Below are 57,671 nucleotides of genomic sequence, written 5' to 3' on the forward strand. Positions count from 1 at the left end.
AAGTCCTTGATGCTTAACCCGCTTTTCTGTTGGCGTTCCAATATTTCCAGGAATTCTTCTTTGCTTACAGGCTTCATAAAAAATAGGTTTGCCGGCAAAGATCGGAAAAAACCATTTACGCTAAAATAGGTATTTTATCGGGGGCTTACAAATTATTAAGGATCATAGGAAAGAAGTATTTCCTGTTCTTCGAACTCCTGTTGACCGCCCCGAAAGCGAATGTGACCGATGAGGACCTGAATCACGAGTGGATACACGTCATGCAGATGCGGGAACTATTGTATGTATTTTTCTACATCTTGTATGCAATTGAGTACCTGATCAGGTTAGTCATGCTCCGTAATACACATGAGGCATATAGAAATATCAGCTTTGAAAGAGAGGCGTATGCCAATGAAGGAAATTCTTCTTATTTGAAGATGCGAAAATTCTGGGCGGTCTGGAAGTATCTTTTTTAAGGTATAAAAAAGCCCCCGGTCGCAGTTGACTCTCTGACCTTTCAACTGTATAAAACGCGACGATACCGCGTACCCGAGAGCAATATAGTGTGATAACTGTATTGTCGATTGGTGCGGTATCGTCGCATTATTATTTGTCAGAGAGAAAGCAAAATTATAAATAAAAAATGAAACAAACTACACTTTTAAAATTTACATTATGAGAACTCCGATTACCTATTATGGCGGCAAACAAACGATGCTGAAGCACATTGTTCCGCTTATCCCGGCACATAACATTTATGTGGAAAGCTTTGCCGGTGGGGCTGCTGTTTTCTTTGCAAAACAACCAAGCCAGATGGATGTGATAAATGACTTGAATGGCGAACTGATCAACTTCTATCGTACGATCGTGAGTAATTTCGATGAACTGAAAAAGGAGATTGACCGGACATTACACAGTCGGTTCCAGCACGAGACGGCATGGTTCATCTATGAACATCCGGACTATTTCAGCAACGTGCAGCGTGCCTGGGCGGTGTGGGTGTTGAGTAAGATGGGATTTGCCGGACAGTTGTCCAACAGTTTCGGATTCGATAAGTCCGAAGGCCGCCAAGCAAAAAAAGTCGATTTTGCAAAGGAAGCGTTCACGGTCGAACTCAAACGGCGCCTCGAGGCAACCACGATCGAAAGTGATGATGCCTTCCGGATCATCGCCCGGTATGATACGCCCGACACGTTTCATTTCATCGATCCTCCCTATGTGGGAAGCGATATGGCTCATTATGCTGGTATGTTCGATGAACATGATCTCGACAGGCTGTTACAGCTATGTGTTACGCTTCAGGGGAAATTCATGCTTACGATGTATCCGAATGACAATATTCATTCCTACGCAGACCGGTTCGGCTGGATCATCCATACCGTCGAACGTCAGTTGAGCGCCAGTAAGAAGATCGAATCCCGGAGAAAACAGGAAGAATGGATCGTATGCAATTACCCAGAACCAACCCGGCAGGGTGAACTGAATTTGTTTGCAGCTTAATTTAAAGGGAATTTAATCCTGATTTAAAGGGTGTGTACAAAGCGGTCAAACATAACCGCTTTGTAATTATATTAGTCATATCCCTAAATATGCTCGAATTATGGCTGTTAGTGTAGTTATGCCAAATTCGACACCTATTTTCTTTCCATTTTTTATAAGTTTATCCCCCATTCTCCTGATCCATCCTTGAGTTTTTTTTCCGAGTTGTTCGGACTCATTATTATCCTTTTCACTTTCTAAAACTTCTTGTAAATCATCTATATCATGATCCTCTAATCCCAATTGAGACAGTTCATTCTTTAATTGATTAAAATCCCCTTTCTGTATATTGAGGTTTTGATCGATCTTGTTGTTATTCCCTATAGTTATAGAGTTTCCATCTCCGATGTTTGTAATGTTTTGAGTCATATAGTTATGTATTATTTGGTTTGCCTCACCTTTATTTTTTATTATTTCTTCTATTTCAACTTCATATCCCATTTCGACCTCTAAGGCCAAAGCCAGTTCTAATGCATGATTTCTAACTTTTATCAGGATATTCTTATAAGAAATAACACTTACAACTCTATGTAGATTTATTAAATTAAATCTTCGTGCTGTTGGATTGTATTCTCTAATAATATTAGTTATAATGGCTCCGAGTTCAGCTGGGACACTATAAGAAATACTGTCGTCTTCGCTATTTGCTATATTCTCGATGATTGAAATACCTTGAGTGATATTTATTTTTTTTGCAAAATATTCTAACCTTTCTGAAAATTTAAAAGCAGGTATAGGTTGATCCGGAATAGAATGACCGATTTGATTGATATATGTACCTTTTAAAAGCACATCACCTACTCTATAATTAGGTAAAACATCCTCATCTTCATAGCCATTCAATTCTTTATTTATCCAGTTTAGCAACTCGTTATTTTTAATTCTGGAAGCAAGAATTTTGAGTTTGTATAATCCATTGGTTAGGGACTCTCTTTCATTAGATAAAAGACTGATTATTTCAGTTAAAACATTCATTTTCGAAAATATTATTTGACACAAATATACTTACTATTTACGATTACATGTGTTTTTTATTACCTGATTAATTGACTATAGCAATATTATTATCATTAAGTATATTATTAATATTATCAATATTATAATAATAAGAGCTGTAATGGTTTTCGGTTTTTATATTCTTTGCTTTTTCTATTAGCTCTGTTTTACTCTCAACATCGAATAAGGTTTTTGCTTTATTGAAAAACCGCTTTGATTTCATCTTTTGGAAAAATGGATATAAAAACCGAATCCTACTATAACAACTTAATCTTGGACTCCAATCAAAACCATAAATCAACCCCAGATAGTATAAAATTGAGTCGATTTCAATTATCTCATCAAATTTGAGATATGTATTTGCATTTCGAGATCGAAGAATAAAAGATGAAAGAAAGTAATGCCTTAAATCTAATCTTTTTGTTCTATACTCATTTAGTGATTGAAGATATTTATTAAAAGCCTTGGCACAACTTATGTAATTAATATCTGCCGAATATTCACTTTCTCTCCAGTATGATGTAGTAACAATATCCTTTAGAACCGAATATCGTTCATATTTCAGAAGTAGAGCTGATAAATACAAGAACATTTCATTTAAAAAAAGAGAAATGTGTTCATTGTAATAAGGTGCGGATGAATATATAATATTATTAAGCTTTACCTCTATATTTAATAGATGTTCTAAAATAGATATTAGTAAATCAGAGTCTACATCTTTGTTATAGTTTATGTAGAGGCTAAATACTTCTACGACCTCATCTCTTAAGGGTCCCAGTTGGTTGAATCTATCTACCACAATGTCGTCAAAATCAGGCTTCTCTTTTTCTTCGTTAGACAATGAGAAAGATAATAAGGTTTCTCCTAACTCACGAAAATAATCTTTCATTAACGCATTAGTGTTAGGCTTTGAACTGACAATAGCCTCTTTTAATGGCCTAAATTTGTGGGCCGTACTATATACGATAACAGAATCATCCGTTATATACGATGGCAATTGACCTAATGGAGGCCTGCTTCTTTTAGGTTTATTATTAATATCCCGCATTAACTCTTCATATCGCTCCTCGAATTTGTCCGGATCTCGCATATCAACACCTATCCTGCTATGAATAAAGGTGGGGAGATTCGGGGAACCATCTTTTGATGATCTGATAACAGGAATAAATTTTGTTTGATCAGCACTGCTATAAATTTCTTTTGATACTATCAAACTTTCTTCACCCACGCCTCCTTTACGGTTATTGGCTTTTATAACGTAATCATCATTACATATAAGAAGAACTTTACAGATTTCAGGATCATTCACCATTTTTTCCATAAATGAGTATTTGTCATGACCTTTGGCTAAATCCCATTCATCAATAATCACATGTACACCTTCACGATGTAAGCGGTCGGCTAAATCTAATACCCATTCCTTGTTTTCTTCCGGTTTCCAACTGTACGAAATGAATATTTTCGGAGAGGCTGTTTTTTCTTCTGACATAAAGCTATTTTCAATGATTATTTAGCTGCAAATCTACAAAACTATTTCGATACCAAATAAAAAACCGCTTCTATTTTCACAAACAGAAGCGGCCAATAATAAAAAAAAGTCATTTATCATCAAAATAAGCCCGGTATGAAATGGGCTGTTCCCATATTTAATAATACCTTAGCGATATAGTCTTTATCAGAGAAATGTGTTTTTAATCCTAAACTTTCACTCTCTCCGTAAACTTGAATTTCACCTTTCTCAATATAAAAGAACCCCGCACTTATGGGCTTTGCCCGATCTATCTTTATTTGGGCGTGTGTAGTGTGCTTCCCAAATATAACCGGCTCTATCAGTCCGGTTTTTTCATCTTCAAAAATTATATACTTCATCCGTTATTGTTATTTTGAGAAAATCAACAATCTCCTTCATATCCATATTCATAATTCAGTAAATCTTTCTGATCCGGCACCCGCCGGTGAACGATACGGTATATTTCATCCCAATCGGGTATTTTTACCAGTCCCCGGTCATCGATGTATAAATCTGCTCCAACTTTGCGGGAATCACTTCCATTGTGAGACACTATGTTGTAGCGTATGTTTTCGTTGATGGTGTCAAAACGAATGCCATTTTCAGAGCAATACTTCACCGCCTCGGCCAACTTCTGCCCAGTCCGACATGTCCATAATATCAGCTGATATCCTTCTTTCTTTAGCTTTCTTAGCGTCTCAATTGCCCCCGGCATAGGATCACCGATAAAAGGGTAATCGTCTTTCACTATCGTTCCATCAAAATCTACTGCTATAATCATGCCTCAATATCCTTTACCTTATTCCACATTTTCACTGCATATTCATCGTTGATCTCAAGGAGGCTGTCAACATGTTTAATACCATTTACGATAGTAGAATGATTTCGTTCGCACAGCCGACCAATAGTTTTAAACGAATAACTTTTTTTCATGCGTAGCAACTTCCAATACAATTGCCTCACAAGAGCGATATCTTGTATCCGTGAACGCCCCAATATGTCATCAACATGCATTCCGGTTCTTACAGACACATCACAGATCATCCCAAACGGTTTAAAAGTTCCAGATCATCCCTCAAGACATCTTCCCGTAGCTTCTTTATGTTCCGGTCGCTTTCCTGGCGGTATAATTCACTCATGCGGTCAAGCGCATGTTTCAAATCTTCCATGTCTTCCCTTTGCATAAGGATAACCAATACCAGGGCCAATGCCAGTATAGATAATCCGATGATAATAAATAGTTCCATAATTTGTAATTTAAAAAGTGAATAAATTTGCTCCACGGCGGGGAATCGAACCCCGCCCGAGAACCATTGTGGATTAGGCTTCCGTCATTCCAAGAGGCACGGCGATCCATTCGTTTTGCTCATTCTTGTATTCTGCCTTTACAAAAGTCTTTGACACGGCTGGACGATACGCGTCCTCGATGATCTTCACCCCGTCGATGAACTTTTCGTTGCCGCTTTGCTCTGCCATCTTCCTTAGTTGAAGCACGCGTGAAGCTTTAAGGTTACCCGTCTGGTCCCGGCTCAGGAGTTTGAGCACTCCTTCAACGAGTAAGCTACTGTCATTGTCTTTAGCCAGTGATTTGAGATATTCTTTGACCTTTTCTATGCCCACATTCACCGTGTCATCGTAATTGTCCGTTTCATAATTGCCGAGAATAATTCTCATTGTGCCGTTCCTATGTGTGAACGCATGTGATTTCTGCCCGTCTTTCACGCCATACACGTCTGCTTTCATCTCCACAACTTGGGCAAACGTGTCATAGCAAAGTTTCTTTCCTATACGGAGTTGATCCGCAATCCCCTTCAGGGAAGGAAAGCACATCTCGATGCTTTCATCCACTAATTGCTTGTAGCTTTCACGGTCCTGTGCCTGTTTTTCGGCCTTTAATTTTGCTTTCCTTTGTGCCTGAAATGCTTCCCATTCGGCGAGCTCTTCAGGAGTCATTGTTACGGTTTCTTGTTTCATATCAATAATTTAATTAAGTGTTTTTTTTAGTCCTGTGTTTATCCCACAGTCATACCCCCTATTATAAGCAGATGACTTTACCTTGATTTCTTTGAGAGGCTTACTTCTCAATTTCAGGTTTGCATAAACGTATTTGTCAATCAACTCGTCATGCTTGACAATAAGAGATGTGCATTCCTTTGTTTGAATCCGATCTAATTTGACAGACAAACCGATAGGGCATCCAAGTAGAAAAGAAGTAATATGTTTCCTCTTGTAACTCTCAGTCAATTGCCCTCCCCTCATGTGTTTCCTAACCTTTTCGTAATCCTTTTTTGCATTATACAGGTAAATTGATTGCAGTGAGTTGAAAAGGTCGATCACCGCAGTAGTATTCAACTCCGTGCCAAGAATGAATACTTTATAAGACGAAGCGATCATCCGGCAGTAATTGTATCGGCAAAGTGTCATTAACAGCCTTTCTTTCCATGCTCTTCCATACATGTTTTGAACGGAAATAAGTTCACTTTTTTCAATTTCTATTGATGGCTTTTCATCTGAGCGACTTTCAATATCAACCAATGATAGATTATACTTCGTAAGTAGCCTGTGTACAGCCAAAGAAGCGTTTTCCGATTCAGCAATAGAATTTATCCGGGCCGCTCCCTCACTTAATTGTTTGAGTTTTCTTATTTTGTCTATTATACTTTGAGAAGCTTCCATTAATCATAAATCGTTTAATTCGTTTTCGATCTCATCCAGTTGACGTTGTGGGTTTGGCTCGTTAAGCATATTGTTGAAGGTTGTATAACTTACACCTACAACCGGCTTTATGTGAATATCGAACACACGCCTACGCACACTATGATTTGTTTCGTGCATTTCAAGAAGTTCGAGTACTTGTACACATCGCCTCAAATACGCCGCGCGGCGTCCCAGTTGCATCTTCCGGATATTCATTACCTCAGTTTATTCGTGCCAGTCGTTCATATTCGTCCCTTACCGCCTTGTCCTTTGAAAGGATGGCCTGCATTTTCGGAATAAACAGTTTCAGTTCCTCGATGGACATTTCGCCCAACGTCTTACCAGCGATCCGCGGTTGCCGCATGAAAGCGTTTACCCGGTTCCAGTCTGTCGTGTCGATGCCATGCTTTTGCAGGCGGTGCAATACCGCGCTACGCAGGCGTTTCAGTTCGGTGACGTCCGGCGATTGTGCCGGCTTCACCTGTTTCGGTTTCTTCCCGTTCATTTCATCCACAATACGTTGCATGTCATTGATCATGCGCTGGTAGTCGTAAGGCTTCTTTTCGTGGAATTCCCGGAGAGATGTGGTAAGCAGCCCGCTGTACTGCCATACCAGATCTTCTTTGTCCACGCCCGGCATTTGCCCCAACAGCGCATGGAATCTTGCAAACGTGCTTATTCTTTTAGCTTGCTGCTGCATGACGTCTTTTGAGTTTTTCCCGATTGATAATTCTTTTTATCCGGCGTTTGTCTTCTACCACACGTATACGGATGCCGTCTGAGAGCTGAACCGTGGACGGCTCGCATTCTTCGAAGATTTGCTTTTGCAGTTCCCTGTCCGTAAATCCGTTCACCTCGCATATTTTGCGCGTGTCGGCAAGCGTGGCGCCCACCAGATGCACATACTTACGCCCGAAGCGGCTGTCCACCTCGTCGTAACCCATTTTGTTGAGACGTACACCGCGTTTGATCTCGTATTCGAGATTCTCGGTGCCGATGATGACCATTCCCAAAATATCCTCATTCTCATTGAAGAGATGGATGATGCTTCTCAATGCGGCCGGCTTAAGCGAATTTGCCTGATCCAGGATGATGAGCGGCCTCATGTTCGCTGTACGCTTGATCGCCTCAGAAACACTTTCGATGATGGTGGATGAAGTGATGTACCCTTTCGGTATGTTTGCGCCCACCTCTTGCGCCATCTTCGTCAGGAACGTGCGTGCACCCCATTCCTTACAATTAATCTTGAATACCCCTGAACGGCGATGCTGGCTTAGAAAATAATCTGCCGGGGTTGTCTTTCCGCTTCCGGCACGGTGACTGATGCCTATGAACATGCTTTCGTTCTTTGCATCCTGCAATGTCTGATACACGATCATGAAATCGGTGATGTCGGTCGCTATTTGCCAATCCCCGGTGTCAAAGTCGTATCCCAACGCCAATGCGATGGTTTCATACACCCCGTCGCCTTCGGCCAGATAAGTGCCATTGCGAAGCTGCGAAATGGTCGCCTCGCTTAATTGGCACTTCTTTGCCACGGCGCGGTAACTCCCGAGCCGGTCTTTTTCGGCTTCGACGAGTTTCATGATTTCTTTTTTCTGGTTGTCTGTCATTTTGTTATTGAGTTTAAAGTGACTTTAAATTGAGTTTAAATCAATACATGTTCCTTGAATTCACATGTACCGGTTCTTCTTCATCGGTAGCCCATTCCTTGTTCAGAAATGCGGTTTCGGCCGCCTCATAGAGGCTTTTTGCGATGTTCCCTCCCTGCATGGCTCCCACTTCCGGGGAGATCGCATCTTCCTCGTCTGACTCTGTGACGGTCAATCTCCGGCGTTCTATATCCTGTAACCGCTGTTTGCGCCGCTCTTCGTTTTTCTCCGCGATCTTCTTTGTGATCCCGACGGCCCTCATGTCTTTGTTGGGTCCGAACCGTTGTGCCGGTGTAATCTCGTTGAATGAGCCGAGATACGTGTCGCCGTGGTAAAGGTGTACGGTGCTCAAATCTTCGTAATCAAAGCAATTCCATAACTTTTCCCCGGTGTATTTTTCTGTTATATCCACATCATCGATGCCATAATAATATACCGCCCCCTCGATCTGGGTTTGGATCATATAATTCCTGATGCTTACCTGTTTGCGTAATCCGAACAGGAAGCAATATTGAGGCTGATCCACAGCGATGGTATTGGGCTTGTCGCTTTCGTCGTGCAGTTCCAACGGACTTTTATCTATGTTCCGGAACTTACGTGAATAGGCGTTATAGGGCGTATTGATGTAATTTTCAAGGATTGTGTCTGTTTCACGGATGGCACTATCGAAATTGAAATTGTTCTTTGCCGCCCACGCGCGCATTTCGGTTATATACTCCTTGCTGCGGTGTGCGTACCGGCGGGATGACTTGACACCCTCGCCATAATAGAGGTCGCTTTCGGACATGAACACGGATTGCAAGGTGCCGAACCACCGCTCGATGTTTCCTTTGCCCTCTGCCTTATGCGCCTTGGTCATGATCACGCCTTTGAGGTGCATTTGACTCTCAATCCATTGCCATTCTTCCGAATTGTGCCCCGGAAAGCGGTCATAGATGAATTCGTACGGAAGATACCCAGAATTGCGTACGGCCATGGCCAGTGCGCCGATGACGGCCTGTGCACTCTCTTCGTAACAGTACTCCCAACCGAGTGGTAATCCGCTCATCACGTCACGCACGGCAACGATATACAGGAACTTTTGCCCGGTACGCTTTTTGCCCTCTTTATCAATCCAGGTCGCACGGTGATCCACTATGTTCACACGGGTACCATCGACCTGCCATGCATCCCCTGCAAACAGAGCCGATTGCATTGGAGTGTAACCGCGATAATGGGCATTGTGCCGTGTGTTGGCTCCATAACGTTGCTGAATAAGGAATTTCATCTCCGGTGTCTTTACCGCATCGCTCACCCACCGTTCCGAAGGGAATTCTTCAAAGCCGTTTTGTTGGCAGATCAGCCGTATTTTACGGTAGATATACGCCGATGTGTAGTTCTTCTGGCTCGATGCCAGTTCCACTAATGTACCGTTTATGAAATCGTTATTTTTGTACTTCGCCCGGTTGGTGTTGCCGGTGTTTTTTACACCGATTATATCGGTAATTCTTTCACCTGAGGCGTATGCCTGAATTTTGTCACGTAGATTTCTCCATGTTACCGGTAGATACTTTAGTTCCTGAAGGCGTATTTCTTTCACTAATTGATCAAAAACGGCACTTTTCGAGTAAGAAATACCTTTCAGCTCTACATAATTACGTGCTTCGTGGATCACTGCGGCCGCTTGTGCCAGTTCCTTCGCTATCTTGTATTTATAATTGGCGTAATCCGGAAGAAATTGTTTATAAGTGTTCCATACTGCCTCGTTGATAATATCTTCAGTGTCGCTTTGAGGTTTCACCGCATAGCGTTGCAATGTGGCGATATCCGGAAGTTGTGAGCGATATTTATCTGGCAGAGAGTTGTAATCGAAATAACAAATTCCATTAATTTCGTTATGTTTCCACGATCCATTTCTCCTTTTTGCCCGTGACTTTGCCACACGCAGATAGCTAAAGTCCACATCGGTATTACCCTGCACGTACGACTGTGAGAGCCATAAACCCGAATTATAGGTAATTATTTCTCCTGATGTGATATTCATATCGTTCTGAAATTGAATTGTTCCTATGGGCGGAATCGAACCGCCCCGAGAACCGTTTAGGATTTTATAGTTCGTCCTATGAAGGAAAGACTTTGTAAGGCAGATTTTAGTTGTTCGTCTTTATACTTTTTGTCTCTATTCTCCCAGCACTTTTCGCAGTGAAAACCTGAAAGCGCATTGTAAAAACCGCCTTTCAGTTCTTTTCCGCATTTGCAGCATTTTAGCGTTTTCATAACTCAGTCAAATAAAGAGGGTTGATTATTGTTTTTGAGTACAGTTATAGAGGTCGCCGCATTGTACCGGCCATGTACTTGGGCGCGGCCATTCTTAATGTCGACAAGCATATCTACCTCGTGTTTCCACTTGGTAATGTTCTCGCCCATCTGCATGATCAGGTGCCAGGACAACTTACGTCGTTTGAATTTCTGCCTGAGTGCCTCAAAGTCGAGGTAACTCATCTGCACATGCTGCACGCTGTCGATGATCACGAAGCGATATCCGCCGTTCTGGATAGTTTTCTCGATCTGGTCGATGTTCTTGGTATGAATGAACCGCACTTTTTCGCTTGTCACACCACAATGTTTCAGCCGGTTCTGTAATGTTTTGGAGTTTAACCGCTCTTCAGCGCTCACATAGAGCACACGCCCGAATTGGCTCACGTATTGGGCGAATTTTGCAGCATACGTGCTTTTACCGCTCTTTGCTTCGCCCCGGATAAGGGTACTGAAGCGGATGTCCGGCTCACCTAATATCTTTTCCCAGTCGCCTGTAAACGGATACGTTTCGATATTCCGCTCTGCTATTTGAATTGGGGATACTGTTTTCATAGGCTCATCCGTATTATGATACTACCCATATACAAGCCCGCTAATGCTATGGCAGTCCAACATATCCGGCTGTTTAAAGGCTCTGAGAATAGGTTGTCAAATAACCAATAAATGAAGTCTTTCATAGTTGCGCCTCTATTAAGTCGTATAACTCACTTTGCAGTTCATCTGCTTTCTCATACAGCGTTTCAAGCTGTTCAGTAGTGTCAGGCCCAAATGCGCCGTCTTTCAGTTCCTCCAGTTCGCATAATAATTTAAATGCGAGATCGTGTGCCTTTGATAAATTACTCATGATTAAATTATTTAGATAGTTCAACTTCTTGTTGTAATTTCTCACGCATACCGATCACTCTCGAGAGTATGTCCACGATCTGTGAATGATACTTCGACCCTTCCCTTTTCAAGGCCACATAAGCGTTTTGTTCGGAGATACCGAGCATTACGCCCGCTGTCTTTAAGTCCCCGTGCTTTTTTTTCTTTATGATTTCTTCGGCAGTCATGATTTTTTATTCTACTTTTGTTTAAGATTTTCGACAAAGATAAATGACAATATTCATTTTTCAAAATAAAATGATGACTTTTTTCATTTTAATTTAATGAAGGCAATAGATCGGTTATATTCATATTTTGAATCAAAAAAGATAAAACCCACGGTTTTTGAACGAACCGTGGGCTTTTCATCTGGTTATTTGAGCAATATGAAGAAGCGGAATGCCGATTTAGGAGAGGGGACACTTCGAAAAATAAATGACTATTGTCATGATTTAAGTATCGAATGGTTGATTACCGGAAAAGGAGAGATGATTAAATTAAAATCTGATTTATCATCCGCTGCTCAAAACGACAAGATGTTACTGGATAAGATCATAGAACTGACCAAGGAGAACACGTTATTGCGTGCGGAAATAAACAAGTTAAGTGAACAAAAAAAATACTCCCAATCAGATTATCCAAATGTTCTTGTTGCAGAACCGAAATTAAAAGGTCTGAAATAGGATTAGGAATAGAATGCTGAAAAGCACTCTTTGTAGACTTCCCAGTATGGTTAAGCCATAATCAAGAATAGATTATTTAATTTGAAATAAAACACATGGACATGGAAAATAAATCTAAATCAAAAAAAGGATGTCTTCTCGTATTTTTAGTGTTTTCGGTGATAATTATTATTATATCATTATTTTCTAATAATGAAGATTCGAATGATCCGATAAGTCAGACGAATTTACAGGAGGACAAACAAGAGGTGGTTGATAGCGCTCTGATTAAATTGCAGGATAGTTTAAGAGCCGAGACTAAGAAAAAGATAGACTCAGAAATTACAAAGTTCACTACTAATTATGATGATATTGAGGGTGTCACATGGATTTACAGTAAGTCTAAGCCGTATTATGCAAACACAAAAGCATTTTATAATTATATTGGAATGAGGGATAATGGACAGGTTTGGAAACGGCTTGTTATTCGCTATCATGGAGATGATTGGTTGTTTATCAATAAAATAATTATCAAAACGGATGAACAAACCTATACGCTTGATGCATCGAACTCAAAAAGAGACAATAATACAGAAGTTTGGGAATGGATAGATATTGAGGAAGGGACTGCTGAATTCATAATTATTAATGATATCATCAATTCAAAACAAACAAAGGTGCGATTTGTAGGCGATCAATATCATTTCGATTGGATACTACCTAAAAAGACAGTTACAGGCTTAAAAGAGATAGAAGATTTTTATTATCTTTTAAATTCATATTACGTGTCTGGTAAATAACCGTATTGATAACGTTTCATTCCTATATTGAATTGCCGATTGATAATCAGATTATCCAAATGTTCTTGTTGCAGAACCGAAGTTAAAAGGTTTGAAATAGGATTAAAAATAGAATGCTGAAAAGCACTGTTTGTAGACTTCCCTATGAATTAATTAAACTTATTTGATATGGGGCTTATTGGTTGGATCAATACTGCGAAATATGTTTCAAGGCTGTCCGAGGCTATTAATCGCTTTGAGACAGAAAAGCATCTTGATTACCTTATTAACAATATGGAATCAGGTGCTGAAGAAATTATAAAAAAAGAACTGGTTAAAGGTTTTGATAAAAAAATCACCCCCGATAATGTCAGTCATTTAGGGGATAAGTATCTTCTTTTCTGCAAGAAATTATTACCCAATACCAATTTATCAGAAATAGAGAATCTTTTAAGAGATACTGAGGTGAGGGCGATGGAAAATTTTGTTAGGGTTTTCGCTAATACGCAAATAGATGAAAATGAATGTTTATCACCTGACGGCGTTCAAAGGATTATCGAATTCAGTACAGTAAGTAATTGCGATCTATATAGTTCTAAAAAAGAGGTTGAATCAGCATTTGGAAAGAATATAGAATATTGGAAAATTGAGAATAGTATATTTGAAGTTTGCTCTTCAGATTTCATTTTGAAACCAAAAGAGGAGTGTTATTTTCGATCTTCTGGCTCTGTATCTGAAAGAAAACAAGTAACGCAAAGAATAGATTACGGAGGCCCCAGGGCACGGATAAAGATTGCTAAAGGAATCAGTTATAATTTAGGTTCGATAGCAGCATCAACTCATAAGGTTCTAAAAGATATAGATTTGGGATATGGCAATGTAAACATTACTAACAAAAACATATTGTACAAAGGCGCGGTAAAATCATTGTCAATACCGCTCTCAAGCATCATCGATATAGAATTTTATGTCGATGCATGTATTTTATATCGAAATAGAGGTAATCCTTTTGTATGTCGAATTGACAATCAAGATAAATTTAACAGGTATTTGCGTGCCATGTTGTGAGGTTTTTAATTCCTTATAAAACTTATTCAAGATTAATTATCTGTTGATAACAAAAGTGCGTATATTGAATTGCCGATTTTGCGATTAAAGTTTGCGATTAATGATGGAAAAGTGCGTATATTGAATTGCCGATTAATCTTGATACGGAAACCATTTTTATTTACTTATAAGGTCTCTTGAAAAAATGAGACCCAAAATTATGCTACAATCCTGAGGTTAGTTAAGGCCAATTTTAGCTTCCAACTTCGTGAGTTTTGCCTCGTTCTTCTGGATGCTCTTTTCCAGTTTTTTGATTTGATCCTCATTTTTTGTTAGCTTGGCATCGGCTTTGCTGGCGGACTTGGCCTTTGACTCGGCTTGTTTGGCGGCCTTCTTGGCTTTTTTTGCTTTACTTTTACTGTCGACCTCCTTGCTCAGGTTTCTTGCCGTTTTGGTATTTTTATCTGCTGCTGACACTGCCTCACTATGCTTTTTGTTCTTTTCGGCAACCAGTACATCTTTTTGCAAATAGAGTTTTTCCAGTTTCTCCCTATCTTTTTCTAATGTCTCCTGGAGCTTGGTATATTCTTTTTCTTCTTTTGAAAGTGCAGGGACATCCTGCGCCCAGGCAGTTGTTGCCGAAACTGCCATGAAAACAACGGCAGCTAAAATAAATTTTCTCATAGTTGTCTAATTTGGAATTCTGTGAAATTAAAATGTTTTGATACAAACATAAACAATGCCGGAAGAGATTATGTTCAATTTGTACAGTAGTTTAAAAAACTATAACTTTGTTGGACTTATATCACCAGTCATTGCCCCGGCAGGCTAAATTTAATCCTGAGCAAGTATGAAGAGTGTAAAATCGGTATTCCTGTTTATTCTTATCTTTTCGTCCGTTTCTTGTCAATCGACGAAGGAAAGTGATCCCTCGCCTCGAATTATCAATATCATTAATTTCATCAGACAGACCGATTATCGTCTGGAAAATGCTGATTCACTTATGTTCGATGCTGTTGAAAAGCAGATTGAGTTGCTTGGGCAATATGATTTCCCGGCTACATTTTTATTTCAGTATGATGCCCTGATCAATCCGGAGTACGAGCAACTGATGAAAAGCCGGCTCGGTCAACAATGTGAGATCGGAGCATGGTGGGAAATTACCCAGCCTCATGTAGAAGCTGCGGGGATAAAATGGCGTGGCCAACATTCATGGGTCTCTACGGCCAATATTGCTTTCACTACCGGCTATACTCCCGAAGAAAGGGAGAAGCTGGTAGATGTTTATATGAATAAATTCAGGGAGATATACGGCGATTATCCGAAGTCTGTTGGCTCGTGGTATATTGATTCCCATACGTTGGCTTATATGTACGACAAGTATGGGATTGTGGCTTCCTGCAACTGTAAGGATCAGGTGGGAACGGATGGATATACGCTGTGGGGAGGCTATTGGAATCAGGCCTATTACCCGAGCCGGAAAAATGGATATATGCCGGCACAGTCGGTAGAGGGACAAATTCCGGTGCCGGTTTTTCGTATGCTGGGTAGTGATCCGATGTATCAATATGATAACGGAGTGGGCGGTAACGGGCAAGGAGTGATCTCATTGGAGCCTGTATATCGTGATTCGGGGAAAAACAAAAAATGGGTCGACTATTTCTTTGAATCCATAGTAAATGGACCTTCCCTGGCTTTTAATTATGCACAGGCGGGACAGGAAAATTCTTTTACCTGGGCCGGAATGGGTGAAGGATTGGAAATGCAGTTCCCGATTATAGATTCATTGAGGACTGCAGGGAAGATACGGCTGGAAACATTGGGGGCATCCGGTAAGTGGTTCAGGGAACATTTTCAAACAACCCCTGCCACGGCGGTTACTACACTGACCGATGTCAGGGATAAAGGGAACAAGTCGGTTTGGTATAATAGCCGCTATTACCGCACTAATTTATTCTGGGAGAATGATGGTTTTTGCTTTAGGGATATCCATCTGTTTAATGAGAACTTTGAGTCGGAATACCTGAATACCCCCGGTACCGGTGGACAGTTCTACTATTATACGCTTCCTGTTATCGACAGATTTCATTGGAGTACGCGTGATGAGTTGACAGGCCTCAGGATTGTGAAGATCGATGATGAGGGAAAGAAACAGCGTGTAGTTCTGAAGGATCCTATTGTAACCGAAACATCGAAAACGACCTTAAAAGTTGAATCAAAGGATCAGGATGACACTGATTATATTATCCTATTGAAGGAGGATAAGATAGAGATTTCTTGTAAGGCAAAAGCGAAAGATATGCATTGGTTCCTGGAATTGGAAGTGCCACAAGAGAGGATGGGACGGTTGCCCTTCAAGAATTATGAGCCATCTTCCATCTCTTCTTCCTTCAGAGGATTTGATTACAAGATCAACATTGAAAAAGGATTTATCATTCAAGGAGAAAATAGTGGTTTTGTATTCAGGGTAGCGCCTGAAAAAAATAGGGTGATCATAAGTGGAGTAACAAATATCTAAAATTTACCAGGATGAGAAAAATAGTTTATCTTCAGCCAATCCTGCTTCTCATCATGATGAGTGAGCCGTTATTTTCCCAATATACCCAGAAAGAGTTTGACTTCGATCTATGGCCAAACGGTTTTCCCAATACAAACGGTATTGACCATCTGGCTTTTGACGACAATACGCGTAATTATAAGCCATCGCTGAGAGTTTTCCTTCCTCCGAAGGAAATATCTACCGGACGTATGATCATAGCTTGCCCGGGAGGAGCTTACTATGGTTTGGCTTACCAACATGAAGGATATGACTGGGCTCCTTTCTTTAATAAGATGGGAATAGCTTATGCTGTTTTAAAATATCGTATGCCCAGAGGGGTGAAAGAAGTGCCTTTCTCCGATGCCGAAGAAGCGATCAGGGTGGTAAAGGAGATGGGAAAAGAATGGCATATCAACCCTGATGATGTCGGGATCATGGGTTCGTCGGCAGGAGGCCATCTGGCATCGACGGTGGCAACCCATATAAAAACCGATTTATGTCCGGCATTCCAGATCCTGTTTTATCCGGTGATCACCATGGATAAGACTTTTACCCACATGGGATCGCGTAACAATTTGCTGGGAGAGAATGTCTCACAAGAACTGGAGGATCTCTATTCCAATGAAAAACAGGTGACCGGTGACACACCAAGAGCATTTATTGTGTTCTCGGACGATGATGATGGGGTACCGACGCCTAACGGAGTCTATTATTATCTCGCTTTAAAGAAAAATAAAGTGCCTGCTTCCCTGTTTATCTATCCTTCGGGTGGCCACGGTTGGGGTTATAGAACCGATTTCAAATATCACAAGGAGATGTTACAGGATCTGAGCTCATGGCTTTCAAGTTTTTAAAATAATTATTCTGCAGCCTTGTGTTTATAGGCATTATATTTGTACATTTATCTCCTTAAATATCTTGCTGTATGAAACGAACACTGTTGACGCTTGTAATCTTATTTATTTCCATATCGACTCTCACCTTTGGACAGGGTACTCCATGGCAGAAGTCGCTCCCCGAAAGCCGCCGCTCTTCGGGAGAGCTATTCGTCTATCAATTAAACGAGAAAGATGTGCGGAATCTGTATCTGAAAGGAAAGCGTTTGGATGAATCCATGCTGCATACTTTTGTGATGCGTTGTGCCGAGTCTAAAGATATTCCTGCATTGCCGAGAGGTAATTATATAGAGGTGAGGACAGTTGATAATAAGCTGGAATACAGCGATCATACCGTTGATAATTTTTATTACAACATTGTCAAAGATGAAAAGGTGATGCTTTTCATTTCGGATACCCTGGGGAATGTGATCACTGACGCTGTGGTCAAACGGGGACTGAAACGGTTGAAGTTTGACGAATCCACCCGGACGTACAATACCCGGCGGATAGCAGATGAGAAGATAGTGGAAGTAAATAATAATGGGGTACTGCATTATATTGAATTTGAGGAAGGATATCGCTATCATTATCGTCCTCATTTTTTTAGAAGTAGTTGGTATAGGATAAGGAATGGATTCTACAGGATATTCGATCCGGATATGGCTAATATACCGGATAAATATGATGGTTTTGTCGTGTGTAGTAAGCCTAAATATAAACCGGGAGAGACTGTTCGTTTCAAAGGGTACATCCACCACAACGGAAAGCCATACAATAAAGAGGTGGAAGTTTCACTTGTTTCCCGTTATCCCGCGAAAATAGATACTACACTGGTATCTCTTCAGCCTTATCGGCCGGGGATGTATGAATGGGAGTTTGTCCTGACAGATAGCCTCAAACTGTTGCTTGATAACAGATATAATATCGAGTTGAAGACCAGGGGCAGGAACGGCAACCATATCAGTGGAGAATTCCGTTATGAAGAATATGAACTGGGACGGGTTTCGTTCGAAGCGAAAGCCGACAAGGAAAGATATGTGAAGGGGGATACGGTGAAACTGCAGTTCAGTGCTAAAGATGAGAACGATATGCCGGTTTATGACGGCCGCATCGATATCACTGTACGGCCATCCAGGCGATCGGAATGGAAATATTATGCAGATAACTCTTTTATCCCTGACGAACTGTGGAAGCATTCATTGGATATGGATACCAAAGCCTCTTCGGAATTTGTATTGCCGGATTCACTGTTTGTGCCTGGTATGGGGATCCATTATGAGGTGGAATGCGGTTTTCTTGACTCAGGCAATGAGAAACAGGTGAGTAAGATGACACTCTATATGGATACGCGTGACCGGCAGATCGATTTCTCGGTGAAAAAAGGATTTTTGACTATCAGGGAAATGGTAGAGGGAACAAGTAGGCCGGTGCAGGCATCCCTTATAGCTTATAACTCGGAAGGGGAGATTTCGTTCAGCGATTCGGTGCAATTACCCTATTCTCTACCCTTACAGTGGATTGCCGACCATTATGAAGTGACTACCGCCACATCGTCCGGAATTTTTTTCGTGAAGGATATAAAAGAAAATATTCTGGAATACCGTTTCTTCAGGGAAGCGGGGAATATACGGCTGGTGGCGGATAATCCTGCCGGATATCCCTTCTGGTACACTATCAGGAAAGGTAAGGAGATTATTAAAAAAGGATATACATCGAATCTCGATTATTCCTATAAGGATAAGGGAAAGCAGGGGTATACCATGCAGTTGGCTTACCTGTTGGGGGAAGAGGCAAAAACCGTCACCGGAAGTTTGCCTTATGAGGAGAAGAATATATCCATGGAGGTAAACACCCCTACGATGGTCTATCCGGGACAGACCGCCAAAGTGGAGTTGCTCGTCAGGGATAAGAAAGGACGGCCCGTGAAAAATGCCGATATTACAGCCTATGCATATACCTCCAAATTCAATATGCATTCCCCTAACGTGGCTATTTTTGGGAAATCGGTTTCGGGTAAACGGTTTGATAACAGACATTACGATCTATCCGAAGCGGGACCGTATAATGCCAAAAGCCCGATGGATTGGTCGATCTGGAAAGAACGGATGGGACTCGACTCGATAGAATACTATAAGTTCCTCTATCCCAGTATCTGTTATGAATATTCCGAAGAGGTTCCGGATAGAGTAACCCAAATAGCCCCTTATGTGGTAATCGATGGGAATCCCCAGGGAGTCCATATCCTCTGGATCGACGACCAACCTCATTATTTCTATCGGGCGCAGCAACTGGATGTATACAGTTTTCCGGTAGCGCCGGGATACCATACGTTGAAGTTCCGCACATATGGACGGAACATAACGGTGGAGAATGTATATGTAAGGGAAGGAATGAAGACGATATTATCCGTCAACGCTGAGAAATCAGCTGTTCTCCTGAACTCCGGGGATAAGGTGGGGGACCACCCTTTGCAAATAACCGTGAAGAATCTAAACCGTAAAAACAGGGGGAGATTAAGCGAATGGGAGATGGCGCAGCTTGAGGAGCATATGATCACGGTGGATAATAATGTCGGGACAGTGAGTCTGCCTAACGATAATCCTATATATATACCAGCGGTGTTTCATGCCGGAAGGGTTTATTATTTATTGAACAGTGCAGTGGATCGGCGATACGAATATAGAACCGGCTCCTATCTGTCGGAATCTACCCTGGTTGGTCCGTTCCCTCATGTGAGGACTTCTTCCGGCGATGCAAACGTGGGGGGGGTGTACGCTGATACGATGTTTATTAATAGCTTTCCCATTGAGGGTGGTCATCGTTATGAGGTGAGAAAGGACAGTGTCGCCCGGACAAAATGGGGAAAGGTTCCCTTCTCGGCAAGTATCTCACCTTTCTCTTCACCGCTTGCTTTTTCTCAGAATGCGCTTACCCCGGAAAGCGTCACCGGGATGTTCCGTGAAGGGTTACTGGACCGGATAGAGCGGAAAGCAGGGTTGATGATGTCGACCGGAGTGAATAACGGGAAGGGCAGACGTCCCGAAAAGAATAATCCTGTTGTAAATCAAAATGAACGAGGTTGTCAACTCAAGTTGGTGGTCGGATCCCTCGCGGACGGGAAAATGGAGGCCAAACCTTTGATGATATGCTTGTCGTCTATGGATGAGTCTAATGAAGCACAGTATATATATTACGGAGCTACCCGTGATTTCAATCAACTGCCGGAAGGAAACTGGCAACTCGACCTGATTTTTAGAGATACAACCCGATATGCGATACCGGTGACACTTAAACCAAATGGTCTGAATTACCTGAAAATCGATTCGATCACTCCTTTGCCTGTGGATAGTATTGGGCGGACTGTCTTTGCCCGGATCGATTCCCATTTATATCTTTCCCAACCGAAAAATCTACGGAATAGGATATCTGTCATATCGGGACACAGTGGCGGCGATTTCAGAATCTCCAATTATACAGGGAAGCTGATTACCGGAACTGTCCGTGACCAGTATGGTGAGCCTTTGATTGGCGCCACAGTGAAGGTCGAAGGGACGACCAAAGGTACAATGACCGATCTCGACGGTAAGTTCAGGTTGGCCAATACCGATTCCGGCAACCTGCTCGTGGCTTATATCGGTTATCAACCTTTTACCATCCGTATCACTGCGGGCTATGATTATCAAATAATATTAGAGGAGGATTATCAGGCTTTGGAGGAAGTGGTCGTGACGGCGTTTGGAGTACAAAAAAAGGTAAGTGTGGTAGGTTCTGTCACTACCGTAAATCCTTCAGATTTACACGTCCCCTCGGGCGATCTCGCCACGGCACTCGCCGGCCGGATGGCAGGTGTTGTTGCTCTGCAACGTTCGGGTGAACCGGATGTAAGTAATGACAAAATCCTTATCCGGGGTGCATCTTCATCAGAGGCGGATTATGGCGCTCCGTTGATTATTATAAATGGGATTCCGTATGAGGGTGCCCTGTCCGATTTCGATGCCGCCAATATTGTGTCAATGAACGTAGTGAAAGATGCCGATACCGCTATCTATGGTTCCCGTGCCGCCAATGGAATTATCTTTATTGAGACGAAAGATGGAGGAACTCCAATCCCGTTGTCGGCAGATAGTGCTTTCCCGGAGGGGTGGAGCAGCGCAAACTCACTCAGGACAAATTTCCATGACGACGCTTTCTGGAAACCACGTCTTTCTACCGGAAGCGACGGGACCCTCTCTTTCGAAGTCACCTATCCGGATGATATCACCAGTTGGAATGCCAATTTCATTGCCGTGGGGGGACGAAAACAAACGGACAAGGCACAGTTGAAAGTAAAATCTTTCAAGCCGATCAATGCGCAACTCTCCCTGCCACAATTCGCCATCCTGAATGATAGCCTGAATGTGATTGGACGGTTGACTAATCATCTGGGCGATACGGTAACAATACAACGTACGATCGAATGGGAAGAAGATAGATCCGAAGAGCCTGTCTCATTACAGAACTCCTACATCGACACGATCCCGTTATTGGCAAATAAACCTGATAGCATCACAATCACCTATGCACTGAAGATGGAAAGCGGCTATTTTGATGGAGAGCGGCGGACAATCCCCGTTTATCAGCCGGGGATATTGGAATCATATGGTGAGTTTGCCGTTTTGGGGGACACCTTGAGTCACCGTTTCCAGACTAATCCCGCTCTTGGCAAGGTGACTGTCCATGCGCAAACGACCGCTATGCAATCATTCCTGGATGAAATAGAGAAAATCGACCGTTATCCCTATTTCTGTAACGAACAGGTGGCATCAAAGATAAAAGCACTCTTATTGAAAAAACAGATTCTCCCCATGGTCGGGAAAGAGTTCAAAGAGGATAACAAGATCAGGAGTCTTATCCGGCGACTGGAAAGGAATAAGAACAGTGAGAACCTGTGGGGATGGTGGAATCAGGACAAGACGGAACTGTGGATATCCAAGCAGATTGTGGAAGCGTTGATCAATGCGGAAGCCGACGGATATAAGGTCGACTTCAATAAGCAGGGTGCCGCGAATGCACTTATCCGTGAACTGAATCGCCGCCTGCTGGTGACAGATGATGCCAGTGATGATTCTCTCGTTAAACAGGAATTACTGAATCTGCTCGAACTGCTTCTGAAACTCAATGCACAAATTGATTACACCCAATATCTCCGGGAGATATCCTTGCTGCCGGATATAACTGTCAACAACAAACTGAGAAGTGTGCAGATGGCTTTGTTGCTTGACTCTACAGAGGTAAGTAATAATTTGCCAATCGATGCGCTGTTGAACCTTTCGTCCGAAACCATGTTGGGGTCCATTTACTGGGGCGAAAAAGAAGACGATATCTATCCGCGATATTTTATGTTGCCCAATGTCAACAATACCAACAATACACTTGTGGCATACCGTATTTTACGGGAAGTGGGAGGGCATGACGATAAACTGGAAAAGATAAGGAATTATTTCTTCGAGATACGTAAAAATGGTTCCTGGCAGAATACCTATGAATCTGCCCGTATTATGGAAACCATCATGCCAGATATGATAGCGGTGAATAGCACTTTTTCGAATACAAAGTTGACTGTCAACGGTAAAGAGTATAAGGAATTTCCTCTCACTGTAGAATTTGAGGCAGGAGAAACTGTAGATGTGAGAAAAACCGGAACGCTCCCAATATTCTTTACCGCCTATCAGCAAGGATGGAATAGCGATCCGGAGAAGGTATCCGAAGGATTCTCCGTAGAAACAGCGTTCTATGATAAGGATGATATTATTACCCGGTTGGAAGCAGGTAAAAGCGTCGATCTCAAAGTAAATGTTACTGTCGATGCGGATGCCGACTATGTGATGATCGAAGTGCCAATCCCTGCCGGCTGTTCGTATGAGTCAAAAGGAAGGGGTGATTTCCGGAAAGAGACCCACCGCGAGTATCACAAGGAGAAGGTGGCTATCTTTTGTCACAAGCTATCCAAAGGGTCTCACGATTTTATCATTAAGTTAATCCCACGATATACCGGACAGTATCATCTTAACCCGGCCAAAGCAGAGCTGATGTATTTCCCTACTTTCTTCGGTAGGGGTGATGTGGGGAGGTGTGCAATAGAGTAGGCGATTGAATCTGCTGTGAAAGGTTAACTCCTTGTTCGTGAGGTGAGAGGGTTTATAGTGATTAAAATTTTCGATATTTAAAAAAATCAAAAAATAGTGACTGTTTGAAATATTTGTTTTATATTTACGCCCATATATAGTCAACCATTTATAATATATCTCATGAAAACAGGTGAAATTTTAAATATGGCAAAATATAGGATAATCAATTTTACTTCAATTCTTTGATTTATTATCCTTGATATTATTCTGCAAATATCAGGTAATAATCACATGAACAAACAATAACAAATTATTAATCTAAAAAAAGAACATTATGGCAGACATTGACAAATTGATCCTACAGTCTATTTATGACACGCTATTCAGCGCGTATGCTGATCCTCCGGCAGAATTAAAATTGCAGGGAGTGAGCCAGAATCAGAATGTGTACCTGTCTTTGAACTGGCCCGGACAGGCCCTTGACATCGCATCTTTTGCCAACCCGCAGTCACCGACAAATCCTACCGGAGACGTGAAGAGTTTACAGAATTTCTCTACAATGGTTGACAAACTGTTTAGCATTAATCCTATTACTGCGGAAAACGGATATACCTTATCCCAAGGGATTTATCCACTTACCCTTAAAGCGCAGGTAACACCGCCACCTGTTGACGAGTATGCAAAAAAAAGATATGAGGAAGCTTTTAATTATTTGCATACAGACGGCACAGACTTTGATGGTGATGGAAAGCCGATCCCGGTAAAGGTAGACTCTCCGGTTTATGCCAATTACAAACGTAAGATGGAAGCATATAATACAGCCTTGAATAGTCTGTTAATGGTGTATTTCGGCATTGATCTGAAGGATCCGGCAGGTCAACGCCAATGGAGTCTCATGGGTCCTGGATATATATCAAAGGTTAATTCGGCATATCAGGATTGGGTAAATGCACAGAAGAGCCGTGTTGAAGATATGCTGGCAGTAGAATCCCAGTATATAAACAATCAGGTGGGGCTTGTATTCAGTAATGCAAATGTGCAATATGAGAACTATGCCCGGGCTGATGTATTTGATCCGACCAAAAAATATTGGCCGGCTTATGCAATACCTGCCAACTGGTTTGCACCTGCAGCAGCAGATACGTGGACATCGGTGACGCTGGATTCCAAAACCCTGAAGACTAATGAGCATTCCGATTTTTCGAAAATCACAGCCGGTGGTGATGCGAGATGGGGATTGTGGCACGTAGGAGGTAGCTTCGACAAAGAAGACTCCCATGTATCTATGAACAAACAGACGACGAACATTAAGGTATCGTTCAAGTTTACACGGGTGCAGATCAACCGTCCCTGGTATAACCACTTACTATACTCAGTCAGAGGGTGGTCACTGGGAAATTCATACGGTAAAGGAGGACTTTCCAACGGAACAAGAAACCAACCGCTCAACACTCCTTTCCCAATGTTACCCACCGGTTTTATTGCCGTAAGGGATTTGGCTATAAGTGCTGACTTTTCAAAAGAGGAAGCTGAAATGATTACCAGTAAACTGCAAACCAAGGTGAGTTTTGGATGGGGGCCATTCGCTATCAGTGGAGGGTATGCCCATGGTAGTAGCGACAAGAAATTTGCATCTTCTTTCGACGGGAAAACAATCAGGAATGATGGCTTGCAGATTATCGGATGGATTAATACGATTGTACCGGAATGTCCTCCGCAATAGTATTTACAAAAGAGTATAAGGGATAATAACAAGCAAAAATTGCTGGTACGATTTGCGTACCAGCAATTTTCCATTACCTTCACGAAAGTAACATAATGGCCTCAATCATAACCGATCCGAATATCCGGAGGACGCTCAGAGTACTGCTCACAGACGGCTTTATTTCCGAAACATTTATGGGTACTTCCGGTAGCAGGATGAAATTTTTATTCTCCTGGCCTCCCTCCATACTTGATGAATCACGCTATGCCAATCCCTGGTCTGCGACAAACCCCGGAGGTTCAATGGCGGCTGTAGAGAATATTTCCGCCTTGGTGGATCCTGTCCCCGCATGGAACGATATATATTATCCCTCCGGACATTCACTGGAAAGTATCTACAGGCATATTATCCTGCCGGCAAATCCTGTCGGTAAAGCTGTTCGGAGAGCGTTGAGGTCATGTGGTCCAGCATCGGATACCTCGCTGTCGGATCAGGAGTTCGAAGAGATAAAAGAGATGATACCTCGTCTTAAAACCGATGATTCGGAACGTAGACGGTCGGTGTTGGAAGCCCGGGAGAAACTTCGTTCAGTGGTCAGTTCCGGTCTTGTACATCTGGAACGGATAGAAAAGATTGAGAAAGATAATATAACAAAAATAAATCAGCCGATCTTGAGGCGGGCTGTCGTACAGGATGATCCTATTTTACCGGTAGAAAGGGTTTTATTATATGCCAACAGTTTGGTCGCAAGATCGGAGAGAAGTCGTATTGACTCGCCTTTCGTGACATATTGCCCTTCCAATATTTTTCCGCTACATTTCATTGAAAGGAAAGAAGTCTCGGAATGGGTCCATGCTACCTTTTCCTGCTTAAACGACAATGACGTACCCGTAGATGTAAGTATAAAGTTTTCGCGTATTGATATAGAACGTCCATGGCTGGTTGATTATCTGTTTAACATGAACGGATGGACAATTCCCGGACAGGATGCGGGCTGGTTATCCAATGGTTCTCTGGAATCCAATACCGGTTTGTTGCCTCTGATCCCTGTTTCCTTTATTGTCTGTAGGGATTTTATCATCCAGTCCAAATCAGAAATTCTTTTTCAGGCATTGGGAGTACAGATCCTGATGAGATGTTGTATGGTAACGCCGTTTATGGCTCCATGTTGAGGATCACAAGACCGTTACAATACTAATTTTTAGTATTATTTTTTAGTTTTAAAAATCGATTTGTCAGGTATCTCCGTACCGGTATATCATAAAACTTTAGACTGATATAAGCCAGAATAATACTTCCTATCACCACTGCCGCAGCACCGGGGAATGATTCCTGGAATGTGAGATTGTTATTCTTTACCCAGGCATAATAGAGGTAAATGAAGGGGTAATGTACCATATACAGAGGATAGGAAATATCTCCCAGGAACTTGCATACCCGGATAGTGTATTTGTCGGTAGTTTTCCCTGAAGCACCAAGATAGACAAGGAGTGGGAAAAACAGGATCGCGCAGAACGCATCATACATCCCATTCATCCATAAATACTCATGTCCGCCTATGCGTGGTACAGCCAGTAGGGCGATGATAGCCAGACTGCAGAGCCAGAAAGCTCCCCTTATTTTAATAGGCTTGAAAAGACGAAAAAGGAGTAGTCCGGCAGAGAAAGAAAAGAGTAGTCTAAGGAATCCTCCTGTGAATTCTGTTCCTGTCAGTGAATATCCTACACAGATATCGCCGAGCGGCCCGAATATAGCAAATACCGCCAGGCCACTTCCGGCAAGAAAAACTAATATCGTAAGTGCCGTAGTGGAAAATCGACGGATGAACAATGCATAGAGGATATTGCCGAGGTACTCAAAGAACAATGACCAGCTTGGGCCATTCAGGGGAAACATCTCGCCGATCCCCCTGACTTCTACCCCCGGAGTAGCCGGAATTAACAACGCGTTCAATAATGCACCAATTAACAGTGTTCCGATAGTGACGGTGGATACATCCCATACGGAACAGCCCTGGGTATAGAACATGATTGCGCCAATAATCGCTCCCATCACTACCATCGGATGAAGGCGTATAAGCCTTCGTTTGAGAAAGTTCCTGATATTCATCTTTCCCCAACGATCATCATAAGCATAACCTACCACAAATCCGGAGAGGATAAAGAAAAAATCGACCGCAAGATAACCATGGTTGAGTCTCTGGTCGATATGACTGGTGGCAAAAGCCTCGAATATGTGGAAACAAACAACCATGATCGCTGCCACACCGCGCAATCCGTCGAGAATATGGAAATGGGGTTTTGTATCGACAAACGCAGCCGTAGAGATTTGAGATGTGAGCATAAATAAAAAACGATTGATTGAATGTAGTTTGATTCAGGTTGTAAACTTATACAAAAAAGTTGAGATTCTCTTGAAAAAAAGCGGTTTTCTCAAGTATGAGTTACCAATGGGCGTTTTCTGAATCCAGCGTCTATCTGGACGCGTATGACAAATATTTTTATGGGCGTGATCGACGGATCCGTAAGGATAAATCGGTACTGTTCAATTCGGATCATATTATCGGTGTAAAAACCAAATTGTACCTATGTGATACCTCTGGATATATAGTAATAGTCTTTTTTATAAATTATTACCTGTTTTTTTACTGCCGGCTATAACAGAATTCTTTCAGTTTTAATAGGGTATAGAGTAAAATTGTTAAAGAAAATATCAAATAAAAGATGGAGATAATTTTTGAGAAATACTCTGATGAATTACCTTTGCGGAGAATTACATAAAAATAAATAAAGAATTATGAAAACATTATTGGCAAACATCAACGAACAAATTGCATTGTTCCAGGAAAATGCTGCACTTCAAGCAGAAAATAACAATAAAGCTGCCGGTGCCCGTGCACGTAAGGCTTCTTTGGAGATAGAAAAACAACTGAAAGCTTTCCGTAAGGCTTCGATCGAAGCTTCCAAGTAAGACTGATCCAGTTTGATAAAAGTAATTTAGATTGTCCCATATCGGGACAATCTTTTTTTTTATTTATGGTGGAATTCATAACTCTATACTTTTTTGCCATTGATGGTTTTAATTATCATAAAATCAATGCGATGAAAAATTTTTCTCTGTTTTTCTTGAAAAATATTTTATTGTTTAATTAAATGATTTAACTTTGCAATTTAATTAAACAATTAAATAGATTCTGCATAATGAAAACAGAGGATAAGAATATGGAGTTTCAAATTTTGCAAGCTGCCGAAGCACTTTTCCTGAGACAAGGTTATTCAAAAACATCAACAGGCCAGATTGCGAAGTTAGCCGGCTGTAATCAGGCACTGGTACATTACTACTATAGGACCAAAGACAACCTATTCGAAAAAGTATTCGAAGAAAAAATAGGAATGATAGCGACCAATATCCTGAATATAGGAGTGAGTGGATCCACCATAGAAGAAAGGATAGCGCAGGCAATCGGATTTCATTTCAATTTTTTGAAACAGAATCTGCAGCTTGCTCAGTTTGTATTGAATGAAATTTCATCCAATCCTGTCCGACTCCAATCTTTAGTCGATAGATTGAGGCAGCATATAGGCCCTGTTTTTCTTCAGGTGGAAGCAGAGCTTAAAAAGGAGATCGAAAAAGGAACTATTCGTCCAATTTCTACGCCGGATCTGTTAATTACTATTGTATCATTGAATGTTACGCCATTTTTGGTAAAACCGATACTTCAAAGAGCATTAAATATACCGGATGGAGATTTTGTGGAAATGTTGGAACAGCGACAAAAAGAAGTAATTGAGACAGTTTTATCCCGACTAAGAATATAATCTTACCGGAAATCAACTAAACGATTTAACGTTTCAATAATTTAAAAATTAAACGATTCAACACTTCTACGATTAAGTATTTTTTCTCCGTTATATTTCTTTATCCGTGAATTAATTAATCGGTTAAATAATCAAATTAATAAGAAACAGTCATATGAAAAAAAAGTTTTTCATTTCCAATTTGCTGTTTTTGGGCTGGCTTACCAGCTTTGCCCAATTAACGATCGAAGATTGCTATACGAAAGCACAGGCAAACTATCCACTAATCAGACAATACGATTTGATAGAGAAGACGAAAGAGTACAACTTGTCGAATGCCAATAAAGGTTATTTACCGCAGGTCACTTTTTCGGCCAAAGCCACTTATCAGTCGGATGTGACAAAGTTACCAGTTGACTTTTCCCAGTTGGGGATACAAGGTGTGAGTGTACCTGCATTGAGCAAAGACCAATATAACGCAAGTCTTGATGTGAATCAGATTATTTGGGATGGAGGTACCATCAAGTCGCAAAAGGAAAGACTCCAAACCGCCGCCGAAGTCAATAAAAAGAATATAGAAGTCACCATTTACGCCATCAACGAAAGGATCAACCAGCTCTATTTTGGCATTTTGTTGGCCGACGCCCAGATCCGTCAAATCGGGCTGTTACAGGACGAACTCGATCGGAATTACAATAAAATAGCCTCTTACGTCCAAAATGGGGTAGCGAACCAATCCGATCTCGATGCAGTAAAGGTGGACATCTTAAAAGCGAAGCAGAATGAAGTGCAATTTATCAATACCAAAAAAGCATACATCGAGATACTGTCGAAGCTGATTGGTGAAGAATTGAGTGAAAATACGGATTTTGTGAAACCCATACCGGTTCGACCTTCCACATTGACAATCAATCGTCCTGAGTTGGGATTATATGATGCACAGATCCAGAACCTCGAGACAAAAGACCGGGAAATAAGTGCAAGCCTGATGCCCAGACTCGGATTGTTTGCCACAGGGGGATATGGGAATCCGGGATTGAACATGTTAAAAGAGGGTTTTGAAGCATACTATATTGCCGGCGTCAGGCTATCTTGGAATTTCGGGAACTTTTATACCCAAAAGAACAACCGGAAAGTTATCCAGAACAGCATCCAAAACATCGAAAACCAACGAGAGACTTTCCTGTTCAACATAAATCTCGATGTAACCCAAAAGGACAACCACATCGACAATTACTTCGACCAGTTGAAATATGACGATGAAATCATCGCCTTAAGAGGTTCTGTCAAACGTGCTTCAGAAGTAAAAATGGCCAATGGAACTATCTCTGCAAGCGATCTTACACGGGATATCAACGCTGAACAAATGGCAATTCAGGATAAGATCTTGCACGAAACCGAATTGCTGCTCGCCATCTACAATCTCAAATTTGCCACCAATAATTAAAACGGGATATCTCAACCGGCCTATGCTATTTCTATAGATTTCAAATTTGACACAAATAATAAAACTCAAAACACCAAAAATATGAAAATAAATATCTTATTGCTAATAGGAGTTACTGCGACACTTATCATTTCATGCGGAGACGGCAAAGGAACCTACGACGCTTCAGGCGTTTTTGAAGCACGGGAAGTCACTGTATCCGCCAGGGCGACGGGAGAATTGATCCAATTCGCCATCGAAGAGGGTCAAAAGGTGGAAGCGGGTAAGCAAGTGGGCTATATCGATACCGTGCAACTTCACCTCAAGAAAGTGCAACTTTTGGCCAGTATGAAAGCGGTAGAGAGCCGCCAGTACAATGTGTCCAGACAGATCGCTTCGATCCAGCAACAGATCGCAACGCAGAAAAACGAACAGAAAAGGTTTGAGAATCTGGTCAAGTCGAATGCCGCCAACCAGAAGCAACTGGATGATATCAACGCGCAGATTTCCATTCTCGAGAAGCAGCTCTCCGCACAAACAGAAACATTGGAGAACAACAATCGGAGTGTGTCGGGAGAAAGTGCAGGGTTGATCGCACAGGTCGCCCAAATCGACGACCAGATACAGAAAAGTATAATCTCAAGTCCTATCGACGGCACAGTGTTGTCGAAATATGCCGAACAAGGCGAACTGGCCACCCAGGGAAGAATGTTGTTCAAAGTCGCCGATATTGAGAATATGAAGCTGAGGGTATATATTACCGCCGACCAGCTTACCTCGCTAAAAATCGGGCAACCGGTGAAAGTATATGCCGACCAGGGTAAATCGGATCGGAAAGAATATCAAGGAACGGTCATCTGGATTTCCGACAAGGCGGAATTTACACCCAAATCGATTCAGACCCGCGACGAACGTGCCAACCTCGTGTATGCAGTGAAAGTCGATGTCAAAAACGATGGTTATATCAAAAAAGGAATGTACGGAGAGATCAAAATCGATTAACTATGATAGCTTTATCAGCCAATAATATCCACAAAAGTTACGGAACGGTACAAGCCCTTACCAATTTGAGTATGGAGGTGGAAAAGGGCGAGATCTACGGCATCATCGGTCCCGATGGCGCCGGAAAGACCACCCTCTTCCGTATCCTGACCACCCTTCTGCTTGCCGACAGCGGCACGGCTACGGTCGATGGGCTGGATGTGGTAAAGGATTACAAGCAGATCCGCAACATCATCGGATATATGCCGGGGAGATTCTCGCTGTATCAGGATTTGACGGTGGAGGAAAACCTGCACTTTTTTGCGACCGTCTTCCATACCACCATCGAAGAGAATTACCATCTGATAGAAGATATCTACAAGCAGATCGAGCCGTTCAAAAATCGTAGGGCGGGAAAACTCTCGGGCGGGATGAAGCAGAAACTGGCACTGAGTTGCGCCCTGATCCATAAGCCGACGGTCCTGTTTCTCGATGAACCGACCACCGGTGTGGATCCCGTCTCACGCAAGGAATTCTGGGAAATGCTGATGAAGTTAAAAGCACAGGGAATTACCATTATCGCCTCAACGCCCTATATGGACGAGGCGACACGCTGCGACCGTATCGCACTGATACAGGATGGAGAATTTCTAAAAGTCGATACACCGCAAAACATCATTGCTGATTATCCTCACACTCTTTGGGCAGTGCAGGCAAACCGAATGCATAAATTATTGAAAGATTTACGGGGCTGCCCTCTTATCCGCACTTCGTTCTCCTTTGGAGAGACGTTTCATGTCACACTAAACAATCAGGCTACCTCCGGTCAACTAAAAGAGTTCTTAGTGGCAAGAGACTATTCGGATATCGATATTCAACAAATTCGCCCCACAGTGGAAGACTGTTTTATGCTGCTATCAAAAAAGTAAGACAATGGAAGATAAAGTAATATATACGGAAAATTTGACCAAACGGTTCGGTAATTTCACCGCTGTCGACCAGATATCCTTTGAAGTGAAAAAAGGGGAGATATTCGGCTTCCTCGGCGCCAACGGCGCAGGTAAGACCACCGCCATGCGTATGTTGTGCGGACTGAGCCGACCCACAGCCGGAAAAGGGTATGTCGCCGGATTCGATATTGCCCGTCAGCAGGAAAAGGTGAAGCAAAATATCGGTTATATGAGTCAGAAGTTCTCGCTGTACGAAGACTTGAAAGTATGGGAAAACCTGAGGCTTTTCGGTGGCATCTACGGCATGAGGAGTAAGGAGATCGCCACCAAAACCGATGCCATTTTGCACGAACTCGGGTTAGAGAAAGAACGGGAGGCACTGGTGAAATCACTCCCTTTGGGTTGGAAACAGAAACTCTCTTTTTCGGTATCCATCTTCCACGAACCGAAGGTGGTCTTTCTGGATGAACCGACCGGCGGCGTGGATCCCGTCACCCGTCGCCAATTCTGGGAACTCATCTATCAGGCAACCGAACGGGGAATCACCGCCTTTGTGACGACCCACTATATGGATGAAGCGGAATATTGCGACCATGTATCGATTATGGTAGATGGCAGGATCGAAGCCCTCGATACCCCCAAGAACTTGCGCCGACAGTTTCGAGCAGAGAATATGGATGGGGTGTTTCAGCAATTGGCAAGGAAAGCGACGAGAATTGACAATTGAATAAAATGAGACAATTCAGATCATTCATAAGGAAAGAATATTATCACATTTTTCGGGATAAGCGGACGATGTTGATCCTATTGGTCATGCCGATCATACAGATTCTGCTGTTCGGTTTCGCCATCACCACCGAGGTGAAGGATGTGAAAGTGGCCCTGTTCGACCCGTCTAAGGATGCATCTACTCAGTTAATTATGGAGCGCATCAGGGCAAGTGAATATTTTATCATCGACAAGGAACTGACGAACCCCGACCAGATCAATGATGTATTCAAACATGGTAAAATCAATCTGGTGATCGTTTTCAGCGAAAATTTTGCCGACAACCTGTTACACATGGGCGAGGCGAAAGTACAGTTGATCGCCGACGGGACCGATCCCAACCAGGCGTCGATGCTCACGGGATACGCTACGGGCATATTGAATTCATATCAGCAGGAATTGATGGCGCAATACAAGATACCGTTCCAGATCATCCCTGAAGTAAAAATGCTCTACAACCCACAATTGAAAAGCGCCTATAACTTCGTGCCGGGTGTGATGGGTTTGATCCTGATGTTGATTTGCGCCATGATGACGTCGATCGCCATTGTCCGGGAAAAGGAGACGGGAACAATGGAGGTACTGCTCTCTTCACCGATGAAACCGATATATATCATCCTCGCCAAAGTAGTCCCCTACTTCACCCTGTCAGTTGTCAATCTTATTACCATCCTTCTTCTGTCGGTGTTTGTGCTCGGTGTGCCGGTCGCCGGAAGCCTATTCTGGCTCACGATGGTATCGCTGTTATTTATTCTCGTCGCGCTGGCGTTGGGCATATTCATATCGACATTGGTCAGCACCCAAATGGCAGCCATGCTTGTCTCGGGGATAGGATTGATGCTGCCGACCATGCTGCTGTCGGGCATTATCTTCCCCATCGAGAGCATGCCTTCCATATTGCAGTGGATTTCGGCCGTCGTGCCCGCCCGTTGGTTCGTCGAGGCGGTGAAGAAGATAATGATTCAAGGCGTGGAAGTACAGTTCGTCGCCAAAGAACTGCTTATTATCATCACGATGGCCATCATGCTGATCGTACTTTCGCTACGCAAATTCAAAATCCGGTTAAATTAGAGAGCCATGTTGCAATTTTTAATAGAAAAAGAGTTCAAACAAATCCGGAGGAATGCCTTCCTGCCGAAATTGATATTGGCGATGCCACTGATGATGATGCTGATCTACCCTTGGGCCGTCAATCTGGAAATAAAGAACGTCAAGCTGAGCATTGTAGACAACGATCACAGCGTCTATTCGGAACGGTTGATCCAAAAAATCGGCACCTCCGGCTATTTCAAGCTGACCGATATCTTATCTTCCTATCCCGAAGCGATGCAAAGTATTGAATCGGGAGAAGCGGATATTATTTTGGAAATTCAGGATGAGTTTGAGAAAAGCCTTATCAACGAAGGTGCAGCCCGGGTGATGATTTCAGCCAATTCGGTCAACAGCACTAAAGGGGGATTGGGCTCGACCTACCTGTCCGCCATATTGGGTGATTATGCCGGAGAACTAAGAGAAGAACAAAGGGGACAAGTCGCTGTGACATTGGCAGAAATCCCTTCGTTCGGTGTGATATCGCAATTCAAATTCAATCCCCATCTGGATTACAAGGTCTTTATGATACCCGCCCTGATGGGGTTCCTTCTGACGTTGCTCTGCGGGTTTTTACCCGCACTTAATATCGTCAGCGAAAAGGAAACGGGCACCATTGAGCAGATCAACGTTACACCGGTAAAGAAGCTGATGTTCGTACTGGCAAAACTGATTCCTTACTGGGTGATAGGATTTGCCGTACTGCTCATTTGTATTGGACTTGGAATATTGATATACGGACTTCATCCCGTGGGAAACCTGCTCACCATCTTCCTGTTTGCCACCATCTATATCCTTGTCGTTTCGGGAATGGGACTGATTGTCTCCAACTATTCGGAGACCATGCAGCAAGCCATGTTCGTAAATTTTTTCTTTATATTGATTCTGATACTGCTCAGCGGATTGTTTACACCCATCATCAGTATGCCGCAATGGGCGCAAGCCATCACCATTTTTAATCCGCTGAAATATTTTATGCAAGTAATGAGGTTGGTATATCTCAAAGGTAGTACCTTCTTCGAAATGATACCCCAATTCCTTGCCCTATCCTGCTTCGCACTGGTATTGAATACTTGGGCGGTGATGAGCTACAGGAAAAGTCAGTAAAGTCTTCTTTTATTTCTTTTTTTCATCTTTCCAAAAAAAATTGTAATTTTGGGTCTTGAAATAGGCACAAGGGATAGGCGCAATAAATTGCTATATATCTGGCAAATTCTCCTTGATCGGAATATTATTCCAATTTTTCCGACCAAAATTTGGATTCACTTTTCACGATATCCCTTTTTGAATATAATATTCATAATTGGTTCAATGACGGAATGGTGGTTATTTTGTTTTTTGATTGCAAATTTATAAATAACTAAATAGGTGATAATTAAAGATTATGGAATTACTACAGATTAATTGGGGAAACGCGTTTATCATTGTCGGTATCGGATTCGGAATGGTGATGATCATCTTGGCTGTTTTGGTTATAATGCTTTCATTATGGGATAGATTAATCGCTACGCTAAATCAGAAGAAAATGGAAAAAGGAACAAACACCCTGTTTGTTTCCCGAATTTTTCACCACAATACAGTACGTGCGAACGATAAAAAAGCAATCTAATTGCAATTAAAAGCGAGCAAACCAATTACCTCTCCACCAGATTTTAAAGTGAGGGAGCACAAATTCTAAGAAGAATCAGAAATGAAAAGTAGGATATATATTTTCGTATTTATATTAATCGCCTTTATAAATTTAACCTTTTACTTGTCAGCTCAGAATGAGCCTCCTCATAACTCTTCCGTTCAAGAAACATCGTCTGTCACATCAACAAGGGATTACTCCCAGGATATATCGGTAGATGACAGTATTCAGAATTTTTTTCATTCTACAGGATTCGCGGGTTTAAGCTGGAAAGCAATCATAATGTTATCTGTCTCCTTCCTGTTATTATATCTGGCTATCGTAAAACAATTTGAACCGTTACTGCTGCTTCCCATAGCCTTTGGCATGTTACTTACGAATTTACCTGGTGCTGGGTTATTCAATCCAGAATTGTTCAGGGGTGGACATGTAAATTGGTCTATGTTTGCTGATGGAGCTGGATTACTGGACTACTTATATTTAGGGGTGAAATTGGGAATCTATCCTTGTCTCATATTTATAGGCATCGGCGCTATGACCGATTTTTCACCGCTTATAGCCAACCCAAAAAGTCTTTTACTGGGAGCTGCGGCACAATTCGGTATTTTTGCCACTTATCTGGCAGCAATCGGTTTAGGTTTTGCCCCCAATGAAGCAGCCTCGATAGGTATTATAGGTGGTGCAGACGGTCCAACGGCCATCTATCTGACTTCGAAACTGGCACCGGATCTTTTAGGGCCTATTGCCGTGGCCGCATATTCATATATGGCTTTAGTACCAGTTATACAACCGCCAATCATGCGTGGGTTAACCACCAGACAGGAACGATCTATCAAGATGTTACAACTTCGTAAAGTATCCCAGACGGAAAAAATTATATTCCCCATAACGATTACGGCAGTAGTTGCCCTGATACTCCCTTCTGCTACTACACTTATAGGATGTCTGATGCTGGGTAACCTTATGCGTGAAAGTGGCGTTGTGGAGAGGTTGAGCAAAACCGTCCAGAATGAATTGATGAATATAACTACTATTTTTCTTGGCATAACCGTTGGAGCCACTGCTACAGCGGAATCGTTTCTGAATGTCCAGACGCTGCTCATATTGATGATCGGCATCGTGGCATTTTCTGTGGGCACTGCCGGAGGTATTCTTCTCGCCAAATTCATGAATCTGTTTATAAAAAACAAGATCAATCCGCTTATAGGTTCGGCAGGTGTCTCGGCTGTTCCAATGGCAGCCAGGGTATCTCAAATCGAAGGACAAAAAGCAGACCCAACGAATTATCTCCTTATGCATGCAATGGGGCCAAATGTTGCAGGAGTAATAGGCTCGGCCGTGGCGGCAGGGGTATTACTGAGTTTCCTCGGTTAATCTAACACAAAATATAAGACACGCCTGCAAAGCCGTAGAGACAAGATTTGAAAACATACTCCTAATCGGAAAGATGATATGAAAAAAATATTTATTCTTTTTGTAATTATTATTGGTGGATCATTCACCACGTTTGGCCAAACCGGTTCTCCTATTTTTGACAATTTTATCTCGAAATTGGATAGCATCCAAAAGCAATATAGTCAATATTACGACAAGGGAGAATACAAAAAGACTGAAGCTTCGTTGCGGGAAATGTTGAAGTTGACGGATAACTTGGAATTACCGGCAGAAGACATGACTAAATATAAGATCTCTCTTGCCAGTATCAAGGCGAATACCTATTATAATTTAGCTTGTACCTACTCGTTACTCAATAAAAAGAAAGAAGCTGTCAATGCTTTTGAGAAAGCGATTGAAGCCAGTTATTCAGAATATCGGCATGCGAAAGCAGACGCCGATCTGGATAATATTCGCAAAGAAAAAAAATTCATAGCCCTATTGAATCAGATAAAACAGTTTGATAAACTCTTTATCCTGCAAAATTCAAACAAATATCAAAAAGAAAATACAGACTCTCTCCCCCAATTTACCTATCAGTCCACTGATAATCGGAATTTAAAAGAGGTCCGTACATTTTTCAATCTTGATTCCGTGGCGGGTAATGGTGATGAAGTGTCGAAGATTATCAACATTCTTAATTTTGCCCATAACACCATAAAGCATAACGGTAATAATTTTGCGCTTTGCGAATTTGATGCAATAGACATCTATAATTATAATAAATCGACCGGAAAAGGAGTGAATTGCCGTCATCTGGCCATCGCTTTAAATGAAATGTACCTCTCCATGGGTTTCAGTTCCCGCTATGTTACTTGTATGCCTAAAAATCCCGACGACCCTGATTGTCACGTAATCAATACCGTCTATTCCACTCAATTACAGAAATGGGTGTGGGTTGATCCAACCTTTAATGCTTACGTGAAAGACGAAAATGGAAATTTGTTGAGCATAGCCGAAGTACGGGAATGCTTGATTGCCAATAAACCTCTCGTGCTCAATGAAGACGCAAATTGGAACAATATATCAAAACAGACGAAAGAGTATTATCTGGATAATTACATGGCGAAAAATTTATATTGGATTCAATGTATTGACTATAGTAGATTTAATCCCGAGAGCCGGTACCGCAAAAATGAGAATAAGTATATCGCATTATTACCCGTCGGATTTGAATTCGATTTGCCGGACGGAATTATTACTCCTAAATATGTAACCCACGACCCGGACTATTTTTGGCAAGCACCTCAAAATAATAACTAGAAATTATGAATGCTGCTTTTCCTTTAGGATACCTAGAACCATTTCTCTACGTTGTCTGGAGATAGTAATGTTTGTTCCGTCTTTCATTAGGATATAGCCCCCATCAGTCTTGATAAAACTCTTGATCTCGTCGAGGTTGATAAGATGGGATTGGTGTACTCTCAAGAAATTGAATGAAGATAATAGCTCATCATACTCTTTAAGTGTTTTCGATATAAGTAACTTTTCGCCATTGCGAAGATGAAACATGGTATAGTTTCCGTCTGCCTGACAGCGGATAATATTTGACACCTCTACGAACTCTATCTTGTCGGACAGCGGTAGTGCCAATGTCTTTTTGTGTTCTTCTTTGTGCTGATTTTCAATGAGATTTGCCATCCGGATGTTCTTCTGCCTTTCTCTTTTCTTCTTCGAGGCCTTGTCAACGGCCCTCAGCAATTCCATGGTATCGATGGGTTTTACGATATAGTCGAGAGCCGAGAACTTGATCGCCTTGACGGCATAACCGGAAAAAGCGGTGACAAAAATGACTTCGAAATTTAATTCGGGGAGGCTTTCCAGCATCGAGAAACCATCTTTGCCGGGCATCTCGATATCGAGAAAAACCAGATCAGGCTGTAGTTCAATAATCTTCTTTCTCGCTTCCAGCGCGGATGCACACGAGGCAAGTACATGGACAGAAGGACAATATTCTTTCAAAATACTGAGAAGATTTTCCCTGTTGTGATGCTCGTCTTCTACGATAATAGAGTTGATGATGTCCATATCCTTTATTTTTTTGTTCCTATACGGGTATATACAAATTTACGCTGGCACCCAGAATTTTGTTCTCTTCTATTATATTGCCTGTTTTTAGTTCAATATCGAGATGCAGTTCCTTGCTCAGTAAATTTAACCTTTCCCTTACCGACTTCAATCCAAACCCTTGTGATAGGCTGTCTATTTCATTAGGAAAACCTTTTCCCGAATCGATCACTTCCACCAATAGTGCTGTAGTGTTGAAGCCAAGCTTGAAGTTGATAATGATACTCCCGCCTCCATTCGGTACAATACCATGTTTTACCGCATTTTCTACGATCGGTTGTATCAACATCCCCGGGATATCTTCATTTTCGGTATCTATGCTCTGATCAACGTTGATAGCGTAGGTGAAGTGAACCCTTAACTGTTCCAGCCGCAGGTAGAGATCGAGCAGCTCAATCTCGTCCGACAAAGAGATCAGCTTCTTTTCGGATGTGGATAACACCATGCGCAGAAGTTTTGCAAAGTTAACCAGATATTCATTCGCCTCCCGATCCTTTTTCTGTAGGATAAGGTTCTGGATTGAACCCAATGCATTGAAGGTGAAATGAGGATTGATTTGCGCCCGTATGGCTTTCAGTTCAAGTTCCTGGATACGCCTTTTTATCCTCTCCCGCCGCGTAATAAGATATCTGGCAGCCAAAAAAGAGATGATGGCAGAAATCAATATGGTAAATAAAATAACCAAGATCCTACCAGTGGCAGAATCTTGATTTTTAGGGTTTTCGATATCTTCTTTAATCAATTTGATCAGAAAGTGTATGGACAATTTGTCTTCACTTGGATCATCCCTGCTCACTATTTCGCCATTACTTTTAAGGACTATAAAAGATCTTTTCTTGCTCACTACTTTATCTTCATAGTCTCTCACTTCCTTGTCGGGCACGAAGATGATTCCATTTTCTATTTCTGGCGTGACTTCCAGTTTTGATTTGCTTGACACAGACGTGATAAGGCATAGGTCTACCTTGTCGGTCAGGTTGTTTTCACGCAAACTGTTTTTTAACGACTCCTGTATTTCCTTGATATTTGTCTTGTAGTCTCCTGAGTTGCGGTTGAATCCGATTTTATCGTCCCCGACCAAAAGTATGATATATTTGTCGGGATTCTTTTTTAGTGGAATATATTTTTCCACGTCGAGTCCCAACTCCTTGATGTTTGCCCCGGGTTCGATCATCTTCAACTGCCGGTGCAGCGCAATAACTGCCTCAAGGGTTTCAGGATCATGCTGCTTGCTGATAAAATCCTCGTATTCCCTATTGCTCCTTTCCAGATGAGAATTGACCATCAATTCCTTGAGGGTTTTGCTTGTCAGATGGGTACGCGGATATCCCCAGAAGACAGCATCGGAAAAATAGTAACTTGATATATATCCCTCAAGATAATTCATTCCGGTCATCACGCTGTTATTTGCCTCACGGGCTTTGTATATGAAGAAATTATCCACCAAATCGGCATACATATAAGGTTGATACAGGTAGTCGGCAGAAGGAAACAGACTCTTGATGTGGTCATCATTCCACGGAATTATATCATCAGAAGGTCTTTTTCTACTCCAGTTCTCTCGTATATTCTTGTTGTAGGTCTTAAACTGTTGAGACGAATGCCAATAATCATTGGAGAGTTTGGCAGATTTTAACCAATAACTGTTCATTCCGGGAAAATTTTTATCCAAGGTTGACTGATAGACTTTCTCTCCTTCAGCGAGACGATTTTCCATGTCTGCTTTTTGAATATCTTCATTGGCGCTGTACCATTTAGTGATTGCATTGGTGAAGGCACTATTTGCCGCCCCTCTGCCCTCAAACACAAAACCGGTGTCTTTGTCATATCCGATTATCAATGAATCGGAAGGTGTCAGATCCAATATGAGATCCCCTATGTATGCCCGTTTGGGTAGAGGCAGGAAGAAACTGAACTCATAAGAGTTATCTTCTTTTTTCGTAGGCATAATCTTTCGGTTGCCTACTTTCAGGAATAGCCGGTCTTCAGGGATTTCACCAGGATGGGTAAGGGAAATGAAAGTATTGGACTGAAGAGGGAAAGAGGCATCCAGAATGTTGATAAAGGTAGCTGCGTCGGCTTTGTTTCTCTCCGGGTTTAACTCGACCAGCCACGGTACAGGTGCTGCCGGTTTTGCCGGGTCTTCCCATCTGGCGATAAAACTTTCAAGGCTTGCCTTGATAAGTTCTTCGAAGTTTAATGAAAAGTCGGGAAAAAAACTGTCGAAATAAAAAAATCCCAGTCCCTGAGGTATTTCATAAGGCTGTGTGTACCATTCTTTTTTCGAGCGTGAAGCATTTTTCTCTTCTTCCGGCTTGGGAATGAGTCTAAGTGTTGCTTTGCCACTACCCGTGTTGATGGATGCCGTTGCCGAGTGATCATTGAACTGATAGAAAAACCTTTTCTTGTCGCTATACAATACATAATCGGAATCTAAATATACCGATACCCTCTTGTCATGAGGGCTTTGGTAATAGATAAACCATCGTGTAGGTTGGATTGCCAACACGACCGAGTCTTGGGTAATTCCCAATACCTGAAAACCAACATCAATTTTTTGCGACTGCTCAATTTCCCACACCGAGAGTTGCCTGGCCGGTTCAATGGGTACTGTGATGCGTATGCTGAAACTGTCGCCGATACGCAGATCCTTTAAATTGCGTATTTCCCGTGCCTGCACACATATCGACACGAATACCAGAAATGTAAATAATGTCTTTTTCATAAGCCATACAAATTTAATGAAATGAGTTGATAATACAATAATTAGTCATCTGATAAGAATTTATGTCTTGGCAAATTCCATCTTGATTTGATCCAAAAGTATATCCTTTTTCTGAGCTGAAATTTGAGTTTTATTGTACGTCTTCTTTCGCCTATTATTCAGTCTTTTCTCTTTATTATTTGTAGTATTTCTCTAATTTTGTGATACACATAAGCGAGTTGGCTGCTATTATAACCGGCATAATAATGAATAAGTGACAAAGCAAAATATGAATTGTAAGAATTGCGACGAACTTGACCCAAAGGCATAAGCAGTTTATTTTATATAAGGAAAAAATGGCATCTTCTATTCTAACAAAACTGCTCTTTCGAAAAAATATGATTATCGGCAACTATTTTTAAGAAACTGTTGTTATAAAACAACACCAAAACAGCTCAAGATGAAAAAAAAAGTATTTATTGGAACATCGCTGGCTTTCTTATTTTTATTATTCAACAACTGTGTTTCAATTCCTAAGAAGGCAAAACCTATTCAAAATTTCGACATCAATCGTTATTTGGGAGTTTGGTATGAAATAGCACGTTTTGATTTTCGGTTTGAAAAGAATTTAGACAACACCTCGGCACAATACAGGTTGGATAAGAACGGAAATGTTATTGTATTGAATAGCGGCTTTAATTTCATTAAAAAAGAATGGAAGAAAGCGGAAGGGTTGGCTAAATTTAGAGGTCAAAAAGATATTGCTGCCTTGAAGGTGAGTTTTTTCGGACCATTTTATTCCGGTTATAATGTGGTGGCATTGGATGAAAATTATCAATATGCACTCATTGCGGGAAAAAATTTAGATTATCTGTGGATTTTATCCCGCGAAAAAAATATCCCTCAGGACGTAAAATCCAATTATTTGCAAATTGCAAAGGAAATTGGTTATGATATAACTAGATTGATTTGGGTCGTGCACGATAAAAACAACAATCCATATCTCAATGAGAACTAAAGTCTCACTTTTTGGTTTCGTAGAGATCTGCGCTTAGACGATAACAAAGCACTTTATGAAGCCCTGGAATCAGGGTTCCCTGTTCTGCCAATTTTTATTTTTGATAAAAAATTGGTTTATATAAAGAAATGGTTACCCGAATATGGAACAAGTGATTATCCAAGACCGATCATAGAACATGGTTTCGGGAGGGACAGGACATTGAAGGTTTACGGAGATGCTTTGAAAATAATGAGCATTATTGATTTTAATATTTGATAAGTTTTTTAATTTTCACTTGAAACAAAGTCCCGACACAGATTGTTCTTTCGTTGACTTTAAAAAGAGAGTCCGAAGAATATGCATAAAACAATAACCATCCTGCTCTCCTGTATCTTTTCATTAGGTTTATCGGCGCAAAAGGGAAGAATTGAGGGGAGAGTATTTCATGTAAAGACCAATATTCCTGTTGAATACGCTACTATTTTGATACAGGGAACCGATATGGGAGCCGTATCGGATAGTACCGGTGGATTCTCTTTCGTGAATGTAGATCCGGGGTTCATCAGGTTGGTGGTAAGTTCTGTCGGGTTCAGGAGTATTGTTTCCCCGGAGATACAGGTCCAGGGAAACCAGACGGCATTTATAGATATTCCACTCGATGAAGATGATATTGTATTGCGGGAAGTCACCGTGACGCCTAAACTAGACGCCAGGAGGATCGAGAGCCCCGTATCTTCATTCTACGTGGGCGTGCAACAGATTGAAAAAAGCGCGGGAGTGAACCGCGACGTATCAAAAGTACTACAGACATTACCCGGTGTGGGAGCTATGGATCCCAACAGGAATGATCTCATTGTGCGCGGAGGAGGCCCGTCAGAAAATGTATTTTATCTCGACGGGATTGAAATTCCGGTCATCAACCATTTCGCCACGCAAGGTTCATCGGGCGGAGCCATTGGTGTGATCAATCCTGATTTTGTACGGGAAATCGATTTTTATACCGGCGCTTTCCCGGCGAACCGTGCCAACGCGTTGAGTTCGGTGATGGAAATCAGGCAGAAAAACGGAAGCAAGGATCGCGTTCACACGAAACTATCCGTGGGCGCTTCGGATGCAGCCCTGACACTCGATGGACCGCTGGGGCCCAAATCAACATTTATTGTCTCGGCCCGCCAGTCATACCTGCAACTGCTGTTCAAAGCGATCGGGTTACCATTCTTGCCCACGTATAACGATTTCCAGGCGAAGTACACCTACGAAATAGACCCGAAGAACGTGGTCTCGTTCATCGGCATCGGGGCAATCGATAATTTAGTGCTCAATAAAGAACTTCAGCAAACGGGCACCGAAACACAAAAGTACCTTCTCTCTTACCTGCCTGTTTATGAGCAATGGAATTATACCGTAGGGGCTGTTTACAGGCATTTCAGCGACAATCATCTCGATACGTGGGTGCTTAGTCGCAATATGCTGCGGAATAAGAATTATAAATTTGAGGATAACGACGAGGCTAAATCAAAAACGGGAGATTACCGGTCAGACGAATCAGAAAATAAACTCCGTTTCGAACGCGACTTCCGCTCCTTACCCGTGCAACTCAAAATGGGAGCAGGTGTGCGCTATTCACATTACATCAACGATACTTACCGCCGCGCATTCACAGACGGGAGAGTAACAGATATCCGCTACAACACGACACTGAACCTGTTCGGTTATCAGCTCTTTACCCAGGTTTCGGACGACTATCTCGACGAAAGGTTGCAGCTATCGTTCGGTATCAACATGGCCGGGAACAACTTCAACCGGAATATGGCAAATCCTTTGAACCAGGTGTCACCAAGGTTGTCGGCATCCTATTCCCTTTCGGACAAATGGGATATAAGTGCAAATACTGGACGCTATACCGCCCAACCCGCTTACACGACAATGGGATACAAGAACCCGGAAGGCCAATACGCGAACCGCAATGAGAATATAAAGTATATTGTCTCCGACCATGCGGTAGTAGGTTTTGAATATCGTCCACAGGAAAAAATGCACCTTACCGTTGAAAGCTTTTACAAGCAATATCACCGGTACCCTCTTTCGGTGAAAGACGGGTTGAGTATTGCCAGCAAGGGAGCCGATTACGGACAGGTGGGCGATGAAGAGATACTATCAACCGGTAAGGGCCGTGCCTACGGGATAGAGGTGCTATACAAAATCGCCGACTGGAAAGGGCTGAACCTGACGTCGACATACACTTGGTTCAGGAGTGAGTTTACAGACCAAGAATCCGTTTATCGTCCTTCGTCGTGGGACACCCGCCACCTGTTAAACCTGATTGCCGGATACAGGTTCGGAAAGAGCTGGAACGTGGCAGCACGCTGGCGGTACGTGGGAGGTGCGCCCTACTCCCCGATTGACCAAGAGTTGTCCGCGAACCGGGAGGCATGGAATGTTACCAACCAGGCGTATATTGATTACAGCCGGTTTAATTCCCTACGGCTCAAAGATTCACACCAGTTGGACCTCCGTGTCGATAAGGAGTTTTATTTCAACAGGTGGTTATTGAACCTGTATGTGGATGTGCAGAACGTTTACAACTTTCAGAGCGAGAGGCCACCTATCTACATCAACACCGACAAAGAGGGCGCTGTTATTCCCGATGCCGGGGGGGATCCGGCCAAACAAGGGCTCAGGATACTCGACAATACTACCGGTACCATTCTTCCCACGATTGGTTTGATCATAAAGATATAAGAAACCGCGAACCCAAGGTTTATGGCCCGTGACAATGAAGAACCATACAAACTCTCTCCTAAAAGTATTACATCATAAGAATTGCTGTTTTATGAGCGTTTTAAGATGTTCAAAAAAGGCCGCTTTGGCATTATTTGAACGATTTGGATTGTGCAAATAGAGACCTGAGACACTACTTTTATCCTAACTAATTTTTCTACACATGTGGTAAAAATTCAAATCTGTATGGGAACAATTTGGGAACAATTGGCTAAAAGAAAAACAATAACCGATTGATTTTCAGTTATTTTTTAAATTAGAGAGTACCCTTAACCGTTCTGTTCTCGAACCAATTTTAAGCCGATTTAGACTTAATATGAGAGTTAAGAGAATGGATCCCTAATCCATAGCGTATATATCTTTCAAAAGGCTCATTATATTACAATTAATTTTGAAGTATCATATTAGGTCGCTGAAATTAAGCAAAACCCGAAAATGATAAAAGTCGCAATTGATTATTGACAAGATAAATCCTACAGATTGGTTTAGACAAAATATAGGAAGTTCAGGAAGTGATAGGGATAAATTCAGGTGTAGAAGAATAGAGGTTTTAAGGTGCAATCATTGCTATTTTTATTATGCAAGGTTTTTATAATGATAAATCAATGGATAGAACTATTGAATATTTTAACAGATGTGTAGTATATTACTTTGCTACTTATGTCGACAGCATTACAAAATTCCGTCCTATTTATCATATTAAAGAGGTTGACGGTAAATTTTGTTTCTTGACAATGAAAATCAAGGATTTGCATAAGCAAACGGTAACGCCGATCCATGCTGAAATTTATGCAGCTTGCAAGGATGGATGAATAAAAACTTATGGTACTATACAGGCTATTGAAGATCCCAACATTGTTGAAAAATGGACTGAAGCTCCTAGCTTTTTCAATTTTGTTATAACAAGACATCTTTCTAAAAGTAGTATGATTGTGTGTAGTTTTAATTCTCTATCAATTGAGTATACTCCCGCAAAAAAAAGCTCCGCTTCCAGAGTTCATTGACAATTGGGAAAAGATTACAACACCTCTAAGAGAAGTGAGATATATAAATCAAATATAGGATGTTAATTTCCAACTAAACAGGAAATTTATGATAGGTTAAACACTAAAAAAGCTTCGACCATTTAAGAACTTCACACTTTCATGGTATGTAAGTATGGAGGCTGTCTCGCTGAGGCAGCCTCTTTCACGAAACACATCAAAAATTAATGATATGAAATCAGGATACTTAAGAATCGTATTAGGAGTAATAATTATTCTTTCTATTTTCTGTTTCACAACCATGCTATTGTTAATTTGGGAAATTGGATGGGTTACGGTTATTGCTTTGACCGTCGAAGCTTGTATGATTTTATATTATCTAATATTTCGTTCACGCACTATACATTTATACAAATTAAAACTGACAATAAAAAGTATCCGTTTGACAATTAGAAATATATGGTACCAGATAAAATTAGGCATATCAGGGTTATTGGGCGAAAGCGCAATAGGATTTATGATGATCGTCGGAAATCTGATTTTTATTCGTTATCTCGGAGAAGAAGGAATTGCAGCGTTTAGTGTGGCCTGTTATTGCTTCCCTATTATTTTTATGCTGAATGCTGCAATTTCCCAATCTGCACAGCCGATGATTAGTTTTAACCACGGAGTGAATAACAGGAGACGGGTGTATGATTCGTCGAAACTGGCCCTGGTGACAGCAGTTTTCAGCGGTTTGGCCATATCTACCATTATGATCTTGGAAGCTTCCTTGATCATCGGTTTATTCCTCAATTCCAACACTGGTCCTTTCGAGATCGCGATACACGGGATTCCTCTTTTTGCCATTGCCTACCCGTTCTTTGCTTTCAATGTTGTCGCCATAGGGAATTATCAAAGTGTTGAACGAGGTAACCGTGCGACTGTCTATACTATCCTGAGGGGCTTTATATTTATGCCATTCTTTTTCATCCTTTTGCCCCGTTTGTTCGGAACATCGGGGATTTGGCTGACTGTACCGTGCGCTGAAATACTTACAACATTAGTTATTATCTATTTCTATTATAAGAAAAAGACCACTGTGACACATCCTAATTGAAGATGGAACATGAATTTTCTATTAATCATACGTTGCATTATGTCTTTTTATCTATATTTTATTGATATAGAAATGTACCATCCAGGGTGACATCTTTTCTTTGATTGTTTTAAAATAACGGAAATACGAGAACGGATGCATCCTTTCGGGATAAGGGTCGATGAAAGACATTTTTTGTTTCAGTTCCAGGGCAGGGTGTATGCTCAACAATTTATGGCAGTCGGCAAGATTCAATCCCCATGGCATAGGCGGTGCTTTATAGTTTTTTGTAACGTACATGCCTTTCATGGTCTTTGCTGAATACCATTCGGGTATCATATCGAAAATAATTTCACTTCCCGAAAACTTGTTTGCTATTTGCTGGAGAAGCCTTTTGCTTTCGGTTTCGGTAAAATACATGATTACTCCGCCCAAAAGAAAAAACACAGGTCTCCCTTGAGGAATCTGTTCCATCCATGTAAAATCGAGAGCTGAACACGGAATTGTTTTTATTCTATCATTTGCAGGTAAAAAATGATTCCGCACATCAATTGCTTCGGGCACATCAATAGAAAACCAGTTCAACAAACCGTTATCCACCCGCCAGAACTGCGTATCAAGTCCTTCACCCAACGAAACAATCGTCCCTTCCCGATTTTCTTCGAGCCAAACTTTCAACGCGTCGTCAAATACCCGCGCGCGCAGCGGATGTCCCGCAGACGGTCTGCCGAAATTACGCGCATAGTCGTAATCTATACTGTTCAGCACTTTAAGTGAAAGCGGGTCGTCAATAAGCCTGTCTTTTCTTTTTTGTTCATAAGCACGGTTATACAGGGGCCAAAGCATTGTTTCGGGAACTCCTGTCAAGTTTATTTTATTCATATTTCCTTGATGATTTACAAATCTTCTTTCCCTTCTTTGAATGTTGTCTTTACGGAAACACTCTCCATCCCAAAAATACCGCCTCTGAACAGTACTCACAATCCCTTAAAATTGGGATTTTTTCAAGAAATGCTATCACTTATGGGGATAGGAAAGATTTATCAACAGTTGATAAAATTATTTTTTTCATCATCTACTATTATTGAGTGTTTATTTGTAAATATGATTCTATCAGGCTGTACGGCGTAAAGAATCTATAAATATAAGTTACACTAACTAAATATCCTTTTTACGTTTGTGTATCCCTATCAATAGATTTTCACTACTTATCGTGTTGAAAAAAACATACCCCATTTTTTGTAAATGGTGTTTTGTAAGTTCTTGCCTGAAACTAATTGTTCTAAATTCAAAGACTTTTTCAAGAATTTTTAAATGTCTCGATTGTTCCACCTTGGATACAATTCCAGTTCTAAAGAGTTCTGTAATATTAAAAACATCTTCTTCCGAGAGTTTCCATACTTGATCTTCAGTCAGTTTTTTTAATAGGCGTAAATATTCCAAATCCATAATTGATTCTGTAATATATTTATTGAAATAAAAAAGATTATGATTTCTTTAATATACGTTGGGATAGGTTTAAGAATAGATATGTAAAAAGGTAAGCCAATTACAATATGCCAAAATATATAGTTAACATGAATTGTATTTACCCATTACGATATGAAGGCACTAGGAAACAGGCTCTTTTTATAACTACAAAAATACTTCTTCATAAAAATGCTACTATTATTATAGTGGATGCAAATTTACGTACTTATTAATCCGGATAGCTTATACAAAATGAACTATCTCTGGTATTTTTCAGACAAATAGTAAAAGATTTTGAGAAAATTCGGGTAACCCGCTGAAACCAGGTTTGCATCGTTCATGGGCTTGCTTTATTCGCAAGCGCCATCTATTGAGCAGCTTTGTCCCCGTGTTACTTCTAATTTTGTTTCAGGATTTAATTTTCTCCATTCGGTAAATGATTTTCCTAATGTTTCCGAAAAGGCTTGCGGCGGTTGTGCTCCCGAAACAGCAAATTTTCTGTCGAACACGAAAAACGGAACTCCGCTAATGCCGAGGGTTCGGGCTTCCTGTATATCCTGATTTACCTGATAAGCATATTTATCATCGGTAAATGCTGTTTTAAGTTCGTTTTCATCCAAACCGATTTCTTTGCCTAATTGTGCCAGCGTTTCAATATCGGCTATATTTTTCGCTTCTGTGAAAAAAGCCCTGAAAAGTCTTTCTTCCATCTCTGTCCCTAATTTTTTTTCTTTGGCAAACTGTATGAACCGGTGCGCTTTGAAAGAGTTAACTATTTGAGATTTATCAAGATTGTACTCCAATCCCACTTCTTTCGCAGATTGGGTTACATTTGCCAACATTCCTGCAACCTGTCCGGGACTCATTCCCTTGCGTTTTACAAGATAATCCAGATAGCTCTCATCCGCTATTTCAGGTATGGACGGATCAAGCTGAAAACTTTTCCATACGATCTCGATATCGTCTTTATTGGCAAACTGCTCTAAAGCGGTTTCAAAATTCCGTTTGCCGATATAACAAAACGGGCACATCACGTCACTCCAAATTTCTATTTTCATTGTCATTTTAATTTTCGAATCTATTTGAATAAGTCCTTTTATCGGAAATGAACATAAACTTCTATTTGACGGTCTGTCTGTTACAACATTATTTTAACTAACCGTTATTGGTTTTGTTCATTTAAATGTTCACTTTTTATATGCTGTTAGTTTACAACAAAGATAGACTTATTTTAGTTACAAATAAATACCTGTTACCTTAAGGATGCTAATTACTAATAGGTAATCAGGTATGTAAAAGGAATTATTCTTGTAACTTTGCCGTTTAATTTGATTAAAATGAAAAAAGAAAAAGTAGAAATCAGTTTGGAGTGCAGGAACCATATTCGTGGCGTGAAAGATTGTATTGATTTGATAGGGGGCAAATGGAAAGCATTGATAATTGGTCATTTATTTTATATCGGTAAAATGCGTTTTATGGATATAAAAAGGCAGGTAGAGGGTATTGCTCCAAAAGTACTTTCTAAGGAATTGAAGGATCTGGAAATGAATAACATTGTAAAGCGTATTGTCAATGATACAATGCCTGTATCGGTTGAGTATGAACTTACGGACTTCGGAAGGAGTTTACATTCTGTCATACATATAATGGGTGAATGGGGAATAAAATACAGAAAGGATTTATTCGACGAATAAATCAAGAATACAGGTGGTAAATAAAAACTTATGATATACTCCCTGGAGATTCTTTCGGCCGGCGCCATTTTTTATCATGGACGACCAAAAGAATAACCGCGAGGATAGCCGTGAGCAATGAGGCGGAAGGCAAGTTGAGCCAAAGACCGTCCAACCCGAGCGGCTCAAGGGCAAAGAGCATCAGCATGGGGAAAATAAAGGCGATGGCAAGGGAGACGACGGTAGCATGGCCTGCTTTGCCGATAGCCGAAAAATAACTTTGTGCAACAATGGATACCCACCGGGTCAGATAGGCAAAGGCAAACAACGACAGAGCGTGTATGGCCAGGGTCATCAGCGCCGTATCCCCGGCTTGTACAAAGATACTGACGATAGGTTTATTCAATAAGAGCATGACTGCCGCCATGATGACTGACAGGATCCCGCAGATAGCAAAACACCTGCGCCTGATAGCCGCGATCCGGTCATGATTCTTTGCCCCGTAATTGTATCCGATGGCCGGTTGCAGCGAATCGCAAAAACCATAGAGGACAGGCTGCATGATACTGTCGGCGTACATCACCACGCCGTAGGCAGAGACCCCGATGGAGCCTCCCATGCGAAGCAGGAAGATATTGAAGAAAATAGCCGTGACGCGTCCTGATATATTATTGAGAAAGGTAGGGGCTCCGTTTGCCAGGATACTGACCAGCACCTTACGGTCGATCTGCGGCCTGACGAAACGTAGTTGCATTTTGCTGCGAAAGAACGGCGCCAGGGCAATGAGGGCGCAAACAAACATACTCAGGCAGGTGGCAAGGGCAGCACCCCAGATATCAAAACGAAAAACAAACAGGAATATAAACTCCAGTATGATACTCAAAACCGACATCAGGATATTGACCATCATGCTGTAGCGTACCTTCCCGCAGATACGCAGATAGTTGTCTACTGCAAAGAGGATGGTTGTAACCGGAGCAAAGCCGGCATAAATACGCAAATATTGCGATGCCATAATAACAAGCCGTTCTTCGGCGCCCATTAACCTTACAAAACTACCACCGAAGAAAAAAAGCAGGGCGCCCGCCCCCATTCCCGTTACAAGAATAAGTAGGCATGCACTTGAAAAAATATTGCTGGCCGACTTTTCGTCCTTTTCACCCAGTTTAATGGCAATCGGAACCGATGAGCCAACGCCGATCAGGTCGGCTATGGCGAAGTTGATAATCACGAAAGGCATCACCAGTTGCACCGCTGCAAAGGCGTCAGCTCCCAACAATTGCCCCACGAATATGCCATCGATAATGGTATAAAGCGACGACACGAGCATACTGATAATACCGGGAATAGTTACAATGGCAAACAGTTTGCTTATTGTGGTTTTCTCGAATAATGTCTTATTATCCATAAAATAATTGCAATATAGAATAAGAGGTGCCTTTTTCTTACGATGTAGAATGTGAGGCACCCTTTTCCCGGCAATCCATGATTGCTTTAAGCAACCCCGAGGATCTCTGCCATGCGCCTGCCAAGTTCACGTCCCCCGCTACCAAACTGACGGCTAATGGTAATAATTTTATTCATTGTATATTTTCTATTTATCCAACCATTTTTTTAAAAAACCTGCTTTTTCCCGGCTGACAATGATTTCTTGACTCTGATCCCTTTTCAAGATAACTTTTACCTTTCCATTATCACTGTTTTGCACCACCCCGATACTATTGATGTGTATAATAAACTGACGGTTGGCACGAAAAAATTCTTCGGGATCAAGTTCTTCGTTCAAATCTTCCATTGTTTGTTGTACCGCTTCTTTCCTACCCTCTTTTGTGACCAGATAAGTGATCTTGTTTTCCAAAAAGATATAGTCGATTTCTTCCACAGCGATCATTTTATAACCGTCATATTTGGGTAAAATAAAGCGTTTCCTGAAAACAGGCTTTTGTTCTTTGAACAGTTGCAATAATTGTTCTATTTCAGGATTCGTTTTTGCTTCTTCATTCCTTATTTTTACTTTATTGAGGGCCTGCAGCAGTTCCTCCCTTTCAATCGGTTTTAGCAGGTAATCTATGCTATTCACTTTAAAAGCCCTTATGGCGTACTCATCATAACTTGTAGTGAATATAACCGGACTTTTCACATCTGTCTGCTCAAAAATGTCAAAACTCAAACCATCAGCCAGGCGTATATCCATCAATACCACATCAATGTCTATTCCTCTGTTGAACCATTCCACACTTTCTCTGACGGTTTCAAGAATATCCACTACTTTAAAGTCGCCTGACAGTTCCGTCAGGATACGTTGTAACCTGGCAGCATTATGCTTCTCGTCTTCTATAATTAAAATTTTCATACGATTAAAATTATTATTTTCAAAGGTATCATATGATAATTGAGCGAAGCGAAATCGCCGACTTCCTACAGAAGTATTATCCGGGGGGCAACTCGCTTTTAATCATTTTTTTTGTGTGAGAACAATTATCATGCTCGTTTCATAACTATTACTCATTTGAATTAAACAGAGGTAAACTCACACAGAAACGATCCGCTGTTTCTGTTATTTGAGGCAATTTATAATCCGATAATATACGATACCGGTCTTGAATGTTTTGCAGCCCGATTCCGGTTGAAGAAGGGAAGATATTGCTTATCCGTTGCAGATTGTTGCTGACCGAGACACTTCCGTTATCCGATGTCACATGAATGACCAATGGCTTTTCTTTTGTCGCAATATTGTGTTTAATCGCATTTTCTATCAGCAATTGTACCGAAATTGGAGGAATACTTTGTTTCAGCACTTCATCAGCCAGTTCGATATTCAATTGCACATTATTATCATGACGGATATACATAAGATAGAAATAAGCACGGACAAATGCAATTTCTTCGCTTAACAGTACAAGATCTTTTTTCTGGTTCTGTATCATATAGCGATAAACCCGTGAAAGATTTCTCAGGAAAGAAGCGGCTAATTCCGTATCGTCGTTGATCAGTTCAGAGAGTGTGCTGAAATTGTTAAACATAAAATGAGGGTCAAGTTGAATCTTTAACGACTGTAATTCGGCCTGCATAGCAATTTCTTTTAGTTCCAACGACTTTATACGCAAATCGGCGGCTTCCGAAATAGACAGTTTCCATTTGTCCAGCAAGAACGTACTAATGTGAACGGCACTGACAAAAAGCGAAATAATAACAGTTAAAAGTACCGATTGCCTTATTTCCAGATATTGCCACTTGTCGAGGGTTATTTCTTCAAAAATCAATTCATAAAACAGGTGCTGCAACAAGAGAATAATCACAGTGGCAATAACCTGTAAAACGATCTGGGCCACAAACCGCCACAAAGGTAACCTTGTCCACAGGAAATAGTGTTCAAGTATATTGGTTATCAAAATGCTCGACTCGATTATCAGCCAGCAGATAACGAATGTAACCACGAGATCCAATAATAAGTTGGCAGTGCTGCCGTCTAACCAGTATCCCCAAAAGGAACTAAACGGGTTAAACAGATAATAAAGTAAATAATAAGCCACCAGAATGAGCAAAGTCAACCCTAATTTAGTATACCACTTATATTGTTTTTGTATCTTCTCCATTCTTACTACTATAACAATTTAACAGTAACAAATGTATCGGAATTATGTTGAAATTTCATTTTTCATTTAAACGTCTTTGAGGAATGAATGTAAATACCCACGATAACAAAGCGCAAAATAGTAAAGCTGAAGCCATCGGAAGGATCGAATGGTTTTGTAACAGTCCGATAAGAGCCGTGACTAAAAAAGTAATTGCCAACTGGGCAAATCCAAACAGGGCCGAAGCTGTTCCGCTATCATTATGAAATGGCTTTAATGCCAGATCCGTTGTAGTCGGAAAGAGAATTCCAAGTGTCAGAAGGAATAAAAATACCAGTACAAGAATATACCAAACCGGGAGATCCATCAACACTGCAGCAAACAATAATACTGTAGCAATAACCTGTACAATAATAGCACATTTGACAAGGAGTTGCAATTTAACATGTTTGTTCAGGACAGTAACTGAAAATGAAGCGATCATCATTCCAAGGGCATTGCCGCCGAATATCAGACTGTAAGTTACTCCGCTAAAACCGCCTTTTTCCATAATCAGGAAAGGAGAATTGGAAATATAGAGTATTATTCCGATATATGTCAAAGTTCCGATCAATGTATACGTAAGGAACTGCCTGTTACGAAAGACATGCAGGTAAGAGCCTAAAACGGTTCTCCCTTTGTATGCGGGGTTGATTGTTTTTTGACGTTTGGTTTTGGGATGCGTTTCGGGCAACAGGAATATAACCGACAGTAAAGAAATCACGCCCAGAATGGCCATGGCCGTAAAATTACTGTGCCAACTCCATTGTTTCAATAAAAGGGTCCCGATCATTGGAGCGACAATCGGGCCGACACCCATCACCAACGCCAACAAAGCGAAAATATTTGCAGTCCTGTTCCTGTCAAAATAGTCCGTTACTATTGCCCGGGCAATGACTACGCCAGCCGAACCACCGAACGCCTGCATAAAGCGGCAGATCCAAAGTTCTTCAATGGAATTTGTCCATAAGACATAAAGGGACGAGACAGTATAAATTACACTACCTGCAATGATGGGAAGTTTCCGCCCGACTCTGTCCGACAAAGAACCCCATAACAATTGTCCTACGGCAAATCCTGCTAAAAAAACGGAAATAGTGATCTGCACTTTTCCCATATTTGTTTTCAGATCTTCTTCTATTGCAGAAAATGCCGGGAGATACAAATCCATGCTTAACACCTCTATAGCTGTCAGCCAGGCAAGTATCAGGACTATAACAATCTCTTTTTTGGATAAACTCATAATCTCTTTGAGGTATATACCGGCTATTTTAAATGATCATTCAAAATAATTCTTCTACCTCTTGCAGGAAAGCTGCTCTATGGGCATTGTCTCCTGATGTTGTCCGCGGATTGTTCAACCAACGGAGGTTGGTTATTCCAACCGCCCCAAGTGTTTGGTTTATAAAAACATTTACTATCGAATTATTGAATTTTTCGGTCTCGCTTTGCGAAGTCGTTATTATTATTGTTTCTTTTTTCATTTTCAACAGCGGCGTCCATCCATTTTCATAATTGTGCGAAAAATTAACCAGAAATACTTTGTCAAAAAAGCCTTTGAGCATTGCGGGCATTGTCGCCCACCAGATAGGGAAGATAAATATGAGTTGTTCCGATTGGCGGATCATATCCTGGTATTTGCCTACCAGAGGGTCTGTAAACTCTCCCTTACGGTATAAAGCTAATTCACTTTCCGTAAAGTCACTCTTAAATTTATCTTTATACAAGTCTATCACTTGATATGGTTTATTACCGGAATCCAATTGAGCGATCACAGTGTCTAAAATCGCCTTGTTGAAACTTCCATGCCAGGGATGGCAGAAAATAATTGTTGTCATACTCTTTGAATTTATAATGTAGAAAATAGTCACTCCCAGCCACCGCCTAATGAATAGTATACCTCTACATTCGATAGGGCTTTGTTCGTGTATAATCTTGTTGTTTCCAGGCGGGCCTGTAAATAATTGGATTGAACCGATATTACATCTAAATAATTGGCCACACCTGCTTTGAACATTATATTGGCGGACCGTACCCCTTCTTCCAGTGCTTCTTCTCTTTTTAGCGCAAAAGTATACTGGTTTTCATTTTCCATCCTGTTTTGCAGCGCATCCGAGACTTGCGAATAGCCCTCCAGTACTTTCTGGCGGAAATTGACCACCGCTTTCTCCCTTTCAATTTTTGCTTGTTCGTAGTTGGCCTTCAACCTCCCCCGGTTGAAAACAGGTTGCACCAGTCCTCCGGCGACCGTTCCGAACAAGGAAGCAGGCGTCGAAAACCAATCGCTTGTCGTCAGGCTGTTCAATCCTCCGGTTAAAGAAATATTCAATGCCGGGAACATGGAGGCTTGTGCAATACCGACCCTGGCATTCGCGGCCCTCAATGCTAATTCTGCGGCCCTGATGTCGGGCCGTGCAATCAAGACCGAAGCAGGATAACCTTCCGGGGGTATCTTATGAAACTCATCTTCCTTATCCCAGCTTCGTTCAATATGGCCGGCATAATTGCCGCAAAGCAGGCTCAATGCGTTTTCCTGCGCAAAAATACTTTGTTCAATCTGGGAAATCAGCAGATTGTTTTGCTGTAATTGCGCTTCAATCTGTTTGATTCCCAATAAGTTTGCATCGTTAACCTCATATTGCAGGCGGACAATAAACAACGTGCTGTCTGTCAACTCCCTGCTCCTTACCGCAATATCCAGTTGTTCATCCAGCATCAATAAATTATAATATCCCTGTGCTATATCGAAGACTAATTTTGTCTGTACGGCTTTCCTCGCCTCCGATGTCTGCAAATAATTCGAGACAGCCTCTTCTTTACCGCGCCTTATTTTTCCCCATATATCGACATCCCAGGTTAATGCGGCGGATAGGTTATAGTCTTCGGAGCTTAACTCTTGTCCGGTTTGCCCGATAGCGCTGTTTTCGGATGCCCTGTTGTAAGTCCCGTTTAACCGGGCGTTAATTTCAGG

General features: G+C 41.5%; 52 protein-coding genes and 3 pseudogenes (1 of these 55 running past the window's edge). 26 read left to right on the top strand and 29 right to left on the bottom strand.

Features of this window, described 5'->3' with window-relative positions; all coding sequences use genetic code 11:
• Positions 1-200: 200 nt before the first annotated feature.
• Both VB073_RS02070 and VB073_RS02075 read left to right on the top strand, forming a co-directional pair.
• Positions 201-458: a hypothetical protein gene (locus tag VB073_RS02070; RefSeq protein WP_323402485.1), complete on the top strand. Its 258-nt coding sequence runs from the start codon at positions 201-203 to the stop codon at positions 456-458.
• 199 nt (positions 459-657) lie between these two features.
• Positions 658-1,482: a DNA adenine methylase gene (locus tag VB073_RS02075; protein WP_323402486.1), complete on the top strand. Its 825-nt coding sequence runs from the start codon at positions 658-660 to the stop codon at positions 1,480-1,482.
• A 75-nt stretch (positions 1,483-1,557) separates the two neighbouring features.
• On the opposite strand, the gene VB073_RS02080 is transcribed toward VB073_RS02075, so the two are convergent.
• The 15 genes from VB073_RS02080 to VB073_RS02145 all read right to left on the bottom strand — a co-directional run bounded on the left by VB073_RS02080 (position 1,558) and on the right by VB073_RS02145 (position 11,726).
• Positions 1,558-2,496: a hypothetical protein gene (locus tag VB073_RS02080; RefSeq protein WP_323402487.1), complete on the bottom strand. Its 939-nt coding sequence runs from the start codon at positions 2,494-2,496 to the stop codon at positions 1,558-1,560.
• Positions 2,497-2,563: 67 nt separating this feature from the next.
• On the bottom strand, positions 2,564-4,006 hold the full coding sequence (locus VB073_RS02085; protein WP_323402488.1) for a toll/interleukin-1 receptor domain-containing protein: 1,443 nt from the start codon (positions 4,004-4,006) through the stop codon (positions 2,564-2,566).
• A gap of 119 nt (positions 4,007-4,125) precedes the next feature.
• Positions 4,126-4,386: a hypothetical protein gene (locus tag VB073_RS02090; RefSeq protein ID WP_323402489.1), complete on the bottom strand. Its 261-nt coding sequence runs from the start codon at positions 4,384-4,386 to the stop codon at positions 4,126-4,128.
• A 23-nt stretch (positions 4,387-4,409) separates the two neighbouring features.
• A complete protein-coding gene (locus tag VB073_RS02095) occupies positions 4,410-4,808 on the bottom strand; it encodes a hypothetical protein (protein ID WP_323402490.1) in 399 nt (132 codons plus the stop codon).
• Positions 4,805-5,071 carry a helix-turn-helix domain-containing protein gene (locus VB073_RS17400; RefSeq protein WP_416349488.1) on the bottom strand — a complete coding sequence of 89 codons (267 nt, stop codon included), beginning with the start codon at positions 5,069-5,071 and terminating at the stop codon, positions 4,805-4,807. The genes VB073_RS02095 and VB073_RS17400 overlap by 4 nt, the downstream gene beginning before the upstream one ends.
• Complete coding sequence (locus VB073_RS02100; RefSeq protein ID WP_323402491.1) at positions 5,068-5,274, bottom strand: hypothetical protein; 207 nt, start codon at positions 5,272-5,274, stop codon at positions 5,068-5,070. The genes VB073_RS17400 and VB073_RS02100 overlap by 4 nt, the downstream gene beginning before the upstream one ends.
• Before the next feature lie 73 nt (positions 5,275-5,347).
• Positions 5,348-6,001, bottom strand: a complete 654-nt coding sequence (locus VB073_RS02105) for a DUF3164 family protein (protein WP_323402492.1) — start codon at positions 5,999-6,001, stop codon at positions 5,348-5,350.
• A 9-nt stretch (positions 6,002-6,010) separates the two neighbouring features.
• On the bottom strand, positions 6,011-6,703 hold the full coding sequence (locus VB073_RS02110) for a DUF2786 domain-containing protein (protein ID WP_323402493.1): 693 nt from the start codon (positions 6,701-6,703) through the stop codon (positions 6,011-6,013).
• Positions 6,704-6,706: 3 nt separating this feature from the next.
• Positions 6,707-6,940, bottom strand: a complete 234-nt coding sequence (locus tag VB073_RS02115) for a hypothetical protein (protein WP_323402494.1) — start codon at positions 6,938-6,940, stop codon at positions 6,707-6,709.
• Between the two features lie 4 nt (positions 6,941-6,944).
• Entirely contained in the window at positions 6,945-7,424 is a 480-nt protein-coding gene (locus tag VB073_RS02120; RefSeq protein WP_323402495.1) for a hypothetical protein, read from the bottom strand.
• Positions 7,408-8,337 (bottom strand): ATP-binding protein, encoded by a 930-nt coding sequence (locus VB073_RS02125; RefSeq protein ID WP_323402496.1) that lies wholly within the window; start codon positions 8,335-8,337, stop codon positions 7,408-7,410. The genes VB073_RS02120 and VB073_RS02125 overlap by 17 nt, the downstream gene beginning before the upstream one ends.
• 40 nt (positions 8,338-8,377) lie before the next feature.
• On the bottom strand, positions 8,378-10,399 hold the full coding sequence (locus VB073_RS02130; protein WP_323402497.1) for a transposase family protein: 2,022 nt from the start codon (positions 10,397-10,399) through the stop codon (positions 8,378-8,380).
• 236 nt (positions 10,400-10,635) lie between these two features.
• The gene (locus VB073_RS02135) at positions 10,636-11,226 is read right to left on the bottom strand and encodes a hypothetical protein (protein ID WP_323402498.1); all 591 of its coding nucleotides are present in this window, start codon (positions 11,224-11,226) and stop codon (positions 10,636-10,638) included.
• A 121-nt stretch (positions 11,227-11,347) separates the two neighbouring features.
• Positions 11,348-11,518: a hypothetical protein gene (locus VB073_RS02140; RefSeq protein ID WP_323402499.1), complete on the bottom strand. Its 171-nt coding sequence runs from the start codon at positions 11,516-11,518 to the stop codon at positions 11,348-11,350.
• A gap of 7 nt (positions 11,519-11,525) precedes the next feature.
• Positions 11,526-11,726 carry a hypothetical protein gene (locus tag VB073_RS02145; RefSeq protein ID WP_323402500.1) on the bottom strand — a complete coding sequence of 67 codons (201 nt, stop codon included), beginning with the start codon at positions 11,724-11,726 and terminating at the stop codon, positions 11,526-11,528.
• 198 nt (positions 11,727-11,924) lie between these two features.
• On the opposite strand from VB073_RS02145, the gene VB073_RS02150 reads away from it, so the two are divergent.
• The 3 genes from VB073_RS02150 (at position 11,925) to VB073_RS02160 (ending at position 14,047) form a co-directional block, all read left to right on the top strand.
• The gene (locus tag VB073_RS02150) at positions 11,925-12,221 is read left to right on the top strand and encodes a hypothetical protein (protein ID WP_323402501.1); all 297 of its coding nucleotides are present in this window, start codon (positions 11,925-11,927) and stop codon (positions 12,219-12,221) included.
• Between the two features lie 101 nt (positions 12,222-12,322).
• Entirely contained in the window at positions 12,323-13,000 is a 678-nt protein-coding gene (locus VB073_RS02155; protein ID WP_323402502.1) for a hypothetical protein, read from the top strand.
• 168 nt (positions 13,001-13,168) lie between these two features.
• Positions 13,169-14,047 carry a hypothetical protein gene (locus VB073_RS02160; RefSeq protein ID WP_323402503.1) on the top strand — a complete coding sequence of 293 codons (879 nt, stop codon included), beginning with the start codon at positions 13,169-13,171 and terminating at the stop codon, positions 14,045-14,047.
• Positions 14,048-14,263: 216 nt separating this feature from the next.
• Here the strand turns inward: VB073_RS02160 and VB073_RS02165 are convergent, their stop codons facing one another.
• Complete coding sequence (locus tag VB073_RS02165) at positions 14,264-14,710, bottom strand: hypothetical protein (protein WP_323402504.1); 447 nt, start codon at positions 14,708-14,710, stop codon at positions 14,264-14,266.
• 166 nt (positions 14,711-14,876) lie between these two features.
• Between VB073_RS02165 and VB073_RS02170 the strand changes: the two genes are divergently transcribed.
• The 5 genes and pseudogenes from VB073_RS02170 to VB073_RS02190 all read left to right on the top strand — a co-directional run bounded on the left by VB073_RS02170 (position 14,877) and on the right by VB073_RS02190 (position 26,427).
• On the top strand, positions 14,877-16,544 hold the full coding sequence (locus tag VB073_RS02170; RefSeq protein WP_323402505.1) for a hypothetical protein: 1,668 nt from the start codon (positions 14,877-14,879) through the stop codon (positions 16,542-16,544).
• A gap of 11 nt (positions 16,545-16,555) precedes the next feature.
• Positions 16,556-17,416: pseudogene (locus tag VB073_RS02175) on the top strand (alpha/beta hydrolase); the annotation flags it as partial.
• 74 nt (positions 17,417-17,490) lie between these two features.
• The gene (locus VB073_RS02180) at positions 17,491-23,568 is read left to right on the top strand and encodes a carboxypeptidase-like regulatory domain-containing protein (protein WP_323402506.1); all 6,078 of its coding nucleotides are present in this window, start codon (positions 17,491-17,493) and stop codon (positions 23,566-23,568) included.
• 316 nt (positions 23,569-23,884) lie between these two features.
• A complete protein-coding gene (locus VB073_RS02185) occupies positions 23,885-25,273 on the top strand; it encodes a hypothetical protein (RefSeq protein ID WP_323402507.1) in 1,389 nt (462 codons plus the stop codon).
• A gap of 95 nt (positions 25,274-25,368) precedes the next feature.
• Complete coding sequence (locus tag VB073_RS02190; protein ID WP_323402508.1) at positions 25,369-26,427, top strand: hypothetical protein; 1,059 nt, start codon at positions 25,369-25,371, stop codon at positions 26,425-26,427.
• Positions 26,428-26,449: 22 nt separating this feature from the next.
• On the opposite strand, the gene VB073_RS02195 is transcribed toward VB073_RS02190, so the two are convergent.
• On the bottom strand, positions 26,450-27,598 hold the full coding sequence (locus tag VB073_RS02195; protein ID WP_323402509.1) for an acyltransferase: 1,149 nt from the start codon (positions 27,596-27,598) through the stop codon (positions 26,450-26,452).
• 453 nt (positions 27,599-28,051) lie between these two features.
• On the opposite strand from VB073_RS02195, the gene VB073_RS02200 reads away from it, so the two are divergent.
• From VB073_RS02200 to VB073_RS02250, 11 genes and pseudogenes are all read left to right on the top strand, one after another.
• On the top strand, positions 28,052-28,225 hold the full coding sequence (locus tag VB073_RS02200; RefSeq protein WP_323402510.1) for a histone H1: 174 nt from the start codon (positions 28,052-28,054) through the stop codon (positions 28,223-28,225).
• A 251-nt stretch (positions 28,226-28,476) separates the two neighbouring features.
• Positions 28,477-29,073, top strand: a complete 597-nt coding sequence (locus VB073_RS02205; protein WP_323402511.1) for a TetR/AcrR family transcriptional regulator — start codon at positions 28,477-28,479, stop codon at positions 29,071-29,073.
• 154 nt (positions 29,074-29,227) lie between these two features.
• Positions 29,228-30,499 carry a TolC family protein gene (locus tag VB073_RS02210; protein ID WP_323402512.1) on the top strand — a complete coding sequence of 424 codons (1,272 nt, stop codon included), beginning with the start codon at positions 29,228-29,230 and terminating at the stop codon, positions 30,497-30,499.
• A gap of 81 nt (positions 30,500-30,580) precedes the next feature.
• Positions 30,581-31,480, top strand: a complete 900-nt coding sequence (locus VB073_RS02215; RefSeq protein WP_323402513.1) for an HlyD family secretion protein — start codon at positions 30,581-30,583, stop codon at positions 31,478-31,480.
• Between the two features lie 2 nt (positions 31,481-31,482).
• The gene (locus VB073_RS02220) at positions 31,483-32,388 is read left to right on the top strand and encodes an ABC transporter ATP-binding protein (protein WP_323402514.1); all 906 of its coding nucleotides are present in this window, start codon (positions 31,483-31,485) and stop codon (positions 32,386-32,388) included.
• 19 nt (positions 32,389-32,407) lie between these two features.
• Positions 32,408-33,136 (top strand): annotated as a pseudogene (locus VB073_RS02225) (ABC transporter ATP-binding protein); the annotation flags it as partial.
• Between the two features lie 5 nt (positions 33,137-33,141).
• Positions 33,142-34,248 carry an ABC transporter permease gene (locus VB073_RS02230; protein WP_323402516.1) on the top strand — a complete coding sequence of 369 codons (1,107 nt, stop codon included), beginning with the start codon at positions 33,142-33,144 and terminating at the stop codon, positions 34,246-34,248.
• A gap of 6 nt (positions 34,249-34,254) precedes the next feature.
• The gene (locus VB073_RS02235) at positions 34,255-35,373 is read left to right on the top strand and encodes an ABC transporter permease (protein WP_323402517.1); all 1,119 of its coding nucleotides are present in this window, start codon (positions 34,255-34,257) and stop codon (positions 35,371-35,373) included.
• Between the two features lie 277 nt (positions 35,374-35,650).
• The gene (locus VB073_RS02240) at positions 35,651-35,875 is read left to right on the top strand and encodes a hypothetical protein (protein ID WP_323402518.1); all 225 of its coding nucleotides are present in this window, start codon (positions 35,651-35,653) and stop codon (positions 35,873-35,875) included.
• A gap of 303 nt (positions 35,876-36,178) precedes the next feature.
• Complete coding sequence (locus VB073_RS02245) at positions 36,179-37,270, top strand: sodium ion-translocating decarboxylase subunit beta (protein ID WP_416349492.1); 1,092 nt, start codon at positions 36,179-36,181, stop codon at positions 37,268-37,270.
• 78 nt (positions 37,271-37,348) lie between these two features.
• On the top strand, positions 37,349-38,593 hold the full coding sequence (locus VB073_RS02250; protein WP_323402520.1) for a TPR end-of-group domain-containing protein: 1,245 nt from the start codon (positions 37,349-37,351) through the stop codon (positions 38,591-38,593).
• Between the two features lie 3 nt (positions 38,594-38,596).
• On the opposite strand, the gene VB073_RS02255 is transcribed toward VB073_RS02250, so the two are convergent.
• The gene (locus tag VB073_RS02255) at positions 38,597-39,358 is read right to left on the bottom strand and encodes a LytTR family DNA-binding domain-containing protein (RefSeq protein ID WP_323402521.1); all 762 of its coding nucleotides are present in this window, start codon (positions 39,356-39,358) and stop codon (positions 38,597-38,599) included.
• Between the two features lie 19 nt (positions 39,359-39,377).
• Complete coding sequence (locus VB073_RS02260; protein ID WP_323402522.1) at positions 39,378-42,122, bottom strand: sensor histidine kinase; 2,745 nt, start codon at positions 42,120-42,122, stop codon at positions 39,378-39,380.
• A gap of 439 nt (positions 42,123-42,561) precedes the next feature.
• On the opposite strand from VB073_RS02260, the gene VB073_RS02265 reads away from it, so the two are divergent.
• The 4 genes and pseudogenes from VB073_RS02265 (at position 42,562) to VB073_RS02275 (ending at position 47,964) form a co-directional block, all read left to right on the top strand.
• Positions 42,562-43,119, top strand: coding sequence for a lipocalin family protein (locus tag VB073_RS02265; protein WP_323402523.1), 558 nt, complete (start codon positions 42,562-42,564; stop codon positions 43,117-43,119).
• A 21-nt stretch (positions 43,120-43,140) separates the two neighbouring features.
• Positions 43,141-43,377: pseudogene (locus VB073_RS17405) on the top strand (deoxyribodipyrimidine photo-lyase); the annotation flags it as partial.
• Positions 43,378-43,458: 81 nt separating this feature from the next.
• Positions 43,459-45,843, top strand: a complete 2,385-nt coding sequence (locus VB073_RS02270) for a TonB-dependent receptor (RefSeq protein WP_323402524.1) — start codon at positions 43,459-43,461, stop codon at positions 45,841-45,843.
• A gap of 1,464 nt (positions 45,844-47,307) precedes the next feature.
• Positions 47,308-47,964 carry an MATE family efflux transporter gene (locus VB073_RS02275; RefSeq protein ID WP_323402525.1) on the top strand — a complete coding sequence of 219 codons (657 nt, stop codon included), beginning with the start codon at positions 47,308-47,310 and terminating at the stop codon, positions 47,962-47,964.
• A gap of 51 nt (positions 47,965-48,015) precedes the next feature.
• Here the strand turns inward: VB073_RS02275 and VB073_RS02280 are convergent, their stop codons facing one another.
• The 3 genes from VB073_RS02280 to VB073_RS02290 all read right to left on the bottom strand — a co-directional run bounded on the left by VB073_RS02280 (position 48,016) and on the right by VB073_RS02290 (position 50,471).
• Positions 48,016-48,825 (bottom strand): class I SAM-dependent methyltransferase, encoded by an 810-nt coding sequence (locus tag VB073_RS02280; RefSeq protein WP_323402526.1) that lies wholly within the window; start codon positions 48,823-48,825, stop codon positions 48,016-48,018.
• 276 nt (positions 48,826-49,101) lie between these two features.
• Positions 49,102-49,392 (bottom strand): hypothetical protein, encoded by a 291-nt coding sequence (locus VB073_RS02285; protein ID WP_323402527.1) that lies wholly within the window; start codon positions 49,390-49,392, stop codon positions 49,102-49,104.
• Positions 49,393-49,763: 371 nt separating this feature from the next.
• Positions 49,764-50,471, bottom strand: a complete 708-nt coding sequence (locus VB073_RS02290) for a DsbA family oxidoreductase (protein WP_323402528.1) — start codon at positions 50,469-50,471, stop codon at positions 49,764-49,766.
• 279 nt (positions 50,472-50,750) lie between these two features.
• Between VB073_RS02290 and VB073_RS02295 the strand changes: the two genes are divergently transcribed.
• Positions 50,751-51,107, top strand: coding sequence for a helix-turn-helix domain-containing protein (locus VB073_RS02295; RefSeq protein WP_323402529.1), 357 nt, complete (start codon positions 50,751-50,753; stop codon positions 51,105-51,107).
• A gap of 28 nt (positions 51,108-51,135) precedes the next feature.
• Here the strand turns inward: VB073_RS02295 and VB073_RS02300 are convergent, their stop codons facing one another.
• The 7 genes from VB073_RS02300 to VB073_RS02325 form a co-directional block, all read right to left on the bottom strand.
• The gene (locus tag VB073_RS02300) at positions 51,136-52,494 is read right to left on the bottom strand and encodes an MATE family efflux transporter (RefSeq protein ID WP_323402530.1); all 1,359 of its coding nucleotides are present in this window, start codon (positions 52,492-52,494) and stop codon (positions 51,136-51,138) included.
• Between the two features lie 86 nt (positions 52,495-52,580).
• On the bottom strand, positions 52,581-52,670 hold the full coding sequence (locus VB073_RS17410; RefSeq protein ID WP_416349489.1) for a cytidylate kinase family protein: 90 nt from the start codon (positions 52,668-52,670) through the stop codon (positions 52,581-52,583).
• A 10-nt stretch (positions 52,671-52,680) separates the two neighbouring features.
• Positions 52,681-53,439 carry a LytTR family DNA-binding domain-containing protein gene (locus VB073_RS02305; protein WP_323402531.1) on the bottom strand — a complete coding sequence of 253 codons (759 nt, stop codon included), beginning with the start codon at positions 53,437-53,439 and terminating at the stop codon, positions 52,681-52,683.
• 148 nt (positions 53,440-53,587) lie between these two features.
• Positions 53,588-54,682, bottom strand: a complete 1,095-nt coding sequence (locus VB073_RS02310) for a sensor histidine kinase (protein WP_323402532.1) — start codon at positions 54,680-54,682, stop codon at positions 53,588-53,590.
• A gap of 55 nt (positions 54,683-54,737) precedes the next feature.
• Positions 54,738-55,943: a multidrug effflux MFS transporter gene (locus tag VB073_RS02315; protein ID WP_323402533.1), complete on the bottom strand. Its 1,206-nt coding sequence runs from the start codon at positions 55,941-55,943 to the stop codon at positions 54,738-54,740.
• A 40-nt stretch (positions 55,944-55,983) separates the two neighbouring features.
• Positions 55,984-56,538, bottom strand: coding sequence for an NAD(P)H-dependent oxidoreductase (locus VB073_RS02320; protein ID WP_323402534.1), 555 nt, complete (start codon positions 56,536-56,538; stop codon positions 55,984-55,986).
• 29 nt (positions 56,539-56,567) lie between these two features.
• Positions 56,568-57,671, bottom strand: the 3' portion of a protein-coding gene (locus VB073_RS02325) for a TolC family protein (protein ID WP_323402535.1). Its footprint extends 291 nt past the window's final position; 1,104 of the gene's 1,395 nt are visible here — the last part of the coding sequence; the start codon falls outside the window, past its right edge — the gene reads right to left on this strand; it ends in the stop codon at positions 56,568-56,570.

Source organism: Proteiniphilum sp. (assembly GCF_034927365.1).
GTDB lineage: Bacteria > Bacteroidota > Bacteroidia > Bacteroidales > Dysgonomonadaceae > Proteiniphilum.

What these genes read in the sequence shown, in the direction of transcription:
- VB073_RS02075 (WP_323402486.1), top strand. Translation starts at nt 658, where the DNA reads ATGAGAACTCCGATTACCTATTATGGCGGCAAACAAACGATGCTGAAG.
- VB073_RS02080 (WP_323402487.1), bottom strand. Translation starts at nt 2,496, where the DNA reads ATGAATGTTTTAACTGAAATAATCAGTCTTTTATCTAATGAAAGAGAG.
- VB073_RS02085 (WP_323402488.1), bottom strand. Translation starts at nt 4,006, where the DNA reads ATGTCAGAAGAAAAAACAGCCTCTCCGAAAATATTCATTTCGTACAGT.
- VB073_RS02090 (WP_323402489.1), bottom strand. Translation starts at nt 4,386, where the DNA reads ATGAAGTATATAATTTTTGAAGATGAAAAAACCGGACTGATAGAGCCG.
- VB073_RS02095 (WP_323402490.1), bottom strand. Translation starts at nt 4,808, where the DNA reads ATGATTATAGCAGTAGATTTTGATGGAACGATAGTGAAAGACGATTAC.
- VB073_RS17400 (WP_416349488.1), bottom strand. Translation starts at nt 5,071, where the DNA reads ATGATCTGTGATGTGTCTGTAAGAACCGGAATGCATGTTGATGACATA.
- VB073_RS02100 (WP_323402491.1), bottom strand. Translation starts at nt 5,274, where the DNA reads ATGGAACTATTTATTATCATCGGATTATCTATACTGGCATTGGCCCTG.
- VB073_RS02105 (WP_323402492.1), bottom strand. Translation starts at nt 6,001, where the DNA reads ATGAAACAAGAAACCGTAACAATGACTCCTGAAGAGCTCGCCGAATGG.
- VB073_RS02110 (WP_323402493.1), bottom strand. Translation starts at nt 6,703, where the DNA reads ATGGAAGCTTCTCAAAGTATAATAGACAAAATAAGAAAACTCAAACAA.
- VB073_RS02115 (WP_323402494.1), bottom strand. Translation starts at nt 6,940, where the DNA reads ATGAATATCCGGAAGATGCAACTGGGACGCCGCGCGGCGTATTTGAGG.
- VB073_RS02120 (WP_323402495.1), bottom strand. Translation starts at nt 7,424, where the DNA reads ATGCAGCAGCAAGCTAAAAGAATAAGCACGTTTGCAAGATTCCATGCG.
- VB073_RS02125 (WP_323402496.1), bottom strand. Translation starts at nt 8,337, where the DNA reads ATGACAGACAACCAGAAAAAAGAAATCATGAAACTCGTCGAAGCCGAA.
- VB073_RS02130 (WP_323402497.1), bottom strand. Translation starts at nt 10,399, where the DNA reads ATGAATATCACATCAGGAGAAATAATTACCTATAATTCGGGTTTATGG.
- VB073_RS02135 (WP_323402498.1), bottom strand. Translation starts at nt 11,226, where the DNA reads ATGAAAACAGTATCCCCAATTCAAATAGCAGAGCGGAATATCGAAACG.
- VB073_RS02140 (WP_323402499.1), bottom strand. Translation starts at nt 11,518, where the DNA reads ATGAGTAATTTATCAAAGGCACACGATCTCGCATTTAAATTATTATGC.
- VB073_RS02145 (WP_323402500.1), bottom strand. Translation starts at nt 11,726, where the DNA reads ATGACTGCCGAAGAAATCATAAAGAAAAAAAAGCACGGGGACTTAAAG.
- VB073_RS02150 (WP_323402501.1), top strand. Translation starts at nt 11,925, where the DNA reads ATGAAGAAGCGGAATGCCGATTTAGGAGAGGGGACACTTCGAAAAATA.
- VB073_RS02155 (WP_323402502.1), top strand. Translation starts at nt 12,323, where the DNA reads ATGGAAAATAAATCTAAATCAAAAAAAGGATGTCTTCTCGTATTTTTA.
- VB073_RS02160 (WP_323402503.1), top strand. Translation starts at nt 13,169, where the DNA reads ATGGGGCTTATTGGTTGGATCAATACTGCGAAATATGTTTCAAGGCTG.
- VB073_RS02165 (WP_323402504.1), bottom strand. Translation starts at nt 14,710, where the DNA reads ATGAGAAAATTTATTTTAGCTGCCGTTGTTTTCATGGCAGTTTCGGCA.
- VB073_RS02170 (WP_323402505.1), top strand. Translation starts at nt 14,877, where the DNA reads ATGAAGAGTGTAAAATCGGTATTCCTGTTTATTCTTATCTTTTCGTCC.
- VB073_RS02180 (WP_323402506.1), top strand. Translation starts at nt 17,491, where the DNA reads ATGAAACGAACACTGTTGACGCTTGTAATCTTATTTATTTCCATATCG.
- VB073_RS02185 (WP_323402507.1), top strand. Translation starts at nt 23,885, where the DNA reads ATGGCAGACATTGACAAATTGATCCTACAGTCTATTTATGACACGCTA.
- VB073_RS02190 (WP_323402508.1), top strand. Translation starts at nt 25,369, where the DNA reads ATGGCCTCAATCATAACCGATCCGAATATCCGGAGGACGCTCAGAGTA.
- VB073_RS02195 (WP_323402509.1), bottom strand. Translation starts at nt 27,598, where the DNA reads ATGCTCACATCTCAAATCTCTACGGCTGCGTTTGTCGATACAAAACCC.
- VB073_RS02200 (WP_323402510.1), top strand. Translation starts at nt 28,052, where the DNA reads ATGAAAACATTATTGGCAAACATCAACGAACAAATTGCATTGTTCCAG.
- VB073_RS02205 (WP_323402511.1), top strand. Translation starts at nt 28,477, where the DNA reads ATGGAGTTTCAAATTTTGCAAGCTGCCGAAGCACTTTTCCTGAGACAA.
- VB073_RS02210 (WP_323402512.1), top strand. Translation starts at nt 29,228, where the DNA reads ATGAAAAAAAAGTTTTTCATTTCCAATTTGCTGTTTTTGGGCTGGCTT.
- VB073_RS02215 (WP_323402513.1), top strand. Translation starts at nt 30,581, where the DNA reads ATGAAAATAAATATCTTATTGCTAATAGGAGTTACTGCGACACTTATC.
- VB073_RS02220 (WP_323402514.1), top strand. Translation starts at nt 31,483, where the DNA reads ATGATAGCTTTATCAGCCAATAATATCCACAAAAGTTACGGAACGGTA.
- VB073_RS02230 (WP_323402516.1), top strand. Translation starts at nt 33,142, where the DNA reads ATGAGACAATTCAGATCATTCATAAGGAAAGAATATTATCACATTTTT.
- VB073_RS02235 (WP_323402517.1), top strand. Translation starts at nt 34,255, where the DNA reads ATGTTGCAATTTTTAATAGAAAAAGAGTTCAAACAAATCCGGAGGAAT.
- VB073_RS02240 (WP_323402518.1), top strand. Translation starts at nt 35,651, where the DNA reads ATGGAATTACTACAGATTAATTGGGGAAACGCGTTTATCATTGTCGGT.
- VB073_RS02245 (WP_416349492.1), top strand. Translation starts at nt 36,179, where the DNA reads ATGTTATCTGTCTCCTTCCTGTTATTATATCTGGCTATCGTAAAACAA.
- VB073_RS02250 (WP_323402520.1), top strand. Translation starts at nt 37,349, where the DNA reads ATGAAAAAAATATTTATTCTTTTTGTAATTATTATTGGTGGATCATTC.
- VB073_RS02255 (WP_323402521.1), bottom strand. Translation starts at nt 39,358, where the DNA reads ATGGACATCATCAACTCTATTATCGTAGAAGACGAGCATCACAACAGG.
- VB073_RS02260 (WP_323402522.1), bottom strand. Translation starts at nt 42,122, where the DNA reads ATGAAAAAGACATTATTTACATTTCTGGTATTCGTGTCGATATGTGTG.
- VB073_RS02265 (WP_323402523.1), top strand. Translation starts at nt 42,562, where the DNA reads ATGAAAAAAAAAGTATTTATTGGAACATCGCTGGCTTTCTTATTTTTA.
- VB073_RS02270 (WP_323402524.1), top strand. Translation starts at nt 43,459, where the DNA reads ATGCATAAAACAATAACCATCCTGCTCTCCTGTATCTTTTCATTAGGT.
- VB073_RS02280 (WP_323402526.1), bottom strand. Translation starts at nt 48,825, where the DNA reads ATGAATAAAATAAACTTGACAGGAGTTCCCGAAACAATGCTTTGGCCC.
- VB073_RS02285 (WP_323402527.1), bottom strand. Translation starts at nt 49,392, where the DNA reads ATGGATTTGGAATATTTACGCCTATTAAAAAAACTGACTGAAGATCAA.
- VB073_RS02290 (WP_323402528.1), bottom strand. Translation starts at nt 50,471, where the DNA reads ATGAAAATAGAAATTTGGAGTGACGTGATGTGCCCGTTTTGTTATATC.
- VB073_RS02295 (WP_323402529.1), top strand. Translation starts at nt 50,751, where the DNA reads ATGAAAAAAGAAAAAGTAGAAATCAGTTTGGAGTGCAGGAACCATATT.
- VB073_RS02300 (WP_323402530.1), bottom strand. Translation starts at nt 52,494, where the DNA reads ATGGATAATAAGACATTATTCGAGAAAACCACAATAAGCAAACTGTTT.
- VB073_RS17410 (WP_416349489.1), bottom strand. Translation starts at nt 52,670, where the DNA reads ATGAATAAAATTATTACCATTAGCCGTCAGTTTGGTAGCGGGGGACGT.
- VB073_RS02305 (WP_323402531.1), bottom strand. Translation starts at nt 53,439, where the DNA reads ATGAAAATTTTAATTATAGAAGACGAGAAGCATAATGCTGCCAGGTTA.
- VB073_RS02310 (WP_323402532.1), bottom strand. Translation starts at nt 54,682, where the DNA reads ATGGAGAAGATACAAAAACAATATAAGTGGTATACTAAATTAGGGTTG.
- VB073_RS02315 (WP_323402533.1), bottom strand. Translation starts at nt 55,943, where the DNA reads ATGAGTTTATCCAAAAAAGAGATTGTTATAGTCCTGATACTTGCCTGG.
- VB073_RS02320 (WP_323402534.1), bottom strand. Translation starts at nt 56,538, where the DNA reads ATGACAACAATTATTTTCTGCCATCCCTGGCATGGAAGTTTCAACAAG.